Consider the following 57,470-nt stretch of genomic DNA (forward strand, 5'->3'; position numbering starts at 1 on the left):
GCGCTCTGCTCCGTGTCACCGGACGATTGGTCTACAACCAGCAGACGACGGGCGTCGCCGTGTCGTGGGCGCAGACCCACGGAGGCCCGTGGCCTTCTACCACCTCACACCACACGTCGGTGGGCCTCACATCGATGCGGCGCTTCCTGCGGCCGGTCACGTGGCAAGGAGCGCCCTCGCAGGTGTTGCCTACCGAGTTGGTGGGCAACAAGCCGGTTGTGCCGACGCGGGTCGACGGACAGCTTCTGATTCCACCCACGATCCTCTGAATGGCACATCGCCGTCCGTGGCGCAGAGCATCTGCGGCCGAACATCATTGGGCCGACGGGAATGGACATCTCAGGCCCACGGATTGCCCACCAACCGCCTTCACAAGCGGAGCGATCTACGGAGATGACCCGTGATCGACACCATTCACCACATCAAACCGCGGATCATCGCTGTTGGCGGTATGTCCTCGATGGCAGCCAATCCTGCGGGCGCACCACAGGCCCATTCGATCGCATTGACCGCGCGGGCGGCGGTCGAGAGGCACCCGGCATCGGTCACATCGAGCACCGGATGGGACAGGTGGGTGCTCACCTCGATGCGCGGTTCGCCCTCGACGATCACCTTGTGCACACCTGACTGGCCGTCGGGTGGATAGTCCCAGTCCGGTGCAGCTGCGGGAGTGAGGCGAGTGGTGTGCTCGACCGTGAGTATGGGGACGCCGGCCCGAACTCCTTCGACACCGAACCGCACCCCGGCCAGCTGTCCGGGCTCGACGGTCATCATCGTGCATTCGATGCGCTTGTCGGTGTACCACGGCTCATACCGCTGACGAACGTCGTCGAGCTTCACATCGAGGTGGTCGGCGAGATTGCGTACCAGGCCACCGAACATCGCCGTGATGACCCCGGGCTGGAAGGCCATCGGTATGTCGTCGTCGGGCGTCGAACCGAAACCCATTGCTGTGCCGGTGTATTCGTAATCGTCGTAATTGCCGTAATCGAAAACCTCTTTGACGGTGACCGACTCGGCACGGGTCACCAGGCTCAGCGCGGCATGGACTGCGGTGTCCCCTGAGTATCCGGGGTCGATCCCGTTGACATACAGCGTGGAATTGCCTGCTGCGCAGGCCTGTTCCAATGGCACCCGCAGCCAGTCGTCGGCCTGACGCGGCGTCACCAGCCACACCATCGATGTTCCGACGACGTTGATCCCGGCCGCGAGCAGCTTCGACATCTGCTCGATCGCCTCCATCGGCCGGGTCTCGCCCAGCGCGGTATAGACCACGCAGTCGGGTTCCAGCGCGATCAGCGCATCGATATCGTCGGTGGCGATCACACCGGTCGGCTCGGACAGGCCGCACAGTTCCGCTGCGTCGCGCCCGATCTTGTCCGGGTTAGCGGCATGCACGCCGACCAGCTCGAGATCCGGCCGGCCGATGATTGCCCGTAAGGAATGCCGGCCGACATTACCGGTCGAGAACTGCACGACTCTGCGCATAGATACACCTCACTAGTTGGCGAGCAGACGCAGACTCGCACAAAACGGGCCGCGAAAGTGCGAGTTTGTGTCTGCTCGCGGGATGACACTAGCCATTGACTCCGGCCACTAACTGACTATAGTCAGCCGGTGTGAACCTGCCCACGCTGAATCCGGGCCGCGGCGGCAGCGGCGATGCCGCCCGTCGAGCATCCGCGAGCGGGCTCGACGAGCACATGGAAGCCTCGCAGCGCGCGCAACGCCAGGCCGACAAATGGCTCATCTCCGGCAGCCTGCTCATCGGCACCGCCGCGCTCGGAATCTTCGGACTGCCCCTGTTCCTGCGCGGCGTGTGGCTGTTACGCAAGGCTCAGCGCGACGGGCTGACGGTCCGCCCGATGCTGGTCACACTGCTCGGGTATCTGGTCATCATCGACGCCGCGATCAACACCGTCGGCTGGGCACTGGACCTGGTCGCCAATCACACCATCCTGGCCCGAATCCTGTTGAACGGCTGGGGCGCAATGTTCGACGCCGGTTACTTCTGGCACTACAACGAACTCTGGCTCGGTGGCGCATCGGGCCCGGGCGAGAAGGCGATGGAAGTCGGCATGATCCTCACCGTCTTCACCATGCGCATCGCTGCGGCGATCGGCTTCCTGCAGATGAAACGGTGGGGCCACCAGTGGATGATCATCACCTGCTGGATGGGCGTGTTGATCTGGTGCATCTACGTGTTCAACATGACCATGTTCGCCGACGTCCGCTTCGCCGGCGTCGTCCTACCGGTAGTCGGCTGGTGGCTCTACGACATCTTCTACATCACCCCGTTTCTCGCCATCCCGTATCTGCATTCGGTGAACCGCGAGATCTTCTCGGACTAATTGGCTGACTTCACTCATTGACTATGATCAACAACACACGCTAGAAAGAACGGACCATGACGCCACAGGTCAAGCAGTCGGCGCGCGAGTTGCGCCGCCTGCAGACACGGGAGCGGATACTCGGCGCGGCCATCGCCGAGTTCCAGGCGTCGGGCATGGCCGGTGCGGATGTCGGCGCAATCGTCCGCGCCGCAGGCGTGGCCCACGGAACGTTCTTCTTCCACTTCCCGAGCAAGGAACACGTGCTCCTCGAACTGGAACAACGCGAAGAAGCCCGGATGGCAACCGAATTCGCCCGCTTCCTCGACGCCTCCCACGATCTCGCGACCGCGCTGACGGAGGTCGTCCACCTCGTCACCCGGTTGGAGCAACGCCTCGGCCCGCTGCTCTTCAAAGAGTTCCTCGCCCTGCACTTTTCACCGACACGCCCAACCAACGACGAGTGGACAGACCATCCGCTGATCGTGCTGCTCGTCCGCGAGATCGAGCGTGCCCGCGGCGACGGCGAGGTGCATCCCGAGGTGGACGCGTTCTACAGCGGCGCGTTCTTCCTGCTGGGGATCTATGGCGTGCTCACCACCACCGCCAACAGCGAAACCCGCGACACGATGCTGGCCAACCTGGTCATCACCGCACGACGAGGATTGGAGAACTGACATGGACTGGGTCTGGGAGATCCTCCGCTATGTGGCCGCCTGGGGCGGAACGGGATTGGTCATCTGGTTCTGGTACTGGATGTTCTCCAACATCGGAACGTTCTGACGGGCTGGCGCAAAAGATGTCCGAACTCAGCGATGCGCACGCCATGGCGACCGAGCGCAGTTGCGCCGTCACCGCCGTGGCGCTCAGCAGCCGGCGCCGCACCGGGGCTCGCCTGGTAAGCGGGCAACACCGCGGCTTCGGCCTGAGTTCACAACTCGATGTCGTGTACGTGCCTTACCCACCGCATCGCGACTGGACCCGGCGAACGCTGACATGTGGTGTCGCACTGCAGTGCTCGCCGTCCAAGGACCGCATCGTCGACTACCGGCTCAACGAACTCTCGACCCGCGAGCTGGCCGCGCTCACGCTCATCGAGGCCGGCGTCGCGCTGGGCTGGGTCGCCGAGAACTGGCCCGGGCTGCTGTCCGACCTCCACCGAGCGGTGCCGGCCCTGAAGCCAGAAGCAGCTGACATGGACGCCACCGAAATGCTCAACCGCGCAGTCACCCTCGCGCGAACACCGCAAACACTCACAGCAGATCCCCTGCTCGGCAGCCTGCCCGTGGCGTACACGCTGCCGCAGGGACTGTCCGACAAGCTGCGCCGCAGCTTCGGGCGCCTGCCGTGGACCACGACGCAGAAACGAGTGCCCCGCGCCCACTCTGTACCTGTCGGCGGCGACGGTGGCGTCCGCAACCCGAATCTGCCCCCACCCAGCCGGCCGCACGAGAACGACCTCGACATCACTCCCGACCACCGGCCGGGCATCCCGTATCCGGAATGGAACGCGTGGACGAAGAGCTTCATGCCAGACCACGTCGCGGTGCTCGAACTCCGCCACGGCAGCCGCAACCCGCAGCCCGGCGCAGTCGCCGTCGATGTCCGGAAGTGGTTCGAGCAGAACACTCATCGCGCGATGAAGAACCGGTTGGAAGATGGCTCCGACCTCGACGTCGACCAGTACGTCAACCACTACCTCGACCTGACGACCGGTGAGGCCGTAGAACCACGCCTGTTCCGCGAACTGTTGCCCGCCAGTCGCGACGTCACCACCGCGCTGCTGCTCGACGGCAGTTCATCGCTCGGTGTGCACGGCGGCACGATCTTCCGGCTCGAGCTGGCCTGCGCCGACGCGCTGTCCCGCGCGATGACGTCAGCCCGGGAACGCCACGGCATCTTTACGTTCACCGGCAACACTCGCCACCGCGTGGAAGTCAGCTGCCTCAAGGATTTTGAAGAACGTCGCTTCGTGCCACCCGGCAGCCTCGGCCTGTCCACCGGCGGCTACACCAGACTCGGTGCGCCGCTGCGGCATCTGACCAGCCGCCTGCTCGCTCAGCCTTCGGAGAGACGGTTGCTCATCGTCATCGGTGACGGCCTGATCTCCGACGAAGGCTACGAAGGCCGCTACGCCTGGGCTGATGCCGCCCACGCCGTCGAAGAGGCCAACGACGCCGGCGTCTCCATGTACTACGTCGGTGTCGGCCCCACTCGCGTCGACCCGCTGCCGGAAGTGTTCGGGTCCAAACGGTCCCAACGTATCCGCCGCGTCGAAGAGCTTCCCCGCGTCCTCGCCCACGTCCACCGAGAGTTGGTTACCGCATGACAGACACCTACTACGCAAACGCCAACGAGGTCCAGCTGTTCGAGCAGGCCTACCGTCAGCGCCTGCCCGTGATGCTCACCGGCCCCACCGGCTGTGGCAAGACCCGGCTCGTCGAGCACATGGGTCTGCTGCTGGAAAGACCCGTCATCACCATCAGCTGCCACGACGACCTGACGAGTTCGGACCTGGTGGGCCGGTTCATGGTCACCGGCGGCGACGTCGTATGGACTGACGGGCCGCTCACGCGAGCTGTGAAGGCCGGGGCGATCTGTTATCTCGACGAGGTCGTCGAGGCGCGCCACGATTCGCTGGCCGTACTGCACTCGCTCACCGACCACCGGCGCACGCTCTATCTTGACCGCGCCGGCGAAGTCGTCGGCGCACCTGAGACTTTCATGCTCGTGTGCTCGTACAACCCGGCCTATCGCAGTTCGCTCAAGGAACTCAAGCCGTCGTTCCGCCAACGGTTCGTCACGCTGCCGATGCGCTACCTGCCACCCGAGCGCGAGGCCGAGGTGATCGTCGCCGAAACCGGCGTCGCGTCGCCGACCGCCCAACGGCTGGTCCGGTGCGCCACCGCGATCCGCACGGCCGACCAGGCCTTCCACTTCGAACCGCCGTCGACCCGGGTGCTCGTCACGGCAGCACACCTGATTGCGTCCGGCGCAACGGAACTCGAAGCCGCCGAGGCGTGTGTGCTCGCCCCGCTGTCGAGTGACGGCGCCATCACCGAGGGACTACGCGAGGTTGCCGCCGCCGCCCTGGCCGGCACCGAGAGCGCACTCTAGAAAGGAACCGCACATGGTCGATCAGAGGGAAAAGAACCGCAAGAAAGCGTTGATCGTTCTGCAGGTCGTCATCTACGGATACCTGCTGACGATGTTCCTCATCCAGCTGTACATGTCGTTCACCCGAGGCTGGTGGGAGTTGTGAACCTACCTCTGCTGAACCGGAAGTCGGGTGCGAAGGTCAAAGCGACCGTTCCCCTGGAGGGTTCTGGCAATCTCGAAGAACACCACGAGGAGTCGCGGCTGGCGCAGCGCCGGGCCGACAAGTGGATGATCGTCGGCGCCGCACTAATGGGCATGTGGGCTCCAGGCTTGATCGGCTTCCCGATCTTCATGCGGGGAGTCTGGCTGCAACGGCAGGCTCTGCGCGCAGGGCTGTCGGTGCGCCCCATGATCGTCACGCTGATCGGCTACCTCGTGCTCATCGACGGGATGCTCAACAGCCTCGGCTGGGCGCTCGATCTCGTCGCCAACCACACTCTCATCAACCGGGTCCTGATGGTTGGCTGGGGCGCGATGTTCGACGCCGGCTACTTCTGGCATTACAACGAGTTGTGGGTCGGCGGCGCCGCCGGGCCGGGCGAGAAGTCGATGGTCTTCGGGATGATCGTCACCGTCTTCGCGATGCGGTGCGCCGCGGCCATCGGCTTCCTGCAGATGAAGCGGTGGGGGCACCAGTGGATGATCATCACCTGCTGGATGGGCGTGTTGATCTGGTGTGTCTACGTGTTCAACATGACGATGTTCGCCGACGTGCGCTTCGCCGGGGTGATCTTCCCTGTCATCGGCTGGTGGCTTTACGACATCTTCTACATCACCCCGTTCCTCGCGATCCCGTACCTGCACACGGTGAACCGCGAAATCTTCTCGGACTAAGGAGCAACTGTGACAACGACACCTGAAGCCACTGAGGAGAAGGCCGAGGATCTGCCCCCGGGCACCACGCCCTACTACGCGCGGATGCACAAGTGGATCAAGCGCGCGGTCCTGGTGTGCCTCGTCGCCCTCGTCATCGAGGGGGCCTTCACGCTGCCGTTCATGGCGGTCTACTACGGCTACCCCACGTTGAGCCTCACCGAGATCTGCAGCGAACTGCTCAAGGTCCGCTACTCCGACGACACGCTCGAATGCAAGGTCCCCTACCCGGCTTTCGGGCCGCCGGAAGGCGCCGAGGGCAAGGACACCGCCCAGGACGAGTGGGGCATCCAGCCGGTGCCGAAGTACAACCGGATCGGCTTCCGCGAATTGGTCCGCATCCATGAAGAACGCGAGGCCCGTCAAGCTGCCGAACAGCAAGGTGCTCCGTGACGAGGTCGCTTGAAGAACACGCGGAGAATTGGGATCTTCGCCATGAGGACTTCCACGACAACGACTTTCTGTACGACGTCTACTCGGTGATGCGGCGGCAGTCACCGTTCGCCCGCACCGTCAATCCGTTTCTGAGCGCCACACCGGCAGGCGCGTGGGTGGCGGTGCGCTACGCGGAGTGTGTCCAGATCCTGCAGGACTGGGAGCACTTCTCCAGCAACCCGACGCCGGAGGGGGCCGCGCAGCTCGCCGGTGATCTGGTGATCACCCTCGACCCGCCGCGGCAGCAGAAGTTCCGCAAGGTCCTGAACCCGTATTTCTCTCCGGGGCGGATGAAGGCCCTGCGACCGGAGATCGGCGCCGAGACAGACCGGCTCATCGACGATTTCATCGAGAGCGGGTCCGGTGACCTCGCCGAGATCGCCTGGCGCCAGCCCGGGATCGTGTTCTTCAAGTACCTGCTGGGCATGCCCGTCGACGATGTGCCGCTGTGCGTCGAGCTGACCGACACCGCGCTCAACGGCGCCACGGAGCAGGTCCGGATGGGCGCCTGGGGCGGGCTGTACCAGCACCTGCACGACGCCGTGACTGCACGCGTAGACCAGCCGCCCCGTGACGACATGATCGATGTCCTGCTCTCAGCCGAGATCGACGGGGAGAAACTGGCATTCGGCGATGTCGTGTCCAACGCCATGCTCCTGGTTCAGGCCGGGCTCGAGACAACCGCCAGCGCAATGTCTTTCGCCTACCACTACCTCGCCACCAACCCAGCCGAGCGGGACCGCCTGATCGGCGATCCCGAACTCCTCGCCCGCGCGGTGGAGGAGTTCATCCGGTTCGCCGGATCGATTCACGGCATCCCCCGCACCGTCGCCAAAGAAGTCGAACTGAGCGGCTGCACATTCACGCCCGGCGAGTCGGTGATCGTCAACTACGCCGCCGCCAACCGCGACGAGCAGGAATTCCCCGACGCCGACCGGTGCATCCTCGACCGTCGCGAGAACCGGCACCTCGGCTTCGGCGCCGGTGTGCACCGCTGTCTCGGATCCAATCTGGCCCGGCTGGAATTTCAGGTGGGTCTGGAGCGGGTGTTGTCCCGAATGCCCGACTTCGCGCTCGCGCCGGGAGAACGCGCGAAGTTCCACGGCAATTCGGTCACCCGCGGATTCCGTTCGGTCCCCGTCATTTTCACATCCGGCGTACGGTCCTCGGCATGAGGACTTACCGAGTTATTCAGTGGATGACAGGCGATGTCGGGCAGGTCGGTCTGCGGCACTTCGCCGAAAGCCCGGTATTCGATCTGGTCGGTGTGTTGGTGCACAGCAAGGACAAGGTCGGCAAGGACGCCGGTGAGATCGCGGGCATCGCACCAATAGGTCTCGCAGCTACCGACGACGTCGACGCGATCGTCACGCTCGATGCCGACTGCGTGTTCTACACACCGATCATCATGGACGTCGACACCGTGTGCCGGCTGCTGCGCTCGGGCAAAAATGTCGTCACAACGAGCGGGTTCTTCCATCCGTCACCGGATTTCCGCGAACCGGGCGAGCAGATCCGCGCCGCCTGCGTCGACGGTGGGACTTCTTTCCATGGCGGCGGCATCCACCCCGGCTACGCCGGCGACATCCTGCCGCTCACCCTGGCCCGGGTGATGAGCAGGATCGACACCATCCACGTGTACGAGGTCGTCGACGTCTTGAAGGACGCGCCGATGGACCACATCGACTGGATGGGATTCGGCAAGGACAAGGACAAATTCCTCTCGGAGCCAACCATTCTGGGTCTCGGCCTGCCGTTCTTTGCCCAGTCGATGCACATGATCGCCGACGGACTCGGCGTGACGATCGACGAGGTGACGGCCGCCGAGATCGATGTCGCAACTGCCGTCGAGGACATTCCGCACGACGAGGGCGCGATCCCGGCGGGCACCGTCGCCGCGCAACGGCACGAATGGACCGCGTGGGTAGGCGGACAGCCACTGATCGTTTTCCACGCGAGCTATGTGACCGCGGGCCCCGACAAACTTGAACCGGCCTGGGATTGGGGCGAGACCCGGTACGAGATCGTGATCGAAGGCGACCCGCCCACCGAGCTGACGCTCAAAGGCGTCAGACAGGCCGACGGCACCATGGCTCACCCTGGCTACGACTGGACGGCGATGGGCGCGATCAACGCCATCCCCGATGTCTGCGATGCCCAGCCGGGCTGGCTCAACCACCTCGACCTCGGCCTCATCCGACCCCGCGGACTGGTCCGCAGCTGATGTCCTATCAGATCGACCCGAACGTCCTGCACAAAGTTGCCAAGCAGGTCGTCGGCCTACCGTTGGACAGCGGTGAACTCATCACGCGGGCCATCGAGTTGCTCGCCGACGAATACCCGAACCTGATCGATCCCGCCCCGGGACGCTGGGTGGGCAGCAAAGCGGGAGGAATTCTCGGCAAGGTCCGATTCCTCTACTTCAGCCCACGCGAATACATCGTCATTTTCGGGTCTCCGACTGGCACCCAGGGCTTTTCAGGGCGATACAAACATGTGGAGATCCACAAGTTCCTGCTCGCCGGGCAGATCGACTCCTACGACCTCGAATCCGACGACTGCATGCCGTTGCCGCCGCTGCTTCCCGGCGAGCACACCTGCCTCGAGAAGGGCCATGCCAGGGGCCTGACCATCCAGCCCGGTTCGTGGCACCTCGAATACGGCCGCGGAGCGGTCGCGACAACGCTGCCGTTCGCCCTGGTGGACACGCTGCTGGTGTCGCTGGAACTCGAATCCGTGAAGCGCTCGACGGCAGAGTTCACCAAGCTCGTCACTCGGCGTTTTCGTCGCTGACCGCGCAACGTTGGACTTGTAGGTCTTTACAGGAATACCCTGATGTGACCTGCACCACACGCCTGAGACCCGAGGAGGCGGGACGATGGCCGCGACGACCATGCATTTCTCCAGAACGAAGGCGCCCTGTGGGCGCATGGCTGAAGGCGATCGCCACCTCGAAAACGATGACGACGGCCTGAGCTACGACGACCTCAAATTCGCGTGCGGCTGCCGCGAGACGCGGCACACCTACCACGACGGCTGCATCAGCGTCCGGACAATCCGGCACGACGGCAAAGTCCTACGCGACGAGCGCTGCGGGGAACACGAGGCCTGGGAAGTGTGAGACGCGGCAGTGAGATCCGGCAGTGACGGCCTCGCACAACATCGTGGTGATAGGCGGGGGTGGTGCCGGTCTGCGCGCCGCGATCGCCATCGCCGAGACCAACCCGAAGTTGTCAGTGGCGATCGTGTCGAAGGTGTACCCGATGCGCAGCCACACGGTTTCGGCGGAAGGTGGTGCCGCAGCGGTCGCAGGCGCCGACGACACCTTCGAGGAACACATCTACGACACCATTTCGGGCGGCGACTGGCTGTGCGACCAGGATGCGGTCGAGGCGTTCGTCGTCGAGGCGCGGCGAGAACTGCTACAGCTCGAACATTGGGGGTGCCCCTGGAGCCGCACGCCGGACGGCCACATCGCCGTCCGTCCGTTCGGCGGCATGAAAAAACAACGCACCTGGTTTGCCGCCGATAAGACCGGATTTCACTTGTTGCACACGCTTTTTCAGCGTGTGCTCGCGTATCAGGACATTGTGCGCTACGACGAGTGGTTCGCCACCACCCTGCTGGTCGACGACGGTGTGGTGCGCGGCGTCGTCGCCATCGAGCTGGCGACCGGGCGCATCGAGACCATCCTGGCCGACGCGGTGATCGTGTGCACCGGTGGATGCGGTCGGGTGTTCCCGTTCACCACGAACGCCAACATCAAGACCGGCGACGGGATGGCCTTGGCCTTCCGGGCGGGTGCACCGCTGAAGGACATGGAATTCGTCCAATACCACCCCACCGGACTCCCGTTCACCGGAATCCTGATCACCGAGGCCGCACGCGCCGAGGGTGGTTGGTTGGTCAACAAGGACGGCTACCGCTACCTGCAGGATTACGACCTCGGCAAACCCACACCCGAACCGCAGCTGCGCAGCATGGAACTCGGGCCACGTGACCGGCTGTCGCAGGCATTCGTGCACGAGCAGGAAAAGGGAAACACCGTCGACACCCCGTACGGTCCGGTGGTCTACCTCGACCTTCGCCACCTCGGCGCCGAGCTGATCGATACCAAACTGCCGTTCGTCCGTGAGCTGTGCCGCGACTATCAGCACATCGACCCGATCAGAGAACTGGTCCCGGTGCGACCCGTGGTGCACTACATGATGGGCGGCGTTCACACCGACATCAATGGCGCCACACCGCTTCCCGGGCTCTACGCGGCGGGCGAGACGGCGTGTGTGAGCATCAACGGGGCAAACCGGCTCGGCTCCAATTCACTACCGGAGATTCTGGTGTTCGGAGCCCGGGCAGGCTGTGCCGCAGCGGATTACGTGATGACGGTGCGCAAGGCCTCTCCCGCCGTCACTGCCCAGGCCCGCACCGAGGAGCAGCGGCTGGAAAGCCAACTCCGCCGTCATTCCGAGGGCGACGATCGCATCGCCGACATCCGCACCGATATGCAAACGACATTGGAGACCGCCGCCGGGATATATCGTGACGGGCCTACCCTCACCAAGGCCGTCGACGAGATCCGAGCGTTGCAGGAACGCTTCGCAACGGTTGGCATCGACGACCACAGCCATACCTTCAACACCGAATTGTTGGCATTGCTCGAACTGTCCGGAATGCTCGACGTCGCGCAGACGATCATCGAATCTGCGCTGAAGCGTGAGGAATCCCGAGGGGCACACCAGCGCACCGATTTTCCGGGGCGCGACGACGACCGATACCTGGCGCACAGCCTGATTCACCGACAGTCCGACGGGTCCGCGCGCGTCGACTATCTGCCGGTCACGATAACCCGCTGGCAGCCGGGTGAACGGATCTACGGGAGGTGACCGTGGCAGAGCGAATTGTCATGGAAGTGACCAGATATCGGCCGGAGACCGACTCCGAGCCGACGCTGCAGGCCTATGAAGTGCCACTGACCCGCGAGTGGGCGGTGCTCGACGGGCTCAACTACATCAAGGACCGCCTCGACGGCTCCCTGACGTTTCGGTGGTCGTGCCGCATGGGCATCTGCGGCAGCTGCGGCATGACGATAAACGGTGACCCCAAGCTGTCGTGCGCAACGTTCCTCGTCGACTATCTGCCCGGGCCGGTGCGCGTCGAGCCGATGCGCAATTTCCCGGTGATCCGCGACCTCGTCGTCGACATCACCGACTTCATGGCCAAGCTTCCCACCGTCAAGCCGTGGATCATCCGCGAAGACGAACGCGCCCCCGACGACGGCGAATATCTGCAGACCCCAGCCGAAATGGAGGAGTTCAAGAAGTTCAGCATGTGTATCAACTGCATGTTGTGCTATTCGGCGTGCCCGGTCTACGCACTCGACCCGACGTTTCTCGGGCCTGCCGCGATCGCATTGGGCCAGCGCTACAACCTGGACTCTCGCGACGAGGGCGAGGCGGACCGCCGCGACGTGCTGGCCGCCGCCGACGGCGCATGGGCGTGTACCTATGTCGGTGAATGCTCCACTGCATGTCCGAAAGGCGTCGACCCTGCCGGCGCCATCCAGCAGTACAAGCTCACCGCCGCAAGGCATTCGGTGAAAGACCTGGTGTTCCCCAGGGGTGCGCGATGACCGCTTCCGCCGGGTACCGTGCGCCGGTGCCCCGGTTCTGGTGGGCCAAACGCCGCTCGTATCTGCTGTTCATGCTTCGTGAGCTCAGCAGCGTGTTCGTGGCATGGTCGGTGGTGTATCTCGCCATCGGGGTGTGGGCCATCGGCAGCGGCGGCTATTCGGGATTCATGGACTTCAGCGCCAATCCGGTAGTGGTGGTGCTGAACATCGTGACGCTCGGATTCCTGCTGCTGCACACCATCACCTGGCTCGGGCTGGCGCCCCACGCGATGGTGATCCACCTGCGTGGGCGCCGCGTCCCGGAGAGTGCGGTGCTGGCCGGCCACTATGCGGCGTGGTTGGTGGTGTCGGCGATCGTGGCGTGGGTGGTGCTGACATGAGCTCGCCCGCCCGACGGACGCCCGAGCCGTTCTTCTGGCTGCTGTTCTCGGCCGGCGGCATGGTGGCCGCATTGATGCTGCCGATGCTGATGTTGTTGTTCGGCGTGGTGTTTCCGCTCGGTCTGCTCGACGCCGACCAGGCCCATCTGCTGGCCGTTGTGCAACACCCGCTGACCCGGATCGTGCTGGCCGGCATCTTCGTGCTGGGCCTGTTCCACTGGGCGCATCGGTTCCGCTTCACCCTCGAGCACGGGCTGCAGCTGGGCCGCTTCGACCCGGTGATCGCGGTGTGCTGTTACGGCGCAGCCGCTTTGGGCTCGCTGGTTGCGCTCTGGGTTCTGCTCACCCTGTAGCGCGCAGGAAATCAGCTCGGTGCGTACAGCTCCTTGAACCGGTTGAGCGACTGCTGAATGTCACTCTTGAGTGCGGCGGCGACCACCATGCCGATGGGCCCGAAGAGCGCAGGCCCGCCAAGGTGCAAATCGAACCCGACGGTCGCGCCCTCCGCCCCGTCCACTCGCGCGGGTTTGATCTTTCCGATCAGCTTGACCTTGACCCCGCCGCGGCCTTCGCCGTTGAGCGTCAACGCCTCCGGCGGCTTGTAGTGCACAAGCGTCCACCGGATCCGGTTCAGCATGCCCTTCACTTCGACGATCGATTCGATGACAGTGCCCTTTTCCAGGGTTTCCGGCAACTTCGACCGCCAGGCTCGGTGAATGCTGAGCCATTCGTCGTAACGGGACAGATCAGAGGCGTACTCCCACGCCTTCTCCGGCGGCAATGGAACTTCGACGGAGACAGACAGTTTGGCCATACGTCAGGGTTGCTGCGGGTTGCTCTTGTCGACGGCCTTCTTGGCGGCGTCCTGCACCTTGTCGACGTGCTCCGTGTATTTGCCCTGCGTCTTCTTGTCGACCATGTCACCGGCCTTGTCGATCGCGGTGTCCACCTTGTCGGCGTTCTTCGCCAGTAGTCCCTTTATCTTGTCCAGCAATGCCATGTGCCCACCCTATCTGTTGAGATCAGCGGAAACGGGGGCTCAATTTTGCCAGCTCCCCGCACGCCAGTCTATCTCCACAAGCGTCGCCGTTCGCCCAGCACAGCGCCCTGCACCCACCACAGCACCTCGACGAGGCCCGCTCCGACCAGCCCGATGCCCAGCGCTACCGAGGTGATCGCCACATTCGTCGGATCCAGCATGAACAGTTGTTGCGTCCACGGCAGCGCAAAGATCACCACATAGGCCAGGATCGACACCCCGACCAGCGCCACCCGCCACCACTGGTACGGGCGGGCCACCACGGACAGCACCCACACCGAGGACACCAGCAGCGTTATTAACGCGGCCGTGGAAGCCTGCGTCTGCTCCAGCTGGCTCGCCGCTCTGCCCTCGTACGCCACCAGATAGGACACGAAGGTCGCGGTGCCGACGACGAGGCCCGACGGCAGCGCCGCCGTCATCACCCGACGCACGAAACCCGGATGAGCCCGCTCGTTGTTCGGCGCCAGCGACAGGATGAACGCCGGGATCCCGATCGTGAACCAGGCCGCGATCGTGACGTGAATCGGCTGGAACGGGAATGGCAGCGGGTCGGTACCGAAGAAGCGCGCCGACAAGCCCCCTAGCCCCACCAGTACGGCCAGCAACACCGAGTACACGGTCTTGGTGAGGAACAGGTTGGAGACCCGCTCGATATTGCCGATCACCCGCCGGCCCTCACCCACCACGTACGGCAGCGTCGCGAACTTGTTGTCCAACAGCACTATCTGGGCAACCGCGCGCGATGCCGAGCTGCCCGAACCCATCGCGACACCGATGTCGGCGTCCTTGAGCGCGAGCACGTCGTTGACGCCGTCGCCCGTCATCGCCACGTTGTGTCCACGCGATTGCAGCGCATGCACCATGGCGCGCTTCTGATCCGGCCGCACCCGGCCGAACGTGGTGTATTCCTCCAGTGTGTCGGCCAGCGCCTCGAGTTCGTGAGGGAGTTGGCGGGCATCCATCGTCTCGCCGTGCAGGCCCAGCTTGCCGGCCACCGCACCCACCGACACGGCGTTGTCGCCCGAGATCACCTTGACGGAAACATGTTGGGAGGCAAAATAATCCAGGGTTTCGCCGGCGTCTGGACGAATCCGCTGTTCGAGTACCACCAGCGCGACGGGGGTGACATTGCCGGGCGCTTCAGGGGCATCGACCGACATATCGCAGGAACCCACGAGCAGAACCCGCAGGCCCTGGGCGCCGATCTGCTCGGCCTGCTCGGCCACCGGTGACGCCGAGTCCAGCAGCACGTCCGGTGCGCCGATCACCCAATTGCCGTGTTCGCCATAGGATGCACCACTCCATTTGGTGGCGGATTTGAACGGCGCGGTCGCGGTGGCCTGCCACCCCGGCGGCATCTTGTACGCCTCGGCGATGGCGGCCATGCTGGCGTTGGGGTGGGTGTCGTCGGCGGCCAGCTGAGCCAACACCTCGGCCACGTGATCTTCGGTGAGCGGCTGCAGCTCGCTGACCCGCATGCCGTTCTCGGTCAGCGTGCCGGTCTTGTCCGCACACACCACATCCACACGGGCCAGGCCCTCGATCGCGGGCAGCTCGTTGACCAGGCATTGGCGCCGGCCGAGCCGGACAACGCCGACCGCGAACGCGATCGACGTCATCAGCACCAGGCCTTCGGGAACCATCGGCACCAGCGCACCAACCATGCGCAGCACCGCATCCCGCCAGTCGGCATCTGTGGTGAACAGCTGCGTGTAGATGGTCAGCAGGCCGGCGGGGATCAGCAGATAGGTGATGAACTGCAGGATCTTGTTGATTCCGTTGCGCAGTTCGGATTTCACCAGCGTGAACTTGCTGGCCTCCTCGGCGAGCTTGGCCGCGTAGGCTTCCCGTCCGACCTTGGTAGCGCGGTACGCGCCGCTGCCCGCCACCACGAAGCTGCCGGACATCACCGCGTCGCCGGCGTCCTTCGCGATCGGATCGGCCTCCCCTGTGAGCAGCGACTCGTCGACTTCGAGATTGGATTCCTCGAGAATCTCCCCGTCGACGACGATCTGATCGCCCGGTCCCAACTCGATGATGTCGTCGAGCACCACCTCGGCGGGAAGCAGTGCGCGGGTGCCCGAGGCTCGGCGCACCGTCGGCTTGGCCTGCCCGACGATCGCCAGCTTGTCGAGGGTCTGCTTGGCCCGGATCTCCTGAATGATGCCGATGGCACTGTTGGCGATGATGAGCAAGCCGAACGCGCCGTTGATCACCGAACCGGTCGACAAGACGATGACGAAAAGCACACTCAGGATCGCGTTGATGCGGGTGAACACATTGGCCCGCACGATCTCCGATACGCTGCGAGCGGCGCGGCTCGGGACGTCGTTGGTCTTGCCCTCGGCGACCCGTTGGGCCACTTCGGCATCGGTGAGACCGGCCGTGATGATCGTCGTCATCTGTGCTGTCTCTCTTCGCGCAAGCGGCTCATCGGAAGAAAGTCCCCATCCCGTCGGTGTCGAAGTACTCCAACGTCAGTCTGTCACCGGCGAACGTTGCCTTGGACACCGTTCCCGGCGGTGCGTTCTCGGTGGCCAACGTGAAGGTGAACACGTCACCGTCCCAATGCTCCAGCGGCGCGATCAGCTTCGGCCCCAGCGCCAAAGTCAGCCTGCCGTCGCGTTCGGTGACGGTCGCCGGACCCCAGTAGTCGTTGCGGTACACCCCGGCGTAATCGGTAACTGGTTTGGCGGGAACCGGATTGGCCGGGCGCTGCTTGCCTACCAACTCGCCCTCCGGCCCGGCCATCGAGGCGAATGCGTCGGCGTACAACGTGCGCCAGTCCTCCCGTACGTCACCGAACTGCACCAGGTCGGAGAACTCCGCGGTCAGGGTTTCCGGGATGCCCGACGGGGTCGCGTTGGTCAGCGCGACGATGGCCACGTCAGCCGACGGGATGATGACGAAGTTGCTGGCCGCGCCGAGTTCGAATGCACCGGAATGGCTGATCTGCATGCGGGCCGCCGAAGTCGAGCTGACGTTGAATCCGTAGCCGTAGAAGCCGGACCGCATTGCCGGCTCAGTCGCCGGGCTGGATACCACCTGCGGTGTCACCGCGGGCAGCAGCGCTTTCGAGTCGACGATCTGCCTGCCGTCGACCGTGCCGTCGGCCAGCATCATGGCCAGCCAGCGCGCGACGTCGTTGACCGAGGAACTCACCCCGCCGGCAGGGGCCTGCGGATCGGGATTGCGCACATACTGTGGTTCGTAGCCATCGTCGATGCGAATGTGCCCGACGGCGCGGTTGGGGCGTGACTCGTAGTCGGCGAAGCGGGAACTCGCCGAATCCATCCCGAGCGGGCGGTAGAGCACGTCGTCGCACAGTTGCTCCCAGCTCTTTCCCGCGCTCGTGGCAACCGCCTCCGCCGCGGCCGTCAACCCGAAGTTGGTGTAGGCGTAGGAGATCCGGAATGGGTCCAGCGGTAGCTGCCGCAGCCGCTCCAGCACGTAGCGTCGGTCGTAGCCGACATCCTCGAGCCGGTCACCGGCGTGATCAGGGAGGCCGGACCGGTGGGAAAACAGGTCCCCCACGGTGACCATCGGGGTGACGGCGGGGTCCGACAACGCGAACCACGGCAGTTTGGACACGACCGGGGTGTCCCACCCGATCTGACCGGCACCGACCTGTTGCGCAACGACGCTGGCGGACAACGACTTCGACAGCGAGGCCAGCTGGAACACCGTATCGGGATCGACCGTGTCGCCGGTGCGTTCATCGCGCACACCGAACCCTTTGGCGTACACCGTCTTTCCGCCATGCACGACGGCGATTGCCAGCCCTGGTATGCCGGACTCGCGCATCAAGCCCTCAGCGATGCCGTCCAGCTTGGCGATCGCGTTGTCGACGGCGTTTTCCGGCAACGGCAGCGCAGGCACCAACGGCGGCGGCTGGTCGGCCAGCGGTTGGGCTGGTGGGGCGGAGTCGGAGCAGCTCGTCAACGCCAGGGCCATCGCCGCGACGCACGCCAAAGCGCGGAAGTTGTACACAAAACGCGAGTATGCCCGCAAACACGCCCGCAATCGGTGCAATGGCTACAGCTGCCACCAGGGGTCCAGCACGGGCGATTCGCGGTCCACCCGCTGCCCCGGCTTGGGCACCGCAACTTGCACAGCCGCCGGGCCGGCGGCGGTCAGCAATCGCTGCACCGGTTCGGCCCAAGGATGAGGAGCCAGCCGGAAGGTCGCCCAGTGGATCGGAACCAGCAACCCGGACTCGCTGACGTCCAGATGTGCGCGGACCGCCTCCTCGGGGTTCATGTGGATGTCCGGCCAGCTCGGGTGGTAGGCGCCCACGGGCAGTAGCGTCAGGTCGAAAGGGCCGTGATCGGAACCGATTTCGGCGAAGCTCTTGGTGTAGCCGGTGTCGCCGCCGAAGAATGCGCGGTGCGCCGGTCCGACGATCGCCCAGGACGCCCACAACGTGCTGTTGCGGCGGAACATCCGCCCCGAGAAATGCCGGGCCGGGGTGCACACCAGCGTCAGCTCGCCGATGCGGTGGCCCTCGTTCCAGTCCAGCTCGACGATCCGGCCCTCGGGGATGCCCCACTTGCGCAGGTGCGCACCGATGCCGAGCGGCACCACGAACGGTGACCGCTGGGTGCGGGCCAACCCGATGATGGTGTCGATGTCGAGGTGGTCGTAATGGTCGTGGCTGATCAGCACGGCGTCGACCGCGGGAAGCGCCTCCAGCGGCAGCGGCGGCTCGTGCAGCCGCTGCGGGCCGACCACCCGCGACGGCGAGCACCGCCGGCTCCAGATCGGATCGGTGAGCACCCGATACCCGTCGACCTCGATCAGCGCGGTCGAGTGGCCGTACCAGGACACCGCACAGTTGCCTGCGTCGCCGCCTTCGCTTTCAGGAGGCTCGGCCAGCGGGATCGGCCCGCGCGGCCAACTGGCGCCCTTCGTGCCGAACATTTCGGTGATCAGCAGGCGGCGTTCCTCGCGGTCCATGCTGATGCCCGGGGACGCGGGCTCGATGTTGACGAACACGTCGCCGTCGTACTGCGGGGACCGGTGCGCGACCGGGCGGATATCGCGGCGGGCTGCGCCGACAGCCGCCTGGGTGCCGCTCAGCGCGCGCATCAGCCACCCGCCGGTCAGCAGCGCGGCCGACCGGACCCCCAACCGCAGCGCCGCGCGCAACACGTCAGGCTCCGGTGAAGTTGGGCGGACGCTTCTCGATCCTCGCCACCTGCGCCTCGATGACGTCCTTGGACGCCCACGCCTTGTCGAACAGGTCCTTGTGCGCGGGCCACTGTTCCTCGTAGGCGCCGTCGTCGTTGAGCACCCGCTTGGCGTGCTGCAGAGCCAGCGGTGCGAACCCGGCGATCTCGGTGGCCCACTTCTGCGCGTCGGCCAGGGTGCCGATCCGGTTGGCCATCCCGGTCTGCAGAGCAACATCGGAGGTGAGCCGCTCCGCGGCGAGCAGCATGCCGCGGGCCCGGCCGTAGCCGACCAGCGAGGTGAGTCGACGGATGCTCCAGTTGTCGAGTGCCAACCCGTACTTCGCGACCGGGAACTGGAAGTATGCGTCCGGGGCGACGACCCGCAGATCGCAGATCATGGCGAGGATGACGCCCGCGCCGATCGCCGGGCCGTTGATCGCGCCGATGACCGGAACCGGGGTCTTGTCGATAGCCAGGTTCAGCGCCAGAGCCTTGTCCGGCAGTTTCTCCGCCATCCCCGCGGCATCGGTCAGGTCGGCGCCTGAGCTGAACACCGATCCTTGGGCGGTGAGCACGATCGCGCGGACATCGTCGGTGGGGGCGTTCTCCACCGCCTCCCGCAGGCTGTCGACGAGCTCACAGTTCAGCGCGTTGCGCCGCTCGGCGCGTTGCAACTCCAGGGTCAGCACATTGCCGTCTCGGGTGACACCAATCATGTGGCCAAGCCTAGCGAGGCCATCAGAGGCGCCGCGAGCTACGGCCCATCGACGTGTCCCGCTCACTACCAGGACTTCCTGAACTGCACAAGACCCCGACGGAGGAATTCGCCACCGCGAATCGCGACCTCGTTGCCGAACCCGGCGGGCCCGGATCGCCGAAGACTAGGACACGTGCTCACCACTTCCCGTCGACAATTTCTGCTGGGCCTGGCCGCGGCCCCGATCGTGTTGTCGGTGTCCTGCGCTGCCCGGGCACCGCGTCGGTTGCCGATCCCCCCGCTGGCCGATTCGACCGTCGGTCCCGACGGAACCCGACGGTTCACCCTGCGCGCGGCGGCCGGAACGACCGAGATCCTCGCCGACAAGAGCACAGCGACCTACGGATACAACGGCGCGATGCTCGGGCCGACGCTGCGCGCCCGGCGTGGGGAGTCCGTAGCGGTGGCGTTCGAGAACGCCCTGCCGGAGCCGACGACCGTGCACTGGCACGGCATGCACCTGCCTGCCCGCTGCGACGGCGGTCCGCATCAAACCGTCGCGCCAGGAGCGCGATGGGAACCGCGCTGGACGATCCGGCAGCCGGCGGCAACCCTGTGGTACCACCCACACCCGCACGGCGAGACCGAAAAACAGATCTACCGCGGCCTGGCCGGCATGTTCATCGTCGACGATGACGAATCGCCCGGCGCGCTGCCGCATGACTACGGCGTCGACGATATTCCGCTGATCATCCAGGACCGCCGGTTCACCGCGTCAGGCGCTCTCGACGAATCCGACGCCACCGACGTCGGCCTCCTCGGGGATACGATCGTCACCAATGGCGTTGCAGGCGCGCATCTTCCGGTCCACTCCGAACGCATCCGGCTGCGCATCCTCAACGGATCAGGCGGGCGGCTGTACAACCTCGGCTTCAGCGATGACCGCGAATTTCAGGTGGTCGGCAGCGACGGCGGCCTGCTGCCCGCGCCGGCCACCGTGAACCGAATTCAGTTGAGCCCCGGTGAACGGGCCGAGATCGTCGTCGCCATGCAGGCCGGTGCCGATGTCACGCTGAGGTCGTTCCCGATCCGGGACCGCGCCGGATTGGACGAGTCCGAAGCCGCTCGATTCGGGATCGATGACGCCTTCGACATTCTCGACGTGCACCCCGCCCGGACGCTGCGTGCGAGCGCCGCCCTGCCCGCCCAACTGGCCACCCTCGTCACGCCCGGGACTTCTGAGGTGTCCGCGCAGCGGTCCTTCGACCTGCAATGGTTCATGATCAATGGGAACCGGATGGACATGAATCGCATCGATTTCCAGCCAACGGTCGACACCGACGAAATCTGGACCGTCCGCAATGTCGACAACTGGCCGCACAACTTTCACGTGCACGACACCCAGTTCCGGATCCTCGACATCGACGGAGCGCCGCCGCCACCGGAACTCGCCGGATACAAGGACACGGTGTACACCCCTCCGGGACAACGGATCCGGCTCGCCATCCGCTTCTCGGACTACACCGACCCGACGTACCCGTACATGTATCACTGCCATCTGGCCCTGCACGAGGATCAGGGGATGATGGGCCAGTTCCTGGTGCTCGCGCCCGAGCGCTGATACCCGTACACGGCGAGTTGAACCCGGTTCTGCACGCCGGCTTTGTCCATCAGATTGGCGATGTGGGTCTTCACGGTCGTGGCGCCGAGATGCAGGCGATCGGCGATCTGCTGGTTGGACAATCCGTCGACCACAAGGGGCAGCACTTCCAGTTCGCGCGGGGTCAGCGCCACCGGATCCGCAGGCTCGCGATCTAGACTCTTGTTGTCGATCGCCCGGGTCACCAATCGCCGCAACAGATGTGGCGACAGCGTGAATTCACCCTCGGCGGTGCGGCGAATCGTGTCGACGAGCTCGGCCGGGCTGGTGTCCTTCACCAGGAACCCGACCGCGCCTGCCGCAAGCGCCGGATACAGATGGTCGTCGTCGTCAAAGGTCGTGAGCACCAAGACCTTTGCGTCCGGGCGGGCGGAAACCACTTGGCGGGTCGCGACGATGCCGTCGACGCCGGGCATACGCAGGTCCATGAGAATCACGTCCGGCGCGAGTTCGGCCGCCGACCGGACCGCCTGCGCGCCGTCCGCGGCTTCGCCGACCACGTCCAGATCTGCGGTCGCCTCACACAGCATGCGCAGACCGGCCCGCACCAGCCGTTGGTCGTCGACGATCAACACGCGGATTGCGGCAGCCACGCCTCGACCTCCCAACTGTTTTCGGTCTTGCGCACGTCGAGTCGACCGCCCACGAGGTCCAGCCGCTCCGTCATACCGATGATTCCGTGGCCTTCGTCATTCGTCGACTCAGCCCGCGTGCGCGCGCTGCTGACGCGCACCGCGACGCCGCCGTCGCGCCGACCGATGGTCAGTTGGACCGGGCCGGCCGGGTCGGCATGTTTCATCACGTTGGTGAGAGCCTCCTGCGTCACCCGCAAGAGGGTGAGCCGCGCGATCGCGTCCAGCCCGACGGTATCGCGGTCGACGCGTGCCGCGACGGTGAAGTTGGCGGCGCGGGTCCGCTCGACGGCCGCATCGATCTCCTTCCACAGCGCGTCCGGCTCGATCATCGCGACCTCGTGCAGAGCAGGATCACGCAGGGCGGTCTGCAATCGTCGGGTGTCGGCGAGCGCGTCCGACGCGGTTCTGTACACGTCGTCGAGCACCGCTTCCACCTGCTGGTCCGCATGTTCGAGCACGTGTTTGGCCACCCCGATGCGCAGCACGATCGAGGCCATGTGATGCGCGACCAGGTCGTGCAGCTCTCGCGCCATCGCACCGCGTTCCTCCGAGCGGACGGCGGATTCCGCTGCCGCCCTGCGTAATTCCGCGTCCGCGACACGTTGCCGATAGTTCTCGGCCAGGCGTGCTTGGGCTCGCAGGTACAAGCCCAACAGGACCGGCAGGCCGATGGCCGCCACGATCGTCACGGCATTGGCAGCACTCCACGGCGGTGCATGCTCATCGAGCAAAGCACCCAGCACGAGCGCGATCAGCCAGCCCGCCGCCACCGCCGCAATATCGCGATCACGGTCGCTACGGGCAGCGACATCGGCCACCGCGACTGCCCCCAAGTACGGCACCAGCCCGGACAGACCCCAGGCCTCGGCGGCGAACAACGGCACCGCCAGCGCCGACACCGCCAACGACACGGGAACCGGCCACCGCCCGCCGAAAGCGAAGACGGCCGCCGCGGCACACGACAGCACCCAGTACGAGGGTGACACCCGGAACTCACCAGGGAATGTGCTCGCGATCAGCAGGACCGGCACCAACAGCAGCGGTGCCAACCGCAGTGCCACGCCGACACGCGGAACGCCGGACAGCACTGAGGGCACGCTGTCACGGTAGCCGCGACGCGCCTGCCCGATAGCCTTTACCTGTGAGTCGGATCGGTGCCCTGGCCCTACGCGATGCTGTGCTCGACGAGGGCTCATTCCGCAGTTGGGACGCCCCGCCGCTGGATGTCGCGACCAGCGAGGACTACCGACGGGAACTGGCCGACGCCTCGGCTGCGACCGGATTCGACGAATCGGTGCTGACCGGCGAGGGCACGGTGTTCGGCCGTCGCGTAGCGGTGGTGGCCTGTGAGTTCGATTTCCTGGCCGGGTCGATCGGGGTGGCCGCGGCCGAACGGATCACCGCCGCCGTGGCGCGCGCGACCGCCGAGCGGTTACCGCTGCTGGCCTCGCCCAGTTCCGGCGGCACCCGGATGCAGGAGGGCACGGTCGCGTTTCTGCAGATGGTGAAGATCGCCGCGGCCGTCGAACTGCACAGGCAGGCGCACCTGCCGTACCTGGTGTACCTGCGGCACCCCACCACAGGTGGCGTGTTCGCATCGTGGGGTTCGCTCGGGCATGTCACCGCCGCTGAGCCGGGTGCACTGGTCGGATTCCTCGGGCCGAGGGTCTACGAGCACCTGTACGGCGAGCCGTTCCCGTCCGGCGTCCAGACCGCCGAGAACCTGCATGCCCACGGTGTCATCGACGGCGTGGTGCCACTGGACCTGCTGCGTTCGACGTTGGATCGGACCCTGCGCGTGGTTGCCGACCCGCCCGGACCGCCGCCTCCTGTTTTGCGTGCGGAATCACTGCCCGACGTGCCTGCCTGGGAGTCGGTGCAGGCCTCGCGGCGCCCGGACCGGCCCGGCGTCGGGTTCCTGTTGAAGCACGGCGCGACTGACCAGGTGCTGCTGTCCGGCACCGAACGGGGCGAGGCGGCGACGACGCTGCTGGCGTTGGCCCGGTTCTCCGGTCAGCCCGCCGTGGTGCTGGGTCAGCGCCGCATCGTCGGCGGACTCGTCGGGCCCGGGGCTTTGCGGGAGGCCCGACGCGGCATGGCGTTGGCGGCCGGGTTGCGGCTGCCGTTGGTGCTCGTGATCGACACCGCCGGGCCCGCGTTGTCGACCGAGGCCGAACAGGGCGGGCTGGCCGGGGAGATCGCGCGGTGTCTGGCCGAACTCGTCACGCTGGACACCCCGACGGTGTCGGTGCTGCTGGGCCAGGGCAGCGGCGGGCCCGCGCTGGCGATGGTGCCGGCCGACCGCGTGCTCGCCGCCTCCCACGGCTGGCTGGCTCCACTTCCGCCCGAGGGGGCCAGCGCGATCGTCTACCGCGACACCGATCACGCTGCGGAATTGGCTGCGGCTCAAGGGGTTCGGTCGTTCGATCTGTTCCGGCACGGGATCGTCGACGTGATCGTGCCCGAACATCCTGACGCCGCCGACGAGCCGAAGGCCTTCACCGCGCGGCTGTCTACGGCGATCGCCACCGAACTGTTTCAGTTGCGTACGGTGCCGGACTCGCGGCGGCTGCACACCCGGCTGGAGCGCTACCGCCGAATCGGGCTGGGCTAGAGTCTCGCATTCGTAGCGCTATGGCGGTGTCCGGCGCGATTTTCCGCCGTGACGCTACATACGCGAACGCAAACAACTAGCTACCCATCGAGATTGCACACAGGGACAAAATCAGCGCCGGATTTGTCCCTGTGCGCAACCTCGGTGAGCAGTCTCAGCGCTCACACTTCGATCGGCGGGTGCAGCCGGTCCATCGTGTACTGCCGGTTTCGCCTCGCGGCCCACGAACTCGCGGCCAGCGACGCCGCCAGCAACCCGACAAGCACGGCTATCGCGACCCACAGTCTCGAGTCGATCCCGCCGACGGTCAACTGGCGAAGACCGTTGACCGCGTATGTCATCGGATCGACCGGGTGCAGGATCTGGAACGGTTTGGCCGTGGTCTCCACGGGATAGATGCCGCCGGCCGACACCAGCTGCAGCATCAGGAATGCGAGGGTGACCACTCTGCCGACCGAGACCCCGAACAGCGCGTTGAACGCCTGGATCAACGCCAGGAAGGCCGCGCCCACGAGCACCAGGAAGGCAAACGTCGCCAATGGGTATTTGGCCTGCAGCCCGACCCCGAAATGCACCACCACGTACATCACCGCAACCTGGCACACCGCGATCAGCAGGGCCGGCCAGTAGGACGCCAACACCACACGCAGCGCGCCCAGCCCGTTGACGACCGGGCGGGATTGCAACGGCTTCAACAACATCCAGATGATCAACGCGCCGATGAACAATGCCAGCGGCAGGAAGAACGGTGCGAACCCGGTGCCGAACGTGGCGGCCTGATTGTTGGTCTGCATCTCAAGCGCCACCGGGGCGGCCAGGGTGCGTGCGACGTCGGTGCGCTGCTGCGGGGTCCACGACGGGACCTGCGTCGAACCTTCCTTCAGAGCCGACGCGAGCTGTTGGCTGCCGTCCTGCAGTTGAACTGTGCCTCCGGCGAGTTCGTCTGCGCCGTTGGCTAATTGGCGACTGCCGTTGGTCAGTTGCACCAGACCGCTGTTGAGCGCCCGGGCCCCGTCGTTGAGTTGATGGGCGCCGTCGCGCAGCCTGACGACATCGGAGCGCAGGCCGCCGTTGAGAGCCTTGGTGATGAACACCCGCAGCTTGCTGTTGGGATCGCCGAGTTCGGTCTCCAGCTCGGATGCGCTGTTGCGCAGGCGGATCAGGCCGTCGTCGGTGGTGGGGTCGATACCGCGGGCCTGCAGCAGCCGCTGGGCGCCGGCCAGGAACTCGCCGGTGTCGCGCACGGTCGGGTCTGGGCTGGCCCGCAGGAAGCCGACCGCCTGGTCGACGATCGCCGCGGCGTGGGCCTGATCGATGTTCAACGCGGCGATGCGGTCGCTGGTCGAGCGCACCGCCCCGGACAGCCGCTGGGCGGCCCTGCCGACCTCGTCGGGGTCGAGGCCGAGATCCCCCACCCGGTCCAGCAGGGTCAGCAGCGGATCGGTCGCGGTGTCGATGCCCGTCGACAACTGTCGGCTGCCCGCGGCCAACTGCGCGGAACCGTCGCGCGCTGTGACCAGACCCGCGGTCAAAGCGTCCGCACCGGTCGCCAGTTGGTGCGCACCGTCGTTGGCCGCGGCTGTGCCGGCGGCCAGCTGACCGGCGCCGTCGGCCGCCTTGACCAACCCGGCACCGGCGTCGGTCAGGCCGGTGAGCACAGTGCCGACCGTGCGTTCACCGATACGGCCGTTGATCTGGTTGAGCACCTCGCGGGCGGCGTTCTGCCCGATGATCGAGCCCAGGTAGTTGTTCGCATCGTTGAAGGTGAACCGGATCTTGGCCTGCTGGGGCGACCCGCCCGACGGCGAGGAGATGCTGGTGCTGAAATCCTGCGGCAGCGTGATCGAGAAGTAGTACCTGCCGCTGGCCACCCCGTCGGCGGCCTCGGCGGCCGACACCCGATGCAGTTGCAGCTGGCCGGAATCCACCAGGGCGCTGGCAACCTCGTCGCCGACCTTGACCGGCTGGCCTTCAGCGACGGCGCCCTGATCCTCGTTGACCAATGCGACCGGAACCTTGTTCACCTCACCGAACGGGTTCCAGAATGCCCACAGGTACATCGCGCCGTACAACAGCGGCATCAGGATGACCGTGACCAAGGCGATGCGTGGCATCGCACCGCGGGAGAACCGTTTCAGATCAGTGCCCAAAGACATTCCGGCTAGCACGGCTACTGGCCACCTTTCTGCGCTCCGGTCAGTTCGACCGGAGTGGTATTGGGCACCGTCAGTTGGACCACTTCGTGGAGGTTGCCCAGTCCGTTGACGGTGGCGGTGACGACGGTTTGCTGCCGACCGAGCGCAATCAGGCGCTCCAGCACCACGTCCCGGTTGCGGTCATCGGTGATGTGGTCGAGGTTGCCGACCACCAACAGCGGCGGCCCGGCGGTGTTGGCGAGAGCGATCCGCAACAGGATCTGGTCGAGTTCACTGAGCGCGTCGAAGTACTCCGTCAACGAGGGCAGCGGCAGGTCACCGAACACGGGCTTGCATATGGCGGCGAGGTCGCCGTTGTCGGCACGGGGCACCAGCCGGTACCACGGTGCGTCCCAGCGCCGCTGCTCGGTGATCAGGTCACGCACTGTCACCGATTCGGCCACGGTGTCGAGTTCGTCGATGCCCGCCAGCGCCGCGACCCCGAAGATGTCACCGGCGCGACTGCGCCCGAAGACCGTCAGCTCACCGCCCGCCGGACGCATCCGTCCCGCCAGCGTCATCAGAAGCGCCGTGCGACCGGAACCCGACGGAGCCACCAGCACGGTGACACCGCCTTCGGCGATGTCGAGGTCGATCGGCCCGTACACGGGACCCCACGGCCCACGCATGGTGATGCGTCGGGCGGTGATAGCGGGCGGCTTTTGCTCGTCCTCGTCAGCGTCAGGCTCGGGACTTAGCTGAGGCATTGTCCAATCACAGCACATCCGGTGGCTGAGCACAGGCAATGGCATTCTGGAATTTGTGGAGCCGCTGCTGCATTTCGCAGGGAATTTCTGGTGGTTGATCTTTCCGCTCGGCGGCATGATCGGCGGCGGAGTCAAGGCTGTGGCCGCGGCCAACGAGCGCCGTGCCGAACGGCGGCTGGAGCGCTACCGCATCAAGCAACAGACCAAGATCGAGATGGCCCGCGCGGCCGGGGCAGCCACGTCGGCGGACGCCGCCTACCGGCGGGAGTTGACGAAGCTTCTGGAGGCCCACGACCGCACCAGCGCACGCTGGCTCGACTACGAAATCGACATCGCCAAACTCCTGGATTTCCCGCTGATGACAAACATCCGTGACCCGTTGACGATCGCTTTCCACAAGGCCCGCACCCGAGCCGACCTGTTACGGCCCGACAGCGTCGCAAACGTCGACCGTGCTGCCCAACTCGAATACCGCGACGCGGTCCACGAATACGTGTCGACGTTCGACATCGCCGAGGCCGAGGCGATCCGCAGGCGGCGCAGTGATTTCTCCACCGAAGCCCAAGACCGGCTGGCCCGCGCCCAGCAGCTGCTGCGGCTTGCGTCCGACGACGGTGCGACACCACAGGAACGGCAGAACGCCTATACGCGGGCGCAGAAGGAACTCGACGGGCTGATCGTGCTGCCGGCGAGCACCCGGGCGAGCATCGAGCGAAAGATCCTCGGGGAGTTGGAGGCCTGAGCCGGATCAGCCGCTCACGAGGGCGCGGGCATCTTTCATGAGTAGCAGCAAGTGCAGCGGATCGGTCGGAGATTGCTCAAAACCAAAATGCGCGTAGAACGCGCGGGCCTCACCATGCAGAGCGTGGACCAACATGGCTCGCACACCGATCAGATCCGCCGCCTCCACAGCACGGGTAATCGCGTCCCGCAGCAGGTGTTTGCCCAGCCCCTTGCCCTGTTCTTTATGGTCGATTGCCAACCGCGACAACAGGATCACTGGCACTGGGTCGGGCATGTTGCGCCGAACACGTCCTGGTGTGGAGCTTCGCTCTACCGCTGCAGCCGCAAGGGAGTAGAACCCGACCACTCTGCCGTCGTGGCACGTCACGAAACAGCGTGATGCTCCCTCGACATGATTGGCGAGCGCGCGCTTCCGCAGATACTCATCCAAGTTGGGCTCGCCGCTGTCAAACGTCGTAACCTCATCGCCCTCACGAATGGGGCGCGGTGCGCTGTACCCGCTCACGCCTCAGTGACGAAGATCGACGGCTCCGCGAACAGCTTCTCCAACTCGGGCTTTCGCGTCACCGGTCGATCCAGCACTGCCAGGAACTCTGCCCAGGCCGAATCATCCAGCACAAACAGCCGACGATCGGCCAAAACATTGCGGGCATGGGCCAACGTTGCCGTCACCGTGAAGTTGGTCAGGTCTGTCCCCTCGACCTCGGCGGCACGGCGGATCAGCGCGTCCTGTTCAGCAGTCAGGCGCACCGCGAAACGCTCACTCTTCGTAGCCACCCATCCATTGTGTGCCTGATAGGCCCACAGTGCAACGTCGGCTGCGCCGTCACCCCATGACCAACGCCGTCAGCGTCGCCGCACAGGTGATCAGGTCCAGCGGCAACCGCAACAGGCTGCGACGCGTCCAACTCCGGGCCGCGGCTTCGTCGACCGCGACCGGATCAGCCTGCTCGAAGGCCACCGCCTTCGGCACAAAGTCGACCAACGACCACACCCGCATCACGGCATGGCTGACCAGCGCCACCAGTAGCGCCGCACGCACGTCGGCCTGACCCCAAGCCACGATCAACGCAAGGATGAGCGCGACCTCGAAGGCGATGTGCGCGGGGATCCAGAAACGCCGGCGGGAAATGCCGCCGTTGCGGGCCTGGATGATGCCGGGCCGCTTGGGCCAGGCCGGGTCGATGACCACGGTTTCGTAGAGCCCCCCGCCCAACAGCGCGCAGGCGAGAAGTGTCGTGGCAGCGATCAGCACGAGCGTCGGAGAGTCCACGTATGCCAATTATTGCCATGCGCGACGATGGGCACATGACCGAACCGAGGACGTATCCCCACGGCGTGCCCTGCTGGGTGGACACTGCCCAGCAGGATCCCGCTGCCGCCCAGGAGTTTTACGGCCAACTGTTCGGCTGGGCATTCGAGGACGTACTTCCCGAGGACGCCCCGGAGTCATACCTCATCGCCACCTTGGACGGTCAGGACGTGGCCGCGATCGCGTCAGCGCAGACCGGTGAAGAGATCGCCTGGAACACCTACGTCGCAGTGGATGACGCCGATTCGACGGCGGCCGCGGTGACGGCGGCCGGCGGGACCGTGACGAGCGGGCCGGTCGACGCGGGTCCCGGTGGCCGGCAGGCCGGCTGCACCGATCCACGTGGCGCGCGCTTCAAGCTGTGGCAGCCGCGTCAGCGACTCGGCGCGCAGTTGGTCAACGTCCCGGGAACCTGGAACTTCAGCGATCTACTCTGCTCGGACCCGACGGCAGCCACAGGTTTTTACGCCTCGCTGTTCGGCTGGGAGTTCGACGACGTCGGCTTTGCGACGATGATCCGTCGGCCCGGCTACGCCGACCACCTCGATGCCACCATCGACCCGGGTATCAAAGAACGTCACGCCTCGTTCGATGCCCCGCCGGGGTTTTCCGACGCGGTGGGCTGGGTAGGGGAACTTCCCGACGAACAGCCCGAGCACTGGCAGGTGACGTTTGCCGTCGCTGACCGCGACGCGGCGGCAGCACTGGCCGAAAAGCTCGGCGCCGCAGTGATTTCCAGTGAAGACAGCGAGTGGGCGAAGACGGTGCTCATCCAGGATCCGCAGGGTGCCCGGCTGGTGCTGAGCCAGTTCAGCCCACCCGAGGACTGATCACCGAACGGTTGCGGGTGCAGTAGGCCAGCACGCCCGCGGCGATCATCACCTCCACGAGGGCGAACAACGTTGCCATCGCCATCAGCGTCGACGGCTGCGTCGAGGCTGCCGGACCGTGGTGGTGCGTCGGTGCAGGCATGTGCAGAGCGATCATCGCGAGGTTCATGAGCGCGACGGTGCACCACACTCCCGGCGCGCCGCGCTGCCACAGATCACGCGCGCAGTACAGGCAGCCGGCGATCATTGCTGCGAGCAGTCCACCGGTCACCGGATTGGCGGCATGACTCAGCATGAAAACGTGCAGTACCGCCGACGTTGCCGCGAGCAGGGCACACGCGCGACGTCCGAAGACGGCGGACGTGTGGCCGGCGGACATCAAACAATCCTCGCAGCAACGGGACTTCGGCGCTGCCGGAACGATGGCCGACCTTGCTTGCGAAACGTCACGCCATGTTGACCGCCTTTCGGACGAAAACTAATCGCGGGCGGCGTCTCCTCGAGCGGTCCACCGTCCCGGGAACCCGACGGCGACCACGGATTTCTACGCCTCGCTGTCCGGCTGGTAGTTCGACGACGCCGGGTTCGCGACATGCACTTTGGAACCTTGTGTCGGACACCCGTGGCATAATCGAACACATGTTCGAGTCGGACTCTGACGCCGATCTGATCGACGCGCTGAGCAGCGCGTCGCGGGCAGAGTCCGCCGCGATCGCCCACCGGTTCGCCGCGATCGGCGAGCTGGATGCCCGCCGGGCCGTGGAACTGGCCGAGAGGGCGCTCTGGACCACCGACCCGTTCGAAGCCGTCGCCGCCGAACTGTCCGCCGCACTCAACATCAGCCGCTCCCGCGCCGGCTGGCAGATCCGCCACGCCCGCGCGCTGCGCGACCGGCTACCCCAGATCGCGGCAGTGTTCGCCACCGGTGTCATCGACCTACGCATGGTCGCCGCCATCATCGCTCGCACCGACACCGTCGAAGAAACCGTCTGGCCCCAGCTTGATAAGGCCCTGGCCACCCAGGCCGTGCGATGGATGAAACTCTCCGAACGCAAACTCAACGACCGCATCGACCGCTTGATCGCCAAACTCGACCCCAACGGGGTACGCGTCCCACCCGCCGTCGACGACAAACGCTTCATCCAAATCCAAACCGACCGCCCCGGCACCGCCACCGTCTTCGGCACCGTGCGCGCCGAAGACGGCGCCGCCCTCGACCAACGCCTCGACGCCGTCGCCAACACCGTCTGCGACCGCGATCCCCGCACCTTCGAACAACGCCGCACCGACGCCCTGGGACCGGTGGCACGCCTCCAAGAATGGATGCCCTGCCAGTGCGGCTTCCAGGACTGCCCGGTGGCCACCGAACACAAGAAAGCCGCGGCCGTGGTCATCCACGTGCTCGCCGACCAAGCCACCCTCGACGGCACCAGCGACGCGCCGGGCTACCTGCCCGGCTTCGGCGTCCAACCCGCCGACACCATCCGCGAACTCGCCACAACCGCCACCCTCAAACCCCTCACCGTGCCCGCCGATCAGACTGATCCGGGCTACCGGCCCTCGGTGGCGTTGGCCGAATTCATCCGCTGGCGCGACCTGACCTGTCGCTTCCCCGGGTGCGACGCCCCCGCCGAGCGCTGCGACACCGACCACACCGTCCCGTATCCGGCCGGCCCGACCCACCCGTCCAACACCAAGCTCTACTGCCGCCCCCACCACCTTCTCAAAACCTTCCACACCGGACCCCGCGGCTGGACCGACCACCAACTACACGACGGCACAATCATTTTCACCTCACCCACCGGCCACACCTACACCACCGAACCCCACGGCGCCGCACTCTTCCCCACCCTCGCCCAACCCACCGGCGAACTGAGCCTGCCCGAACCCCAAACACCCACCACCAACCGCGCCATCATGATGCCCACCCGCAAACAAACCCGCGACCAAGACCGCGCAGACCGCATCAACGCCGAACGCCGCCAACGCGCCGAACTCAACACCGAACAACAACGCCAACACCAAGCCTGGCTCGCCGCCAACTACCAACCCCCACCCTTCTGATACCAGGCGGGGCTATTCGGCGTCGAGCCCAAGCAGTTTGACGCTTTCTTTCCGCATGTCGACCTTGCGGATCTTGCCGGTGACTGTCATCGGGAATTCGTCGACGATGTGCACGTAGCGGGGAATCTTGTAGTGCGCCAGTTTGCCGGTGGCGAAGGCGCGCACGGCATCAGCGTCCAGCGGATCCCGCCCGGGTTTCATCCGGATCCAGGCGCAGATCTCCTCGCCGTAGCGCTCGTCGGGAACGCCGATCACCTGGGCGTCGTCGATGTCGGGATGGGTGTACAGAAACTCCTCGACCTCGCGCGGGTAGACGTTCTCGCCGCCGCGGATCACCATGTCCTTGATCCGCCCAACGACGGTGCAGTAGCCGTCTTCCCGCATGACTGCCAGATCTCCGGTGTGCATCCAGCCGTCGCCGTCGATGGCCTCACGGGTCTTCGCGTCGTCGTCCCAGTAGCCCAGCATCACCGAATAGCCGCGCGTGCAGAACTCCCCCGGGGTGCCCCGCTCGACGGTCTCGCCGGTGTCCGGATCGACGATCTTGATCTCCACATGTGGGTGAGCCCGGCCGATGGTGGCGGTGCGCCGTTCCAGGTCGTCGTCGATCAACGTCTGGCACGACACCGGAGACGTCTCCGTCATGCCGTAGCAGATCGCCACCTCGGCCATATGCATATCGGCCACAACGCGTTTCATCACCTCGACCGGGCATACCGACCCGGCCATGATGCCGGTCCGCAACGACGACAGATCGAAACTCGCGAAGTCGGGATGCCCAAGCATCGCGATGAACATCGTCGGCACCCCGTACACCCCGGTGCACTTCTCGGCTGCGATCGCCGCCAACGTGGCCCCGGGATCGAATCCGGGTGCGGGGATGACGATCGTGGCCCCATGGGTGACGGCACCGAGGTTGCCCATCACCATGCCGAAGCAGTGATAGAACGGCACCGGAATGCACAGCCGGTCCTCGGGGCCCAACCGGATGAGCTCGGTGACGAAGAACCCGTTGTTGAGAATGTTGCGGTGGCTCAGCGTCGCGCCTTTAGGGAAACCCGTTGTCCCCGAGGTGTACTGAACGTTGATCGGGTCGGTGTTGGCCAGCCCGGCCATACGCTCGCGCAACTGCGCGTCGTCGACCTGATGAATATGCAACGAGGCCCAGTCCAACGTGCCGAGGAAGATGACGTCCTGCAGCGCCGGGCATTCCGAGCTGACCTCGGCCACCATCGTCACATAGTCGGAGGACTTGAACGCGGTCGCCGCGATCAACGTGCGGACCCCCGACTGCTTGAGCACATACGCCAACTCGTGGGTGCGGTAGGCGGGGTTGATGTTGACCAGGATCGCGCCGATCTTGGCCGTCGCGAATTGCACCATCACCCACTCGGCGCAGTTGGGAGCCCAGATCCCTACCCGGTCGCCCTTCTGGACGCCCAGCGCCATCAAACCCCGCGCCAACTCGTCGATCTCGGTGTTGAACTTGCCGTAGGTCCACCGTCGACCTGAGGACATCTCGACCAGCGCTTCGCCGGTTGGACGCCCCGTCGCGATCCGTTCGAAGTTCGCCCCGATGGTCTCTTCAAGGACTGCCGCGTCCGTCGGCCCCGCGTCGTAGGACTTCATCCCAGTAGATCCTCGTATCGGTACTCGGTCGAAATCGATTCGCCGGCTTGATGAGCCACGTCCTCACGCGTGCGCAGCTCGACGCGGCGGATCTTGCCGGAGATGGTCTTGGGCAATTCGAAGAACTCGATGCGACGCACCTTCAGGTACGGCGCGAGGTGGTCGCGGGCGTACGCCATGACCGCTTTCGCGGTGTCGGCGTTGGCTTCCCAGCCGTCCGCCAGCGCGACGTAAGCCTTCGGGACCGCCAGCCGGGTGTCGTCGGGCTGCGGCACCACGGCAGCCTCGACGACCGCGGGGTGCTCGATCAGCACGCTCTCCAGCTCGAACGGGGACACTTTGTAGTCACTGGATTTGAACACGTCGTCAGTGCGGCCGATGTAGGTGATGTAACCGTCGGCGTCGCGGCTGGCAACGTCCCCGGTGTGGTAGTAGCCGCCGGCCATCACCGCCTGATTGCGTTGCGGGTCACCGAGATACCCCGTCATCAGGTTGCGCGGGTTCTTGCTGAGATCGAGGCAGATCTCGCCCTCGTCGGCGAGTTCGCCGGTGATCGGGTCGACGAGCACGACGGGGACGCCCGGCATGGGCCGGCCCATCGAACCCGGCTTGACGGGTTGGCCCGGGGTGTTGCCGACCTGCAGCGTCGTCTCGGTCTGGCCGAACCCGTCGCGGATGGTCAGCCCCCAGGCGTTCTCGACCCGCGTGATGACGTCCGGGTTGAGCGGCTCCCCCGCGCCGAGGATCTCCCGCAACGCCTCGGGTTTGTCACCCAGGTCGGACTGGATCAGCATGCGCCACACCGTCGGTGGTGCGCAGAACGTGTTGACCCCGGCGCGGCGCAGCTGACCCAGCAACGCCGCGGCGTCGAACCGGGCGTAGTTGTAGACGAAGATGGTCGCTTCGGCGATCCACGGCGCGAAGAAACAACTCCATGCGTGCTTGGCCCAGCCCGGAGAGCTGATGGCGAGGTGCACGTCGCCGGGGTGCACCCCGATCCACGCCATGGTCGACAAATGCCCGACCGGATAACTCACCTGCGAATGCTCGACCAGCTTCGGCTTACTGGTGGTGCCGGAGGTGAAGTAGATCAGCATCGTGTCATCGACGGTGGTGCACGCCTCGAACCGCTCGGGGCCCACCGCGTACGCGTCGCTGTAGCGGTGCCAGCCCTCGACCGGCGCCCCCACCGCGATCCGGCTGTAGCCGCCCGGCACGTCATCGAACTTCGCCGTGTCGGCGGCGTTGGCGATGACGAACGTGGCACCACCGCGGACGATGCGGTCAGTCAGATCCGCCGGGCCCAATGCACCGGTGGTCGGCATGATGACCGCGCCCAACTTGGCGACGGCCAGCATGGCCTCCCACAGTTCGACCTGGTTGCCTAGCATCAGGATGACGCGGTCACCCTTGCCGACACCGAGGCCGCGCAGCCAAGAGGCGACGCGGTCGGAGCGGTCGGCCATGTCGGCGAAGCTGACCTGTTGTTCGGACCCGTCCTCCTCGACGATCCACAACGCAGTGCGCTCGTTGTCCCGGGCGATGACGTCGAACCAGTCGATCGCCCAGTTGAAGGTGCCGGTCAGCTCCGGGAAGGCGAAGGTCGCGACGGCCTTGTCGTAATCGGCGATGCTCGCCACGAGCTGGTCACGGGCAGTTCGGTAGACATCGGTGTTACTGGCCATGAGAGATATGCTCCACGTCACACTTGTCAGACCGCTACCCCCGAAAGTGGGTATCCGCGATGCGCCCATCGCTGTTGCGGCCGCGTGACGCCGACGCGGTACGCGCCGAACTTCGCCGGATGGCCGACGACACCGGCCTGCCGCTGACCTTCGGCGGCGAGGTGCACGGCGACACGTTGCTGCTCAGCGAGTTCTTCGGGACCCGGACCGGGGCCATGCGCGGACTCGCGGTGCGCCCGAGCGCTGGTTTGGGCGGCGCGACCATGGTGGCCCGGCGGCCGATCTCGGTGGCCGACTATCGGCGTGCCTCGGCCATCACCCACGACTACGACGGACCGGTGCTGTCCGAGGGGATCCGCTCGATCCTGGCGGTTCCGGTTGTGGTGGACGGGCACGCCCGGGCGGTCCTGTATGGCGCATACCGGCAATCCGCGCCGATCGGCGACCGCACGGCCGCCGCGATGATGGCATCGGCTCAGCGGCTGACCCACGAACTGACCGTGCGCGACGAGGTGGACCGCCGAATGCGGATGCGCGAGGCACAGCTGGCGAACTTCGGGGACAGCGCGGCCAGTGCTGAGCAGATACGTGACGTGCACGCCGATCTGCTCAGCCTCGCATCCGACACCCCGGCGCTGGCCGGGCAACTACGTGATCTCGCCGACCGCCTGGCCCACGCACTGTCCGGCGACACCCCGGCCGCCACGCCACTGACCACACGCGAAGTCGACGTGCTCGCACAGATCGCCCTGGGATGCACCAACGCAGAAGCAGCCCAACGTCTTTCATTGAAGCCGGAGACGGTCAAGAGCTATCTGCGCAGCGCGTCGAGCAAACTCGGTGCACGCACTCGTCACGAGGCGGTGTCGAAGGCCCGCCGGTTGCGTCAGCTCCCGTGACAAGATCGGCATATGACCGCTGGGATCAACCCTTTCCGCATCGCAGTGCCCGACGCCGACCTCGACGACCTCAAGCAGCGACTGGCCCGAACCCGCTGGCCTGAGCCGGAATGCGTCGACGACTGGACCCAGGGCATCCCGCTGAGCTACACCCGCGAACTCGCGGACTACTGGGCCAACGACTACGACTGGCGTTCGCGCGAGGCCGCGTTGAACCGGTTCGACCAGTACACCACCGAGATCGACGGGCTCGACATTCATTTCATCCACCAGCGTTCCCCTCGTGAGGACGCTTTTCCGTTGGTCATCACGCACGGCTGGCCCGGCTCGGTCGTCGAGTTCAACAAGGTGATCGAGCCGCTGACCGAGGCCGGCTTCCACGTGGTGTGCCCGTCGCTTCCGGGCTACGGATTCTCAGACAAGCCGACAGCGACCGGGTGGGGAATCGGCAAGATCGCGCAGGCCTGGGACACGCTGATGAACCGCCTGGGCTATGACCGCTACGGCGCACAGGGCGGCGACTGGGGAGCCGCGGTGACGACGCAGATCGGCCGCAACGGCGGTTCGTGTGCGGCCATCCATCTCAATATGCCGATCGCCCAACCTCCCGCCGAGGGCCTCGGTGAGATGACCGAAGACCTGAAGCAGGCCCTGGCCCGGGTCGACTACTACCGCAAGTTCGATTCGGGATACATGAAGCAGCAGTCGACGCGGCCGCAGACCCTCGGCTACGGCCTGGTGGACTCCCCCGCCGGCCAGTTGGCCTGGATCGTGGAGAAGTTCTGGTCCTGGATGGACTGCGACGGCCATCCCGAGAATGTGCTGCACCGTGACGAATTGCTCGACAACGTGATGCTCTACTGGGTCACCGCCTCGGCGGCCTCATCGGCCCGGTTGTACTGGGAGAGCTTCAACAGCTTCAGCGGCGGGGACTACGTCAGCCTGCCCACCGGCGTGGCGTCGTTCCCCATGGAGATCCTGCGGGCGCCGCGCAGTTGGTGCGAAACCGCCTATAACGTCACCCATTTCACGCAGATGCCGCGCGGCGGGCACTTCGCGGCCTTCGAACAGCCCGAGTTGTTCGTCGACGACGTCCGGAAGTTCTTCGACACGGTGCGCTGAGTGCGCTGCTCGCGCAAGGAAGCTCAGGCCAGCGAGTCGACCCAGGCGCGGTGCAGCGCGGCGTAGGCGCCGTCGGCCCGGGCGATGAGATCAGCAGGTGGGCCGTCCTCGACGACGCGGCCGTGCTCCAGCACCAGCACCCGGTCGGCGATCTGCACCGTCGAGAGCCGGTGCGCGATCACCAGCGCGGTCCGATCGGCGAGCACGGTTTCCAGCGCGCGTTGCACCATGCGCTCGCTGGGGATGTCGAGCGACGACGTCGCCTCGTCGAGGATCAACACCGCCGGATCGGCCAGGAACGCCCGGGCGAACGCCACCAGCTGACGCTGGCCCGCACTGAGCCGGCCACCGCGCTTGGCGACATCGGTGTCGTATCCATCGGGCAGCATCGCGATGAACCGGTCGGCGCCGACGGCCTCGGCAGCCTCGCGTACCTGCGCATCGGTGGCATCGGGACGGCCGAACCGGATGTTGTCGGCGACGGTGCCCTCGAACATGAAGTTCTCCTGGGTGACCATGACGACGTGGGTTCGCAGCTCGGACTGTGACAGTGCACGCAGATCAACGCCGTCCAGCGTCACCGAACCCGCCGAGGGGTCGTAGAACCGGGCGATCAGCTTCGCGATCGTGGTCTTGCCTGCGCCGGTGGTGCCGACGAGCGCCACCGTTTGACCGGCCGGCACCCGCAGCGACAGGTCGGGCAGGACCGGGCGGCCCGGCGTGTAGGCGAATTGCACGTCATGGAATGCGATGTCGCCCTTGACCTTCGCGAGCTCCACCGGATGCTCGGGATCGGCGATCGCGGGTTGTTCGGCCAGCACGCCCGCCAGCTTCTCCAGCGCGGAGGAGGCCGACTGGAAGGTGTTGAAGAACTGCGAGATCTCCTGCATCGGTTCGAAGAACATCCGCAGGTACAGCAGGAACGCCGTCAGCGTGCCGATGGTCATCTCGCCGTTCAGCACCCGGTAGCCGCCGTAGAGCAGCACGACGCCCGTGGTGATGTTGCCGACGAGCTTGACCCCCGGCATGAAGACGGCGAGCAGCTTGAATGTCTTCTCGTTGATCGCGCGGTAATCGTCGGCGATGTCCTCGAAGATCTCCTGGTTTCGCGGCTCGCGGCGGTAGGCCTGCACCGCCTTGATGCCCGTCATGGTCTCGACGAACTGCACGATGACCAACGCGGCACTCTCGCGCACCAGGCGGTAGGTCTTGGCGGACTCGTTGCGGAACCACCACACCAGCCCGACCAGGATCGGGAACGCCGCAAGGCACATCAGGCCCAGCCGCCAGTCCAGTACCACCAACAAGATCGCGGTGCCGAACAGCGTGAGCACCGCGGTGATCAGGCTGTCGAAACCGGTCTCCAGCATGTCCTGGATGGCTTCGACATCGTTGGTGGACCGGCTGACCACCCGACCCGAGGTGTAGCGGTCATGGAACGCGACGTCGAGCCGCTGGAAATGCCGGAACACGCGACGGCGCAGCTCAAGCAGGACCTTCTGACCGATCCGGCCGGAGCGGAGGAGAAAGAACATCCGGCTGACCGCCTGCACGACCACCACCACGCACAACGTGGCGACGATGAGCATCAGCTCCCGAGTCGAACCCCCGTCGATGATCGGCGGGATGCCACGGTCGATACCGCGCTGGACCAGGATCGGAACCGACAGGCGGGCAACGTTTTCCACGATGACAACCAGTGCGAGTGCGCCGACCGTCCATTGGTAGGGACGCAACAGCGAGCCAAGCAGCGCCCGCGCCTCGCGGCGCCGGGGCAGGCTCTCGTCGATCGGGAGGTCGTCGTCCTGGTCCTCCTTGATGCGCCCGCGCCAGTCAGTGAGGGTCATCGGCGCTGCACCTCCGAAGGCACATGCTGCCCGACGTGATCAATGGCAGCACGCTCGTCGTGGACCCGCTGCAGCCGTGCCAGTTCTTCGTCGTCCTCCCAGTCGCAGCTGCGTTCGCAGGCGTCGTCCAATTCGTCATCGGCGGCCAGCAGGTACCGGTACTGCGGCACCTCGGCGAGCAGCTGGGCGTGCGTGCCGATGTGGGTGATCGTGCCCGCCCCGTCAATGGTGTCGAGCAGAGCGACCTTGTCCGCCAACAGCACCGTCGACGCCCGGTGCGCCACGATGACGCCGGTGACCTCGCGCAGAACCCGCCCGAGGGCCTCGGTGACGATGGCTTCGGTGTGCACGTCGAGCGCCGAGAGGGTGTCGTCGAGCACCAGGATCCGCGGCGCCGCCAGGATCGCGCGGGCCAGGGAAAGGCGTTGCCGCTGCCCGCCGGACAGGCTCATGCCCTGCTCGCCGATGCGGGTGTCCAGGCCGAAGGGCAGGTCGTAGACGAACTGCGCGGCCGCGATCTCGATGGCCTGCGCCAGCTCCGCGTCGGTGGCAGGGTTCTGCGACGGGGACCGGCCCAACGCCAGGTTCTCCGCGACCGACATCGAGAACAGCGTCGGATCCTCGAACGCGGTGGCCACCGCCTTGCGCAGCGCAGGCAGGCTTAGCTCGCGGATGTCCTGGCCGTCGATGAGGATCTGGCCCTCGGTGACGTCGTAGAGCCGGGAGAACAACGCGGCGAGCACCGACTTGCCCGAACCGGTCGAGCCGACCAGCGCGAGCGTCTCACCCGGCTCGACCGTGACATTCACGTGGCGCAGTGCCCACTCGTCGCTATCGGGAAACCGGAAGCCGACGTCACGCAGCTCGAGACGGCCGCCACGCGGCGGCTCGGCCTGCGGTCCGTCATCGATCTCCCTTGGCGCATCGAAGATCTCCGCGATCCGGTTGGCGGCAGTGAACGACTCCTGGGTCATGGACAGCAGGAACCCCAGCGACGCGATCGGCCACACGAGCGAAAGCATCATGGTGATGAACGCGACCAGCGTGCCCATCGTGACCTGGCCGTGGCCGGCCGCATAGGCGCCGAACCCGAGCACCACGATCAGGGTCAGGTTGGGGATGATCTCCAGCACGGTCCAGAACTTCGCCGACACGCCGACCCTGCCGACCTGCGTCTCGTACAGCCGGCTGGCCTGCTCGTCGAAGCGGTCGAACACGTAGTCCTCGCGGCCGAAGGATTTCACCACCCGCAGGCCCAACGCCGACTCCTCGACATGCGTTGCGACGTGCCCCGTCTGGTCCTGCGCCAGCCGCGACAACCGGGTGTACTCCCGCTCGAAGTGCAACACCGTGGCCGCGATGGGCACGATCGACACCAGCACCACCACCCCCAACGGCCAGTACATGGCCAGCAGGATCGCGGTCACCACGGTGATCTGCAGGGCGTTGAGGATCAGGAACACCAGCCCGAACGACATGAACCGGCGGATGGTCGACAAGTCGTTCATCACGCGCGACAGCAGCTGGCCGGACTGCCAGCGGCCGTGGAAACTCATCGGCAGAATCTGCAGGCGCGCATAGAGGTCCTTGCGGATGTCGGCCTCGACGCCCATCGTGGCGCGCGCCACCAGCCAGCGCCGGATGAACCACAGCACCGCCTCCGAGATGCCGACACCCATCGCGGCGGCACCGAGAATCCACAGCCCGCGGGAATCCTGATGGCGCACGGGACCGTCGATGACGGCCTTGGTCATCAACGGAATCGCCACTGTGGCGGCGAGGCTGGCGACCGCGACGACGATCATCGCGATCCACCGGGTCCGGTACGGCAACAGGTACGGCAGCAGCCGCCACAGATCCGAGCTACCGCGAATCCGCGCCGGCGGCGGGGCGATCGCCGGCGCCGAACGCAATCCGTCAGTTGCGGCTTCACTCACTGTGTAGATCTTCCCATGTGCGGCAAATGAATAACTTCACGCCGCGGTGGCATCGTCGGCGAACTGGGTGTAGTACAGCTCGGCGTAGCGCCCGTTGCGCGCGAGCAGTTGGCTGTGGGTGCCGCGTTCGACGATGCGCCCGTCCTCGACGACCAGGATGAGATCGGCGGCCCGAACCGTCGACAACCGGTGTGCGATGACGACGGACGTACGGCCGTCCAGCGCCTCGGCAAGGGCCTGCTGCACAGCGGCCTCGGAGGCCGAGTCCAGCGAAGCCGTCGCCTCATCGAGCACCACCACCCGGGATCGTCCCAACAGCAGCCGCGCGATCGTCAACCGCTGCCGCTGCCCTCCGGACAGACGGTATCCGCGCTCACCGACAACCGTGTCCAAGCCGTCGGGCATCGCAGCGACCACGTCGGCCAGCCTGGCCCGGCGCAGGGCCTCCCACAGCTGGTCATCGGATGCAGCGTCATGAGCGGCCAACTGGAGATTCGACCGGATCGTTTCGTGGAAGAGATGCCCGTCCTGGGTCACCATGCCCACGGTCTCCTTGAGCGATGCGAACGTCACGTCGCGCACGTCGACCCCGTTGAGCTTCACCGAACCCGAATCGACGTCATAGAGCCTGGCCAACAGCGATGCGATCGTCGACTTGCCCGCGCCCGACGAACCGACCAGGGCCACCATCTCACCGGGCCGGGCGGTGAACGAAATCCCGTGCAGAACCTCGTCGCCACCGCGGTCATCCAGCACGGTGACCTCCTCAAGCGAGGCCAGCGACACCTTGTCCGCCGATGGGTAGGAGAACCGGACATCTTGAAATTCGACGGAGACGGAGATTCCTGCTTCGTTCGGCACGTCAACGGCACCCGGCTTCTCGGCGATCAGCGGCTCCAGATCCAGGACCTCGAAGACCCGCTCGAAACTGACCAGCGCACTGGCGATCTCGACACGCGCATTGGCCAGCGCGGTCAGCGGCGCGTACAGCAGCGCCAGCGAGACGATCGCGCCGGCCTGCAACTGTCCGCCGATCGCCAGCAACCCGCCCAGCCCGTACACCAGGGCCAGCGCCAACGCGGACATCAGCGTCAGCGAGTTCATGAACGTCGACTGCAGCATCGCCGTGCGCACCCCGATGTCCCGCACCGCGTCGGCCCGCACCGCGAACTCCCCCGACTCGCGCGCCGGGTTGCCGAACAGTTTCACCAAGGTGGCGCCCGGAGCCGAGAACCGTTCGGTCATCTGCGTGTTCATCGTCGCGTTGTGGGCGGCGGCCTTGCGGGACAGCTCGGCCATCCGGGCACCGATGCGGCGCGCCGGCACCACGAACAACGGCACCAGCAGCAGCGAAAGCAGCGTGATCTGCCACGAGATGCTCAGCATCACCACGAGCGTCAGCGTCACCGTCACCAGGTTGGCGACGATGCCCGACAGCGTGTCGGAGAACGCCCGCTGCGCCCCGATCACGTCGTTGCCGAGCCGGCTCACCAGCGCACCGGTGCGGGTGCGCGTGAAGAAGGCCACCGGCATCTTCTGCACGTGATCGAACACCGCGGTGCGCAGGTCCAGGATCAGACCCTCGCCGATGTTCGAGGACAGCCACCGGGTGACCAGCGACACCGCGGCCTCGGCGACCGCGATCGCAGCGATCGTGCAGGCCAGCAGCACCACGACCGACGCCGCGCCGCCCCCGGTGATCTCGTCGACGACGCGACCGGCCAGCACCGGCGTCGTGACAGCCAGCGCCGCAGTGACGACGCTGACCGCGAGGAACGCACCCAACCTTCGGTGGTGCCGGCCGGCGAAACGCCAGATGCGGGCGAGCAGCTGCCGGTCGGCCAGCGCATGCAGATCGCCTCCGCGGGCATGCGCCTGCCGGTACAGGGTCTGCCTGGCCACCGTTTCCATACTCATGAGATTCACCGTAGAACCTCAACAATTGATGAGGTCAACGACTTCCCGCAGGCATCGACCCCGTGCCTGCGACATTCGCGGTTGTCCATCAGGCAAGATGGCGGACATGGACAGTACTGCCAGCGGTATGGCCTCCCCGAGGGTCCTCGTGGTGGACGACGACCCTGACGTGCTCGCCTCACTGGAACGCGGGCTGCGGTTGTCCGGGTTCGACGTGTCCACAGCCGTGGACGGCGCCGAAGCCCTGCGCAGCGCGACCGAGACCCGGCCCGACGCCATCGTGCTCGACATCAACATGCCGGTCCTCGACGGCGTCAGCGTGGTCACCGCGCTGCGCGCGATGGACAACGACGTTCCGGTCTGCGTGCTCTCCGCGCGCAGCAGCGTCGACGACCGGGTGGCGGGCCTCGAAGCGGGTGCCGACGACTACCTGGTCAAGCCGTTCGTGCTGCAGGAGCTGGTGGCCCGGGTCAAGGCCCTGCTACGCCGACGCGGCGCATCCGCGACGTTCTCGTCGGAGACCATCCAGGTCGGTCCGCTCGAGGTGGACATTCCGGGCCGGCGTGCGCGGGTGAACGGCGCCGACGTGGACCTGACGAAACGCGAGTTCGACCTGCTGGCCGTCCTGGCCGAGCACAAGACCGCGGTGCTGTCCCGCGCCCAGCTGCTGGAGCTGGTGTGGGGCTACGACTTCGCCGCCGACACCAACGTCGTCGACGTGTTCATCGGATACCTGCGCCGCAAGCTGGAGGCCGGCGGCGCACCACGGTTGCTGCACACCGTGCGCGGCGTGGGGTTCGTCCTACGGACGCAGTAGCCCCGTCATGAGCCTGCTCACCCGGATCTTCCGCCGCACCCCGTCGCTGCGGACCCGGGTGGCATTCGCGACGGCCATCGGCGCGGCGATCGTCGTCGTCATCGTCGGCACGATCGTCTGGGTCGGCATCACCAACGACCGCAAGGAACGCCTCGACCGCCGCCTCGACGAAGCGGCCGGGTTCGCGATCCCGTTCCTGCCGCGCGGTCTGGACCAGATCCCCCGCTCCCCCAACGACCAGGACGCGGTCATCACGGTGCGTCAGACCGGGTCGGTCACCTCGAACTCGACCGTGGTGCTGCCCGAACTGCCCGCCGGCTATGCCGACACCTACATCAACGGCGTGCGCTGGCGCGTGCGGACCGTGGAGATCCCGGCACCAGGGCCGATGTGGGTGGCCGTCGGCGCCACCTACGACGCCACGATCGCCGACACCAACAACCTGCACCGCAGAGTGATCGTGATCTGCGTCTTCGCCGTCGGGGCGGCCAGCGTGCTCGGCTGGGTGCTGGCCGCGTTCGCGGTCCGCCCGCTCAAACGGCTGGCCGAACAGACCCGCGAGATCGAGGCCGGCGACGAACCGCCCGACGTGGAGGTACGCGGCGCGTCCGAAGCCGTCGAGATCGCCGACGCCGTCAACGGCATGCTCAAGCGCATCTGGAAAGAACAGGACCGCACCAAGGCCGCACTGGACTCGGCCCGCGACTTCGCGTCGGTATCCGCCCACGAACTGCGCACCCCGCTCACCGCGATGCGGACCAATCTGGAGGTGCTGGCCACCCTCGACCTCGCCGACGACCAGCGAAAAGAGGTGGTCAACGACGTCATCCGCACCCAATCGCGGATCGAGGCCACCCTGGGCGCGCTGGAACGACTCGCCCAAGGTGAGCTCACCACCACCGACGACCACGTGACCGTCGACATCACCGAACTACTCGACCGGGCCGCCCACGACGCGATGCGGATCTATCCGGAACTCGACGTGTCACTGGCACCCGCGCCGACCGTGATCATCGTCGGGTTGCCCACCGGACTGCGGCTCGCGGTGGACAACGCGATCGCCAACGCCGTCAAACACGGCGGTGCCACCCGCGTGCAGTTGTCGGCGGTGAGCTCCCGCGCCGGAGTGGACATCGCCGTCGACGACAACGGGGTCGGGGTTCCCGAGGAGGAGCGGACGGTGGTGTTCGATCGCTTCTCCCGCGGCTCCACGGCATCACGCTCCGGGTCAGGGCTCGGGCTTGCTCTCGTGGCGCAACAAGCCGAACTGCACGGCGGCACAGCCACCCTGGAGTCGAGCCCGATGGGCGGGGCGCGTCTGCTGTTGCGCCTGCCCGGCCCGCATTGAGCGATCTGTTGTAGAACTCGGCGAGCCCTGAACCGTTTACTTCCGCTCGCGCTGTGATTTTCCGCTGTCCCAGCGCGCGAATCCGGCCTTCTCGGCGGATTCCACGTCACGGAACCAGATCTCGGCAATCGTCTGCTGGTACGACGGACTTTCCTCGGTGTGGTACAGCATCGAATCCTCGTTGCCTTTGACGGTATATCCCGGCGGGGTACCGGCGCCCGAGACCCGCACCGAGCCCGCACCGAACGGCGACTCCTCCACCACCTTGGGCGCCTCGCTCTCGCCGGTGTCGGCGAGCTTTGCCACGCCTGCTGCACCAGCGGCTCCGGCGGCAGCGCCGCCGTGGCTTCCGAAATCCGTGAAGTCCCACCGGGCAAAGCCGGCGCGCTCCGCGGACTCGGCGTCGCGGAACCAGATCTCGGCGACCGTCTGGTCGTACGCCGGGCTCTCCGGCGAGTGGTAGAGCATCGAGTTCTCGTTGCCCTTGATCGTGTAGCCGGCCGGCGCGGCAGCACCTGCGGTGGTGCGGATCGATCCGGCGCCGTATGGTTCGTCGGCTGTGTCCCCGCCGCCGAACTTCGAGGCGCCGACCGCGCCCGCACCGATCGCGCCCGCACCGACTGCCGCCGCGCCGGCTGCTGCGGCACCGGAGGATCCGACCCTTGGCATCTTCGTGGTCGGCTCGTCGGCCTTGGGCAGGCTGGTCGTCGCGTCGTCGTCAACCCTCGGCAACGTTGTGGTCGCGTCGTCGCGATCGGCCAATGTCGCTGCGGCACCGCTGTCCCCGGGCCTGCGACCCAGTGCGCCGTAGACCGGCACCTCACGTTTGACCCGGCGGACGGTGAGCGCCAGCGTCAGTAGCAGCCCGAGCACGAAAGCCAGTGCCATCAACCACCAATTCACGTCGCTCATGGCCGGGCTCCAATCTCACGAGACTCGGGAAGCTCGGCAAGCGCGGCTTCCTCGCTGGTGTGCTTGACGGCGACGAGCGAGGTCAGCCATGCGACCAACGCGCCGACCAGGAAGGCGAGCAGATACCAAAACCATTGGATGACGAAGTCCATGTCGAATCTCCCTAGTTGACCGTGATCTCGACGCGGCGGTTCTGCGCCTTGCCTTCTGGGGTGTCATTGCTCGCGATCGGATTCGCCGAACCGACACCGTTCGAAGTCACGTGATCGGCGGCCAGCCCCTGCGAAACCAGATAGTCCGCAACGGCTTTGGCCCGATTCGCGCTGAGTGGAACATTGATCGCGTCGTTACCTGAGTTGTCGGTGAACCCGGTCACCGATACCCGGGCACCCGGGCACGTCTTCAACTTGTCGGCCACCTGGGTCAACAGCTGCTCGGATGCCGAGGCGAGGCCGAATCCGTCGGTGTCGAAATTGATCGGCGTGCGCAACAGCGCCGAGACGTCATCCTGCAGCACCGCACACGGGCCAGGCGCACCACCGGGAGCCGGAGCGCCCGGCGGGGGTGCCGGCGCCGCCGGGGCCGCCTCGACCCGAATGTTGTTGGTGATCCCGATATTCGGCCACGCCGCCCTGGCGGCGTTCTCGACCGCTGCCCGCACCTCTTCGGAGGGCGCGGTACCGGACAACGTCAGGGTGTCACCGTCGAGCTTGAAGTCGAAATCCGGAATCCCCGCTGCCGCAGCCCCGAACACCGAGCCCAGCGCCGCCGCGTCGGGCGTGTTGACTCCGGGCTTGAGGCTGAGGTTGTCGACCAGGTTCACATCGGGACCGAACTGGGCCCGCAGCGAATCCAGCAGCGCGGCCTTCGCATTCTCGTCCGGCAGGTCACCCGAGAGCGTGATGTCGTTGCCATTACGGGTGATCGACAACGGCGCGAACGACAGGCTCGGGGCGTTGGCATCCGGTGCGTTGGCATCCGGGGCAGACAACGTCGCCGACGGATCAACACTCGGCAAAGTCATGTCGACGTCGTTGTCCGACCTGTCGAGAGTGCCCCAGCCAATCAAACCCAGCAACAGTGGTATTGCGAGAAGCGCCAGCAACCAACCGATGCCAGGTGGTCGTCGATAGAACTTCGAGGCTGTTTGCCAGCCTGTGATAGTCCGGGTTTCGTCCGAACTCGACATTAGGTGCTCCTGAAGTCGACTGAACAGTTATCTACGGCGGCCAAACAATTCGACCGTAGCAGCAACTAACAGACAAGTGGTCGGCTCAGACGATTTCGCAAAAGTTCGACGCGCGCGTTAACCAGTGGCCAACAGATCAATGACGAATATCAATGTCTTGCCCGACAACCGGTGCCCCGAACCTGCTGGCCCGTATGCCTGCTCCGGTGGGATAACAAGTTTGCGGCGCCCGCCTACCCGCATACCGGGAATGCCGTCCTGCCAACCCTGAATCAAGCCGCGCAGCGGAAATTCAATCGACTCACCACGATTCCAGGAACTGTCGAACTCCTCGCCGGTGTCGTACTCGACGCCGACATAATGCACCTCTACTGTTGCGCCGGGCACGGCCTCGGCGCCGTCACCGACCACCAGATCGGTGATGACAAGCTCGGTGGGCGCAGGCCCGTCGGGAAATTCGATCTCAGGTTTTGTACTCACCGGAGCAACGGTAGTCGGGCACACTGGGTCAGTGGCCGAAGATCAGCGTCTTGACGCCGTCATCGTCGGCGGCGGGCACAACGGTCTGGTGGCGGCTGCGTATCTGGCCCGCGCGGGTCGCCGGGTCAGAGTGCTCGAACGCCTCGACCATGTGGGCGGTGCGGCTGTTTCCGCGCACGCCTTCGACGGCGTCGACGCCAGGCTCTCCCGATACTCCTATCTTGTGAGTCTGCTACCGCGGCGCATCGTCGAAGACCTCGGCGCCCGGATCCGGCTCGTGCGGCGCCGGTACTCGTCCTATACGCCAGAACCAGCCACGGCAGGAAGTACCGGGCTGCTGATCGGACCGGAGTCGACTTTCGCTGCGATAGGCGCCGGGCCCGACGCGGCCGGTTTCCGCGAGTTCTACCGGCGCTGTGGGCTGATCACCGAGCGGATCTGGCCGACCCTGCTGCAACCGCTGCACACTCGCGCCGAATTGCGCAGCCACGTGTTGGCCGGACAGGACAGTGAGGCCGCCTCGGCGTGGGAGGCATTGACCGAACGGCCTATCGACGAGGCGATCACTGCCGCAGTCCACAACGATCTGGTGCGCGGTGTGATGGCCACCGACGCCCTGATCGGCACCTTCGCCGACGTGGGCGATCCATCGTTGATCCAGAACGTGTGCTTTCTCTACCACCTGATGGGCGGCGGCACCGGCGATTGGGATGTCCCGGTCGGCGGCATGGGTGCGGTGACCGGCGCACTCGCCGCTTCGGCGGCCGGGTTCGGAGCCGAAATCGTCACGGGTGCAGAGGTTCACGCGATCGATCCGGACGGCGAGGTCCGCTACCGGCACGCCGGCAAGTCGCAGCGGGTCAGCGCCGAACGCGTCCTGGCCAACGTCACGCCCGCGGTGCTCGCCGAATTGCTCGGTGAACCGGCACCCGATATCGCCCAGGGCGCCCAGGTGAAGGTCAACCTGATGTTGCGCCGGCTGCCCCGATTGCGCGACGAAAGCGTCACGCCGGAACAGGCTTTCGGCGGCACATTCCACATCAACGAGTCATTCGACCAGCTCGCGACCGCTTACGGTACCGCGACGGCCGGGCGGGTGCCCGACCCGCTGCCGTGCGAAATCTACTGCCACTCACTGACTGACCCGACAATCCTGTCCGACGGTCTGCGCACGTCCGGAGCGCACACGCTGACGGTGTTCGGGCTGCACACTCCGCACTCTCTCGCGGCCCGCGACCCCGACAGGATGCGCGACCGATTGACCTCCGCGGTGCTCAATTCCCTGAATTCGGTTCTTGCCGAGCCCATTCAGGAGATTCTGATGGAGGACGCCGACGGGCGGTTGTGCATCGAGACCAAGACCACCGTCGACTTGGACCGGGCGCTGGGCATGACCAACGGCAACATCTTCCACGGTGCACTGCGCTGGCCCTTCGTCGATGACGAACCATTGGACACCCCGGCGAGACGGTGGGGGGTCGCCACCGCACATGATCGGATCCTGCTGTGCGGGTCGGGTTCCCGACGCGGCGGCGCGGTATCGGGAATCGGTGGGCACAACGCCGCGATGGCGGTGCTGGAGAGCGGTTGATTCGCCGGATCAGCGACCGGCAATGCTATTCCGCGGAGATCTTGTCGAGCAGGACGCGCAGTGCGTCGAGATCTTGGGGGTCGAGCGCGGCGAGGGCGTCGGGCGCCGGGTCGTCGACGGCATCGATGGCCGCCCACGCCGCGCGGCCTGCATCGGTCAACGACACCACCTTCGATCGCCGGTTGGCCGGATCGACCTCGCGGACAACCAGTCCCCGCTCTTCCAGGTCGTTGACTGCCACCGTCGCCGCGGGCGCGTCCATGGTCGTCGCATAGGCCAACTGCTTGACGGTCATCGGTGCCCGCGCCAACCGGCGCAGAATTCGGATCCGGCTGAAGGAAAGGCCGCTGCGCTCGATAGCGGTCCGCCGCCAGGTGTCGCGGTTGTCCAACACCAGCGCGGTCAGCGTGCGCCAGACTTCGTCGGCCACGGGATTACTGGACATGGATCACCTCGGAGGGCCGGTTGTGCTCGCCGATCAACGGAGCCAACCGCTCCGCGGAGCGCAGTGCCCACGGCGAGGTCGACACAAGCGCGAGAATAAAGATCACGACTCCCATTGCGGCGCAGACGAACCACAGTGGCCGGGCCGCCACGGCGAAGTCGGCACCGGCGGTGGCCAGCGCGGTACCGGCCACTGAACCACATAGTGCCACACCGATACTCACGCCGACCTGCCTGCTGGTGGAGGCGACCGCCGACGCCGCCCCGGCCCGGTCCAGCGGCATGCCACTGACGGCGGTGTTCGTGATGGGCGCGTTGACCATCGAGAAGCCGATACCGAACACCCCGAAGATGACCAACAGCTGCCACACCGGCGTCACGGCCGTCAACTGGCTCAGCAGCAGCGCCGCCATGGTGATCGTCGTCCCCGCGACGAGCAGCGAAGGCCGGGCGCCGAAGCGGCCGACCAGCCGACCCGAGAGCGGCGAAAAGATCAGGGCGCCAACAGCAACCGGTAGATAGATCAAACCGGTGTGCATGGCGGAATAGCCGCGCTCCTCCTGTAGGTACAGCGACATCATGAACAGGAAAGCCCCGTACGCGGCGAATGCGCAGATGGCGACCAGGGTCGCCGACGCGAACGGGACACTGCGGAAGAACCGCAGATCGATGAAGGGGTCATGGCGGCGCGACTCGTAGCGCAGGAACCCGACGAACGCGACGAGAGCGACCACTGCGACCGCCAGCGTGCGGGGATCAGTCCAACCCAGGCCGGGCCCTTCGATGAGCACGAACACGATGCCGAACAGGAATGCGACGCCGAGCCCCTGGCCGACGGGGTCGATGTCGCGCATGGTCGCCGACTTGGACTCCGGGACGAAGATCGCGGTCAGCAGGATCGCGAGCGCGCAGATCGGCAGGTTGATCCAGAACACTGCACGCCAGTCCACGTACTGGATCAGCGCACCGCCGACGATCGGGCCGATCGCCATGGAAATCCCGACCACTCCGCCCCACACGCCGATCGCGCGGGCACGTTCCACGCGTCCGGTGAACACCTGGGTGATGATCGACATCGCCACCGGGTTGAGCATCGAACCGCCGATGGCTTGCAGCAAGCGCGCCGCGATGAGCATCTCGACGTTGGGCGCCAAACTGCACAGCAGCGAGGCCGTCGCGAAGATCGCCAAGCCCAGTTGGAACGTGCGCCTGCGGCCGAACCGGTCGGCCATAGCGCCGGACAGCAGCAACAGCGAGGCCAGCACCAGCGTGTAGACGTCGATCACCCACTGCAGCTGCGAGGGCGATGCTCCGAAATCGGCGCGGATGCTCGGAATGGCGACGTTGACGATGGTGGCATCCATCGACACGATCAGCAGACTCAGACAGCACGAGACGAGGATGATCGCCTTGCGCCGCGCGCTGAGCGGGTCGACAGTTGCATTCACACAACTATTGTGAAACTACAACTGTTCTTCCCGCAAGCCGAGCTCCCTGCGCGAGCAGACGCAAAACTGCCCCTTTTCGCTGGAAAAGGGGCAGTTTAGTGTCTGCTCGCGAGAAAAAAGCTAGCGGCTCGAGATGTCGGAGTAGCCGCGCTCGGTGTAGCCGGTGTAGATCTGGCGCGGACGGCCGATCTTGTTGGGCTCCGAATGCATCTCCCGCCAGTGCGCGATCCAGCCGGGCAGCCGGCCCAGCGCGAACAGCACGGTGAACATGCGCGTCGGGAAGCCCATGGCCCGGTAGATGACGCCGGTGTAGTAGTCGACGTTCGGGTAGAGCTTGCGCTCGATGAAGAAGTCGTCGGTCAGGGCGATCTCTTCGAGCTGCTTGGCGATGTCCAGCAGTGGGTCATCGACGCCGAGCTTGCCGAGGATCTTGTCGGCCTGTTCCTTGACGATGCGGGCACGGGGGTCGTAGTTCTTGTAGACCCGGTGGCCGAAGCCCATCAGCTTGACGCCGTCCTCGCGGTTCTTGACCTTCTTGACGAAGGTCTGGACGTCATCGCCGCCGGAGCGGATCTTCTCCAGCATCTCCAGCACCGCCTGGTTGGCGCCGCCGTGCAGCGGGCCCCACAGCGCATTGATGCCACCGGAGATCGACGTGAACAGGTTGGCCTGAGAGGAACCCACCAACCGGACTGTTGACGTCGAGCAATTCTGCTCATGGTCGGCGTGCAGGATCAGCAGCATGTCCAGCGCGCGAACGATCTCGGGATCGACCTCGTAGGGCTCGGCGGGGAAGCCGAACGTCATCCGCAGGAAGTTCTCCACCAGCGTCAACGAGTTGTCCGGATACAGGAACGGCTGACCGACCGACTTCTTGTAGGCGTATGCCGCGATGGTGGGCAACTTGGCCAACAGCCGGATCGTGGACAGCTCCACCTGGTCGTTGTCCAGCGGATCCAGCGAATCCTGGTAGTAGGCGCTCAAAGCGTTGGCCGCACTCGACAGCACCGGCATCGGGTGCGCGTTGCGTGGGAAGCCGTCGAAGAAGCGCTTCAGATCCTCGTGCAGCAGGGTGTGCCGCTGAATCTGGGTGGTGAACTTCTCCAACTGCTCGGCCGTCGGCAGCTCACCGTAAATGAGCAGGTAGCTCACCTCGATGAAGGTGGAATTCTCCGCGAGCTGCTCGATCGGGTAACCCCGGTAGCGCAGAATCCCGGCGTCACCGTCGATATAGGTGATGGCGGACTTGGTGGAGGCGGTGTTGACGAAGCCACCATCGAAAGTGGTGTAGCCGGACTCGGCCAACAACGGGCCGAGCGCGATACCGTCAGCGCCCTCGGTGGCGTGGACAATCTCCAAATCGAGCTCGCCACCTGGGTACTTGAGGGTGGCGTGCTCCTGCCCACTCGACGGGTTTTCGGCCACGGGAATCCCTTCATCCTCGTCTTGGGAAGTCGTTGGGGAACCGACTACTGCTCTAACAAAAGGTAGTCGCATTCGGTCCTGGCTGCCCGCGGGGGGTGGCGCACTGTTCAGACCAGCTGGCCGACCACCTCGTGGAGGCTGGCAGTTACCCCCAGAAACTCTGCATATGTGTCTTGGACCTTCGCGACGATCTCGTCGACGGTCATGGTGTCCCAGTCGATGCCCGGCCCGAGCTGGCCCAGCGACGTCATGATGATCGACCCCCACACGGCGGCTGTCAGCTGCAACCGCCGATCGTTGCGGGGTACGCCCATCCGCTCGGCAAGCGCGGCGTTGACGGCATCCATCCGGAACTGCGACGCGGCGTGTAACAGCGCCGCAGACGAGGTGATGATGCGCGCCGAGGCCAACAGCCGCTCGGATGTGAGCTGGCTGGGCGGTGCGGATTTGGTCTTGACGAATGCCTGCACGTGTGACCGGTACAGGGCCTCGATATCGCTGATGTCGCTGGGCTGCGCAGCGAGCTCCACCGCCACCATCTCGACCACCTCGTCGATGAAGGCCAGCACCACGGCGTCCTTGGTGGCGAAGTAGCGGCTGAATGTGCGCGGCGACACCTCCGCGACAGCGGCGATCTGGTCGACCGTCGTCTGCTCGAACCCCTGCCGATTGCACAACTCGACCGCGGCGTCGATCAACGTCGCACGTGTGCGCTGCTTCTTCCGCTCGCGTAGGCCGGGCACGGCCTGCCGATGATCTTGACTCACCACCGGATGCTATCGCTCCAACCTGAGCGTTTTCAGCAAGCATCTGACAACGGGTGCAATTTGCCGAAGGTCACACTTTGTCAGGCTCGGACCGTTCGTCACGGGCTGCTGCCCCGGCGATGCGATATCGCACGAACGCCGGTACCACCAGCGCCGCGATCACCACACCGACCACCACCAAAGCTCCGCCACCCGCCGCGGCGACGGTCGTACCCACCGCAGCCGCGGCCGCACCGTGCAACGTGTCAGCAAGCCGCGGACCGCCCGCGACAACGACGGTGAACACGCCTTGCAGGCGCCCGCGCAGCTCGTCGGACGCGGCCTGCTGCAGGATCGTCGAGCGGAACGCGGCCGACACCATGTCAGCTGCCCCACCGATTGCCAAGAACACCAAGGCAATCCACAGCAACGCCCCGGCCTCGCCGTCCGCCAGCCCGCCCGCGACACCGAATCCGACCATCGCCAGACCCCAGACCACGATCGCCACCACAACCGCCAGGCCCTGCCTGCGGATCCGGGGCAGCCAACCCGAGAACACCCCGCCCGCGACGGCGCCCGCCGACATCGCCGCGGCCAACAGCGCCATGATTGTGCCGCCCTCGACCGGCCCGCCGAAGCTTTCATGGGCCATCTGCGGGAACAGCGCGCGGGGCATTCCGAAGATCATCGCGATGAGATCGACGACGAACGACATCAACACCACGCGGTTGCCCGCCAGGTAGCGGAAGCCGTCCAGAACCGCGGCCAACCCCCAGCGGGCCCCGCCCAGTTCGGTGTTCGTGGACGGCATCGGCGCCAGCCGGAACGTGGCCCAGATCGGCACCAGACACGTGATGGCGTCGATGAGATACAAGGTCGAGAGGTCCACCCAGTTCAGCATCAGGCCGGCCAGCAGCGGGCCGACTATCGCCCCGAACTGCATCACCGTCATGTTCAGCGAGTTCGCGGCCGGCAGTTGGTCGCCCGGCACCATCCGCGGGATGGCCGCCGACCGGGTGGGGCTGTTGATCGCATAGAACGCCTGCTGCACCGACAGCAGGCACAACACCACCCAGACGTTGTTGAGCGCCAACGCGGCCTGCACCCACAGCAGGACCGAGGAGACGGCCAGCCCGATCGACGCGATGACGAGCAGTAGCCTGCGGTCCATCGCGTCGGCCCAGGCTCCGCCCCACAGACCGAACACGATCAGCGGTACAAGCGCGAACAGCCCGGACAACCCGACGTACGCCGAATTCTGGGTGAGGGCATACAACTGCACGGGCACCGCGAAGATCGTCAGGTTGGCGCCAATGACGGTCGGGATGCCGGCCAGCCACAACCGCCGGAAGTCCGGTGAGCGCAGCGGTGTGGTGTCGGCGAAGAACCGTCTCAGGGCTGGAGCCGCTCGGCGCGGCCGTTCTGCACGCGAATCCGGTTGTGTACCCGGTTCTCTCGGCCCTGCCAGAATTCGACGACGTCGGGGGCGATCAGATACCCGCCCCAGTTGGGCGGCACGGGGACCGCATCGAGATCGGCGAATCGCTCAGTGACCTCGGCGAGCTGATGCATCAGCGCCGCACGGGATTCGACCGGGCGGGACTGCTGCGACGCCCATGCGCCCAGCTGAGACCCGCGCGGTCGCTTCGACCAGTACTCCGCCGTCGCCTCCGCCGTCACCTTGCTCACCGGCCCGCGCACATGCACCTGGCGCCCCAGCTGAAACCACGGGAACGTGGCCGATGCGTAAGGATTCGCGGCTAGCTGCCCACCCTTGGCGGAGTCGTAATTGGTGTAAAACGTGATGCCGATCTCGTCCACGCTCTTGCACAACACCGAGCGGGTCACGGGCCTTCCCCGTTCGTCGACGGTGGCGACCACCATGGCATTCGGCTCGGCCACGCGGGCCTGCTGAGCCTCGGCGAGCCAGGCCCGCAACAGGGTCAGCCAGCCGGTCGCGGGGTCGTCACCCAGCCAGTCGATGTCGAGGTCGCCACGGCCGTCTTTCTCCACGTACTCGACGCGCATGGCCGCCAGGTCGTTGTCGTCCGGCACAGCATCATCCGGTATTGCCACCGCGACAACGCTACGCCTGACCTCGGGTGCGAGAATCGGCCCATGGCAGCCGTACCGGAAGAATTCGTCGCCGGATTGGAAGGCGTCGTCGCCTTCACCACCGAGATCGCCGAGCCGGACAAGGACGGTGGCGCGCTGCGCTACCGCGGCGTGGATATCGAGGAACTGGTCACCCGGCGGGTCACCTTCAGTGACGTGTGGGGACTGCTGGTCGACGGCCGGTTCGGCCATGGCCTGCCGCCTGCCGAGCCGTTCCCGCTGCCCATCCACAGTGGCGACGTCCGCGTCGACGTCCAGGCCGGGCTGGCGATGCTCGCGCCGATCTGGGGGTACGCGCCGATCCTCGATATCGACGAGTCCACCGCGCGCGACCAGTTGGCCCGGGCTTCGGTGATGGCATTGTCCTATGTCGCGCAGTCGGCCCGCGGCATCTACCAGCCCGCGGTGCCACAGCGCACCATCGACGAATGCCCGACTGTCACAGCACGTTTCATGACGCGCTGGCAGGGCGATCCGGACCCAAGGCACATCGAGGCAATCGACGCCTACTGGGTGAGCGCCGCCGAGCATGGGATGAACGCCTCGACATTCACCGCGCGGGTGATCGCCTCCACCGGAGCCGACGTGGCCGCCGCGCTGTCCGGGGCGGTCGGCGCGATGAGCGGGCCGCTGCACGGCGGCGCCCCGGCGCGGGTGCTGCCGATGATCGAAGAGGTCGAGAAGACCGGCGACGCGCGCGCCGTGGTCAAGGCGGTCCTTGACCACGGCGACAAGCTCATGGGGTTCGGGCACCGGGTGTACCGGGCCGAGGATCCGCGGGCCCGGGTGTTGCGGGCCACGGCCGAACGCCTCGGCGCCCCACGCTACGAGGTGGCCGTGGCACTCGAACAGGCTGCGCTGGCGGAACTGCGTGAGCGTCGTCCCGACCGGGCGATCGAAACCAACGTCGAGTTCTGGGCCGCCGTGATTTTGGACTTCGCGCAGGTGCCCGCCAGCATGATGCCGGCGATGTTCACATGCGGGCGCACCGCGGGCTGGTGTGCGCACATCCTCGAGCAGAAGCGGTTGGGCAAGCTGGTGCGCCCGTCGGCGATCTACGTCGGGCCCGACCCGCGCAGCGCGGAAACGGTCGAGGGATGGGACCAGATCGCCAATCGGGCGTGACCACCGAGGTCTTCGCCTCTGCGGCACACGCATTCGCCCGGCTGGTCCGGGCCCTGCCCCTGGACCTGTTCGACGGGCCGGGCCTCGGTGAGTGGGATCTGCGGGCACTCGTCGGCCACACATCACGCTCGCTGGTCACCGTCAGCACATATCTGCACTCTCCGGCTTCCGCAGCCGATCTCGCCGGACCGGTCGAGTACTACGCGGCCGTCCGGATCTTCATGTCCGAGGCGGGAACAGCTGCAATCGTGGAGCGCGGCATCCAGGCCGGGCGCGACCTCGGCGATGACCCGGTCGCGGCCGTCGATCGGCTCGTG

General features: G+C 66.1%; 58 protein-coding genes (2 of these 58 only partly in view). 28 read left to right on the forward strand and 30 right to left on the reverse strand.

The window, feature by feature from the left end; all coding sequences use genetic code 11:
- Positions 1-269: the final stretch of an aldehyde dehydrogenase family protein gene (locus tag ABQF30_RS22795; RefSeq protein WP_448468035.1), read on the forward strand. It extends 1,234 nt beyond the left edge of the window; only the last 269 of its 1,503 coding nucleotides appear in the window; the start codon falls outside the window, past its left edge; it ends in the stop codon at positions 267-269.
- A gap of 145 nt (positions 270-414) precedes the next feature.
- Here the strand turns inward: ABQF30_RS22795 and ABQF30_RS22800 are convergent, their stop codons facing one another.
- Positions 415-1,488 (reverse strand): NAD(P)H-dependent amine dehydrogenase family protein, encoded by a 1,074-nt coding sequence (locus tag ABQF30_RS22800; protein WP_448468037.1) that lies wholly within the window; start codon positions 1,486-1,488, stop codon positions 415-417.
- Between the two features lie 131 nt (positions 1,489-1,619).
- On the opposite strand from ABQF30_RS22800, the gene ABQF30_RS22805 reads away from it, so the two are divergent.
- The 15 genes from ABQF30_RS22805 to frdD all read left to right on the forward strand — a co-directional run bounded on the left by ABQF30_RS22805 (position 1,620) and on the right by frdD (position 13,159).
- On the forward strand, positions 1,620-2,351 hold the full coding sequence (locus tag ABQF30_RS22805; RefSeq protein WP_448468039.1) for a hypothetical protein: 732 nt from the start codon (positions 1,620-1,622) through the stop codon (positions 2,349-2,351).
- 56 nt (positions 2,352-2,407) lie between these two features.
- A complete protein-coding gene (locus ABQF30_RS22810) occupies positions 2,408-3,007 on the forward strand; it encodes a TetR/AcrR family transcriptional regulator (protein WP_448468041.1) in 600 nt (199 codons plus the stop codon).
- Positions 3,008-3,129: 122 nt separating this feature from the next.
- Entirely contained in the window at positions 3,130-4,659 is a 1,530-nt protein-coding gene (locus tag ABQF30_RS22815) for a nitric oxide reductase activation protein NorD (protein WP_448468043.1), read from the forward strand.
- Positions 4,656-5,447, forward strand: coding sequence for a CbbQ/NirQ/NorQ/GpvN family protein (locus ABQF30_RS22820; RefSeq protein WP_448468045.1), 792 nt, complete (start codon positions 4,656-4,658; stop codon positions 5,445-5,447). Before ABQF30_RS22815 ends, ABQF30_RS22820 begins: the two co-directional genes overlap by 4 nt.
- Positions 5,448-5,460: 13 nt before the next feature.
- Complete coding sequence (locus tag ABQF30_RS22825) at positions 5,461-5,592, forward strand: hypothetical protein (RefSeq protein ID WP_448468047.1); 132 nt, start codon at positions 5,461-5,463, stop codon at positions 5,590-5,592.
- Positions 5,589-6,323 carry a hypothetical protein gene (locus ABQF30_RS22830; protein WP_448468049.1) on the forward strand — a complete coding sequence of 245 codons (735 nt, stop codon included), beginning with the start codon at positions 5,589-5,591 and terminating at the stop codon, positions 6,321-6,323. Before ABQF30_RS22825 ends, ABQF30_RS22830 begins: the two co-directional genes overlap by 4 nt.
- 9 nt (positions 6,324-6,332) lie before the next feature.
- Positions 6,333-6,755, forward strand: a complete 423-nt coding sequence (locus tag ABQF30_RS22835) for a hypothetical protein (protein WP_448468051.1) — start codon at positions 6,333-6,335, stop codon at positions 6,753-6,755.
- Positions 6,752-7,972, forward strand: a complete 1,221-nt coding sequence (locus tag ABQF30_RS22840; protein WP_448468053.1) for a cytochrome P450 — start codon at positions 6,752-6,754, stop codon at positions 7,970-7,972. The genes ABQF30_RS22835 and ABQF30_RS22840 overlap by 4 nt, the downstream gene beginning before the upstream one ends.
- Positions 7,969-9,021 carry an NAD(P)H-dependent amine dehydrogenase family protein gene (locus ABQF30_RS22845; RefSeq protein ID WP_448468055.1) on the forward strand — a complete coding sequence of 351 codons (1,053 nt, stop codon included), beginning with the start codon at positions 7,969-7,971 and terminating at the stop codon, positions 9,019-9,021. The genes ABQF30_RS22840 and ABQF30_RS22845 overlap by 4 nt, the downstream gene beginning before the upstream one ends.
- Positions 9,021-9,590 carry an isomerase gene (locus ABQF30_RS22850; RefSeq protein ID WP_448468057.1) on the forward strand — a complete coding sequence of 190 codons (570 nt, stop codon included), beginning with the start codon at positions 9,021-9,023 and terminating at the stop codon, positions 9,588-9,590. The genes ABQF30_RS22845 and ABQF30_RS22850 overlap by 1 nt, the downstream gene beginning before the upstream one ends.
- Positions 9,591-9,675: 85 nt before the next feature.
- On the forward strand, positions 9,676-9,918 hold the full coding sequence (locus ABQF30_RS22855; protein WP_448468059.1) for a hypothetical protein: 243 nt from the start codon (positions 9,676-9,678) through the stop codon (positions 9,916-9,918).
- Positions 9,919-9,940: 22 nt separating this feature from the next.
- Positions 9,941-11,680 (forward strand): fumarate reductase (quinol) flavoprotein subunit, encoded by a 1,740-nt coding sequence (gene frdA, locus ABQF30_RS22860; protein WP_448468061.1) that lies wholly within the window; start codon positions 9,941-9,943, stop codon positions 11,678-11,680.
- A 2-nt stretch (positions 11,681-11,682) separates the two neighbouring features.
- Complete coding sequence (locus tag ABQF30_RS22865; RefSeq protein ID WP_448468063.1) at positions 11,683-12,426, forward strand: succinate dehydrogenase/fumarate reductase iron-sulfur subunit; 744 nt, start codon at positions 11,683-11,685, stop codon at positions 12,424-12,426.
- Positions 12,423-12,806 (forward strand): succinate dehydrogenase/fumarate reductase transmembrane subunit, encoded by a 384-nt coding sequence (locus ABQF30_RS22870; protein ID WP_448468065.1) that lies wholly within the window; start codon positions 12,423-12,425, stop codon positions 12,804-12,806. The genes ABQF30_RS22865 and ABQF30_RS22870 overlap by 4 nt, the downstream gene beginning before the upstream one ends.
- Entirely contained in the window at positions 12,803-13,159 is a 357-nt protein-coding gene (frdD, locus tag ABQF30_RS22875; protein WP_448468067.1) for a fumarate reductase subunit FrdD, read from the forward strand. Before ABQF30_RS22870 ends, frdD begins: the two co-directional genes overlap by 4 nt.
- Before the next feature lie 11 nt (positions 13,160-13,170).
- Here frdD and ABQF30_RS22880 read toward each other — a convergent pair whose 3' ends face one another.
- The 6 genes from ABQF30_RS22880 to ABQF30_RS22905 all read right to left on the reverse strand — a co-directional run bounded on the left by ABQF30_RS22880 (position 13,171) and on the right by ABQF30_RS22905 (position 19,735).
- A complete protein-coding gene (locus ABQF30_RS22880; RefSeq protein ID WP_448468069.1) occupies positions 13,171-13,620 on the reverse strand; it encodes a type II toxin-antitoxin system Rv0910 family toxin in 450 nt (149 codons plus the stop codon).
- Positions 13,621-13,623: 3 nt separating this feature from the next.
- Complete coding sequence (locus ABQF30_RS22885; protein ID WP_448468071.1) at positions 13,624-13,806, reverse strand: antitoxin; 183 nt, start codon at positions 13,804-13,806, stop codon at positions 13,624-13,626.
- A 68-nt stretch (positions 13,807-13,874) separates the two neighbouring features.
- Entirely contained in the window at positions 13,875-16,250 is a 2,376-nt protein-coding gene (locus tag ABQF30_RS22890) for a cation-translocating P-type ATPase (protein WP_448468073.1), read from the reverse strand.
- A gap of 28 nt (positions 16,251-16,278) precedes the next feature.
- On the reverse strand, positions 16,279-17,802 hold the full coding sequence (locus ABQF30_RS22895; protein WP_448468342.1) for a serine hydrolase: 1,524 nt from the start codon (positions 17,800-17,802) through the stop codon (positions 16,279-16,281).
- Positions 17,803-17,883: 81 nt separating this feature from the next.
- Complete coding sequence (locus ABQF30_RS22900; RefSeq protein WP_448468075.1) at positions 17,884-18,999, reverse strand: MBL fold metallo-hydrolase; 1,116 nt, start codon at positions 18,997-18,999, stop codon at positions 17,884-17,886.
- A gap of 1 nt (position 19,000) precedes the next feature.
- Complete coding sequence (locus tag ABQF30_RS22905) at positions 19,001-19,735, reverse strand: enoyl-CoA hydratase (protein WP_448468077.1); 735 nt, start codon at positions 19,733-19,735, stop codon at positions 19,001-19,003.
- A gap of 174 nt (positions 19,736-19,909) precedes the next feature.
- Here ABQF30_RS22905 and ABQF30_RS22910 point away from each other — a divergent pair, with 174 nt between their 5' ends.
- Complete coding sequence (locus tag ABQF30_RS22910) at positions 19,910-21,337, forward strand: multicopper oxidase family protein (RefSeq protein ID WP_448468079.1); 1,428 nt, start codon at positions 19,910-19,912, stop codon at positions 21,335-21,337.
- On the opposite strand, the gene ABQF30_RS22915 is transcribed toward ABQF30_RS22910, so the two are convergent.
- Both ABQF30_RS22915 and ABQF30_RS22920 read right to left on the reverse strand, forming a co-directional pair.
- On the reverse strand, positions 21,292-21,906 hold the full coding sequence (locus ABQF30_RS22915) for a response regulator (RefSeq protein WP_448468344.1): 615 nt from the start codon (positions 21,904-21,906) through the stop codon (positions 21,292-21,294). The genes ABQF30_RS22910 and ABQF30_RS22915 overlap by 46 nt on opposite strands.
- Positions 21,907-21,944: 38 nt before the next feature.
- Entirely contained in the window at positions 21,945-23,108 is a 1,164-nt protein-coding gene (locus ABQF30_RS22920; protein WP_448468081.1) for a sensor histidine kinase, read from the reverse strand.
- Between the two features lie 44 nt (positions 23,109-23,152).
- On the opposite strand from ABQF30_RS22920, the gene ABQF30_RS22925 reads away from it, so the two are divergent.
- Complete coding sequence (locus ABQF30_RS22925; protein WP_448468083.1) at positions 23,153-24,625, forward strand: carboxyl transferase domain-containing protein; 1,473 nt, start codon at positions 23,153-23,155, stop codon at positions 24,623-24,625.
- A gap of 161 nt (positions 24,626-24,786) precedes the next feature.
- Here the strand turns inward: ABQF30_RS22925 and ABQF30_RS22930 are convergent, their stop codons facing one another.
- The gene (locus tag ABQF30_RS22930; RefSeq protein WP_448468346.1) at positions 24,787-26,781 is read right to left on the reverse strand and encodes a YhgE/Pip family protein; all 1,995 of its coding nucleotides are present in this window, start codon (positions 26,779-26,781) and stop codon (positions 24,787-24,789) included.
- 14 nt (positions 26,782-26,795) lie between these two features.
- Positions 26,796-27,527 (reverse strand): ATP-binding cassette domain-containing protein, encoded by a 732-nt coding sequence (locus ABQF30_RS22935; protein ID WP_448468085.1) that lies wholly within the window; start codon positions 27,525-27,527, stop codon positions 26,796-26,798.
- Positions 27,528-27,582: 55 nt separating this feature from the next.
- Between ABQF30_RS22935 and ABQF30_RS22940 the strand changes: the two genes are divergently transcribed.
- Entirely contained in the window at positions 27,583-28,269 is a 687-nt protein-coding gene (locus ABQF30_RS22940) for a hypothetical protein (protein WP_448468087.1), read from the forward strand.
- A gap of 6 nt (positions 28,270-28,275) precedes the next feature.
- Here ABQF30_RS22940 and ABQF30_RS22945 read toward each other — a convergent pair whose 3' ends face one another.
- From ABQF30_RS22945 to ABQF30_RS22955, 3 genes are read right to left on the reverse strand one after another with little or no spacing between them, the layout of a single operon-like run.
- Positions 28,276-28,776 carry a GNAT family N-acetyltransferase gene (locus tag ABQF30_RS22945; protein WP_448468089.1) on the reverse strand — a complete coding sequence of 167 codons (501 nt, stop codon included), beginning with the start codon at positions 28,774-28,776 and terminating at the stop codon, positions 28,276-28,278.
- On the reverse strand, positions 28,773-29,048 hold the full coding sequence (locus tag ABQF30_RS22950; RefSeq protein WP_448468091.1) for a type II toxin-antitoxin system TacA family antitoxin: 276 nt from the start codon (positions 29,046-29,048) through the stop codon (positions 28,773-28,775). Before ABQF30_RS22950 ends, ABQF30_RS22945 begins: the two co-directional genes overlap by 4 nt.
- Before the next feature lie 49 nt (positions 29,049-29,097).
- Positions 29,098-29,544 (reverse strand): hypothetical protein, encoded by a 447-nt coding sequence (locus ABQF30_RS22955; protein ID WP_448468093.1) that lies wholly within the window; start codon positions 29,542-29,544, stop codon positions 29,098-29,100.
- 35 nt (positions 29,545-29,579) lie between these two features.
- Here ABQF30_RS22955 and ABQF30_RS22960 point away from each other — a divergent pair, with 35 nt between their 5' ends.
- Positions 29,580-30,413, forward strand: a complete 834-nt coding sequence (locus tag ABQF30_RS22960; RefSeq protein WP_448468095.1) for a VOC family protein — start codon at positions 29,580-29,582, stop codon at positions 30,411-30,413.
- On the opposite strand, the gene ABQF30_RS22965 is transcribed toward ABQF30_RS22960, so the two are convergent.
- The gene (locus ABQF30_RS22965; RefSeq protein ID WP_448468097.1) at positions 30,394-30,792 is read right to left on the reverse strand and encodes a hypothetical protein; all 399 of its coding nucleotides are present in this window, start codon (positions 30,790-30,792) and stop codon (positions 30,394-30,396) included. The genes ABQF30_RS22960 and ABQF30_RS22965 overlap by 20 nt on opposite strands.
- Positions 30,793-31,052: 260 nt before the next feature.
- Here ABQF30_RS22965 and ABQF30_RS22970 point away from each other — a divergent pair, with 260 nt between their 5' ends.
- On the forward strand, positions 31,053-32,477 hold the full coding sequence (locus ABQF30_RS22970; RefSeq protein ID WP_448468099.1) for an HNH endonuclease signature motif containing protein: 1,425 nt from the start codon (positions 31,053-31,055) through the stop codon (positions 32,475-32,477).
- 12 nt (positions 32,478-32,489) lie between these two features.
- Here the strand turns inward: ABQF30_RS22970 and ABQF30_RS22975 are convergent, their stop codons facing one another.
- Together ABQF30_RS22975 and ABQF30_RS22980 are read right to left on the reverse strand one after the other, a co-directional pair.
- The gene (locus ABQF30_RS22975) at positions 32,490-34,106 is read right to left on the reverse strand and encodes an AMP-binding protein (RefSeq protein ID WP_448468101.1); all 1,617 of its coding nucleotides are present in this window, start codon (positions 34,104-34,106) and stop codon (positions 32,490-32,492) included.
- The gene (locus ABQF30_RS22980; protein ID WP_448468103.1) at positions 34,103-35,791 is read right to left on the reverse strand and encodes an AMP-binding protein; all 1,689 of its coding nucleotides are present in this window, start codon (positions 35,789-35,791) and stop codon (positions 34,103-34,105) included. Before ABQF30_RS22980 ends, ABQF30_RS22975 begins: the two co-directional genes overlap by 4 nt.
- A gap of 59 nt (positions 35,792-35,850) precedes the next feature.
- Between ABQF30_RS22980 and ABQF30_RS22985 the strand changes: the two genes are divergently transcribed.
- Complete coding sequence (locus ABQF30_RS22985; RefSeq protein WP_448468105.1) at positions 35,851-36,690, forward strand: helix-turn-helix transcriptional regulator; 840 nt, start codon at positions 35,851-35,853, stop codon at positions 36,688-36,690.
- Between the two features lie 12 nt (positions 36,691-36,702).
- Positions 36,703-37,812, forward strand: coding sequence for an epoxide hydrolase family protein (locus ABQF30_RS22990; protein ID WP_448468107.1), 1,110 nt, complete (start codon positions 36,703-36,705; stop codon positions 37,810-37,812).
- Positions 37,813-37,835: 23 nt separating this feature from the next.
- Here ABQF30_RS22990 and ABQF30_RS22995 read toward each other — a convergent pair whose 3' ends face one another.
- The 3 genes from ABQF30_RS22995 to ABQF30_RS23005 are packed head-to-tail and all read right to left on the reverse strand — an operon-like array spanning position 37,836 to position 43,513.
- Positions 37,836-39,659, reverse strand: a complete 1,824-nt coding sequence (locus ABQF30_RS22995; RefSeq protein WP_448468109.1) for an ABC transporter ATP-binding protein — start codon at positions 39,657-39,659, stop codon at positions 37,836-37,838.
- Positions 39,656-41,596, reverse strand: coding sequence for an ABC transporter ATP-binding protein (locus ABQF30_RS23000; protein WP_448468111.1), 1,941 nt, complete (start codon positions 41,594-41,596; stop codon positions 39,656-39,658). Before ABQF30_RS23000 ends, ABQF30_RS22995 begins: the two co-directional genes overlap by 4 nt.
- Positions 41,597-41,632: 36 nt before the next feature.
- Positions 41,633-43,513, reverse strand: coding sequence for an ABC transporter ATP-binding protein (locus ABQF30_RS23005; RefSeq protein ID WP_448468113.1), 1,881 nt, complete (start codon positions 43,511-43,513; stop codon positions 41,633-41,635).
- Positions 43,514-43,619: 106 nt separating this feature from the next.
- On the opposite strand from ABQF30_RS23005, the gene ABQF30_RS23010 reads away from it, so the two are divergent.
- Both ABQF30_RS23010 and ABQF30_RS23015 read left to right on the forward strand, forming a co-directional pair.
- Positions 43,620-44,330, forward strand: a complete 711-nt coding sequence (locus tag ABQF30_RS23010; protein ID WP_448468115.1) for a response regulator transcription factor — start codon at positions 43,620-43,622, stop codon at positions 44,328-44,330.
- Positions 44,331-44,337: 7 nt separating this feature from the next.
- Complete coding sequence (locus tag ABQF30_RS23015) at positions 44,338-45,678, forward strand: HAMP domain-containing sensor histidine kinase (RefSeq protein ID WP_448468117.1); 1,341 nt, start codon at positions 44,338-44,340, stop codon at positions 45,676-45,678.
- A 36-nt stretch (positions 45,679-45,714) separates the two neighbouring features.
- Here ABQF30_RS23015 and arfC read toward each other — a convergent pair whose 3' ends face one another.
- From arfC to ABQF30_RS23035, 4 genes are all read right to left on the reverse strand, one after another.
- Positions 45,715-46,590, reverse strand: a complete 876-nt coding sequence (gene arfC, locus ABQF30_RS23020) for a channel accessory protein ArfC, sunset domain variant (protein ID WP_448468119.1) — start codon at positions 46,588-46,590, stop codon at positions 45,715-45,717.
- Complete coding sequence (gene arfB, locus ABQF30_RS23025; RefSeq protein ID WP_448468121.1) at positions 46,587-46,742, reverse strand: channel accessory protein ArfB; 156 nt, start codon at positions 46,740-46,742, stop codon at positions 46,587-46,589. The genes arfC and arfB overlap by 4 nt, the downstream gene beginning before the upstream one ends.
- Positions 46,743-46,753: 11 nt before the next feature.
- The gene (gene arfA, locus ABQF30_RS23030) at positions 46,754-47,779 is read right to left on the reverse strand and encodes a channel-forming protein ArfA/OmpATb (RefSeq protein WP_448468123.1); all 1,026 of its coding nucleotides are present in this window, start codon (positions 47,777-47,779) and stop codon (positions 46,754-46,756) included.
- Positions 47,780-47,896: 117 nt separating this feature from the next.
- Entirely contained in the window at positions 47,897-48,259 is a 363-nt protein-coding gene (locus ABQF30_RS23035; protein WP_448468125.1) for an FKBP-type peptidyl-prolyl cis-trans isomerase, read from the reverse strand.
- On the opposite strand from ABQF30_RS23035, the gene ABQF30_RS23040 reads away from it, so the two are divergent.
- Positions 48,201-49,850 (forward strand): phytoene desaturase family protein, encoded by a 1,650-nt coding sequence (locus ABQF30_RS23040; RefSeq protein WP_448468127.1) that lies wholly within the window; start codon positions 48,201-48,203, stop codon positions 49,848-49,850. The genes ABQF30_RS23035 and ABQF30_RS23040 overlap by 59 nt on opposite strands.
- 25 nt (positions 49,851-49,875) lie before the next feature.
- Here ABQF30_RS23040 and ABQF30_RS23045 read toward each other — a convergent pair whose 3' ends face one another.
- The 6 genes from ABQF30_RS23045 to pdxH form a co-directional block, all read right to left on the reverse strand.
- Complete coding sequence (locus ABQF30_RS23045) at positions 49,876-50,295, reverse strand: MarR family winged helix-turn-helix transcriptional regulator (RefSeq protein ID WP_448468129.1); 420 nt, start codon at positions 50,293-50,295, stop codon at positions 49,876-49,878.
- On the reverse strand, positions 50,285-51,742 hold the full coding sequence (locus ABQF30_RS23050; protein WP_448468131.1) for an MFS transporter: 1,458 nt from the start codon (positions 51,740-51,742) through the stop codon (positions 50,285-50,287). Before ABQF30_RS23050 ends, ABQF30_RS23045 begins: the two co-directional genes overlap by 11 nt.
- Before the next feature lie 120 nt (positions 51,743-51,862).
- Positions 51,863-53,167 (reverse strand): citrate synthase, encoded by a 1,305-nt coding sequence (locus tag ABQF30_RS23055; protein ID WP_448468133.1) that lies wholly within the window; start codon positions 53,165-53,167, stop codon positions 51,863-51,865.
- A gap of 107 nt (positions 53,168-53,274) precedes the next feature.
- Complete coding sequence (locus tag ABQF30_RS23060; RefSeq protein WP_448468135.1) at positions 53,275-53,934, reverse strand: TetR/AcrR family transcriptional regulator; 660 nt, start codon at positions 53,932-53,934, stop codon at positions 53,275-53,277.
- A 70-nt stretch (positions 53,935-54,004) separates the two neighbouring features.
- A complete protein-coding gene (locus ABQF30_RS23065) occupies positions 54,005-55,309 on the reverse strand; it encodes an MFS transporter (protein WP_448468348.1) in 1,305 nt (434 codons plus the stop codon).
- A complete protein-coding gene (gene pdxH / locus ABQF30_RS23070) occupies positions 55,306-55,989 on the reverse strand; it encodes a pyridoxamine 5'-phosphate oxidase (RefSeq protein WP_448468137.1) in 684 nt (227 codons plus the stop codon). Before pdxH ends, ABQF30_RS23065 begins: the two co-directional genes overlap by 4 nt.
- A gap of 42 nt (positions 55,990-56,031) precedes the next feature.
- On the opposite strand from pdxH, the gene ABQF30_RS23075 reads away from it, so the two are divergent.
- Together ABQF30_RS23075 and ABQF30_RS23080 are read left to right on the forward strand one after the other, a co-directional pair.
- On the forward strand, positions 56,032-57,153 hold the full coding sequence (locus ABQF30_RS23075; protein WP_448468139.1) for a citrate synthase 2: 1,122 nt from the start codon (positions 56,032-56,034) through the stop codon (positions 57,151-57,153).
- Positions 57,150-57,470, forward strand: the 5' portion of a protein-coding gene (locus ABQF30_RS23080) for a maleylpyruvate isomerase N-terminal domain-containing protein (protein ID WP_448468350.1). The gene runs 288 nt beyond the window's last position; 321 of the gene's 609 nt are visible here — the first part of the coding sequence; it begins with the start codon at positions 57,150-57,152; its stop codon lies beyond the right edge, outside the window. The genes ABQF30_RS23075 and ABQF30_RS23080 overlap by 4 nt, the downstream gene beginning before the upstream one ends.

This window comes from Mycolicibacterium sp. XJ870, from assembly GCF_053483975.1.

Coding starts and splice junctions, on each gene's coding strand:
- ABQF30_RS22815 (WP_448468043.1), top strand. CDS start 3,130: ATGTCCGAACTCAGCGATGCGCACGCCATGGCGACCGAGCGCAGTTGC.
- ABQF30_RS23075 (WP_448468139.1), top strand. CDS start 56,032: ATGGCAGCCGTACCGGAAGAATTCGTCGCCGGATTGGAAGGCGTCGTC.
- ABQF30_RS22965 (WP_448468097.1), bottom strand. CDS start 30,792: ATGTCCGCCGGCCACACGTCCGCCGTCTTCGGACGTCGCGCGTGTGCC.
- ABQF30_RS22820 (WP_448468045.1), top strand. CDS start 4,656: ATGACAGACACCTACTACGCAAACGCCAACGAGGTCCAGCTGTTCGAG.
- ABQF30_RS22970 (WP_448468099.1), top strand. CDS start 31,053: ATGTTCGAGTCGGACTCTGACGCCGATCTGATCGACGCGCTGAGCAGC.
- ABQF30_RS23045 (WP_448468129.1), bottom strand. CDS start 50,295: ATGTCCAGTAATCCCGTGGCCGACGAAGTCTGGCGCACGCTGACCGCG.
- ABQF30_RS22990 (WP_448468107.1), top strand. CDS start 36,703: ATGACCGCTGGGATCAACCCTTTCCGCATCGCAGTGCCCGACGCCGAC.
- ABQF30_RS22995 (WP_448468109.1), bottom strand. CDS start 39,659: ATGACCCTCACTGACTGGCGCGGGCGCATCAAGGAGGACCAGGACGAC.
- arfC (WP_448468119.1), bottom strand. CDS start 46,590: ATGAGCGACGTGAATTGGTGGTTGATGGCACTGGCTTTCGTGCTCGGG.
- ABQF30_RS22850 (WP_448468057.1), top strand. CDS start 9,021: ATGTCCTATCAGATCGACCCGAACGTCCTGCACAAAGTTGCCAAGCAG.
- ABQF30_RS22935 (WP_448468085.1), bottom strand. CDS start 27,527: ATGCCTCAGCTAAGTCCCGAGCCTGACGCTGACGAGGACGAGCAAAAG.
- ABQF30_RS22825 (WP_448468047.1), top strand. CDS start 5,461: ATGGTCGATCAGAGGGAAAAGAACCGCAAGAAAGCGTTGATCGTTCTG.
- ABQF30_RS23010 (WP_448468115.1), top strand. CDS start 43,620: ATGGACAGTACTGCCAGCGGTATGGCCTCCCCGAGGGTCCTCGTGGTG.
- ABQF30_RS22880 (WP_448468069.1), bottom strand. CDS start 13,620: ATGGCCAAACTGTCTGTCTCCGTCGAAGTTCCATTGCCGCCGGAGAAG.
- ABQF30_RS22985 (WP_448468105.1), top strand. CDS start 35,851: ATGCGCCCATCGCTGTTGCGGCCGCGTGACGCCGACGCGGTACGCGCC.
- ABQF30_RS22800 (WP_448468037.1), bottom strand. CDS start 1,488: ATGCGCAGAGTCGTGCAGTTCTCGACCGGTAATGTCGGCCGGCATTCC.
- ABQF30_RS22975 (WP_448468101.1), bottom strand. CDS start 34,106: ATGAAGTCCTACGACGCGGGGCCGACGGACGCGGCAGTCCTTGAAGAG.
- ABQF30_RS22905 (WP_448468077.1), bottom strand. CDS start 19,735: ATGATTGGTGTCACCCGAGACGGCAATGTGCTGACCCTGGAGTTGCAA.
- ABQF30_RS22870 (WP_448468065.1), top strand. CDS start 12,423: ATGACCGCTTCCGCCGGGTACCGTGCGCCGGTGCCCCGGTTCTGGTGG.
- ABQF30_RS22890 (WP_448468073.1), bottom strand. CDS start 16,250: ATGACGACGATCATCACGGCCGGTCTCACCGATGCCGAAGTGGCCCAA.
- ABQF30_RS22845 (WP_448468055.1), top strand. CDS start 7,969: ATGAGGACTTACCGAGTTATTCAGTGGATGACAGGCGATGTCGGGCAG.
- ABQF30_RS22930 (WP_448468346.1), bottom strand. CDS start 26,781: ATGTCTTTGGGCACTGATCTGAAACGGTTCTCCCGCGGTGCGATGCCA.
- arfA (WP_448468123.1), bottom strand. CDS start 47,779: ATGTCGAGTTCGGACGAAACCCGGACTATCACAGGCTGGCAAACAGCC.
- ABQF30_RS22895 (WP_448468342.1), bottom strand. CDS start 17,802: ATGGCCCTGGCGTTGACGAGCTGCTCCGACTCCGCCCCACCAGCCCAA.
- ABQF30_RS22810 (WP_448468041.1), top strand. CDS start 2,408: ATGACGCCACAGGTCAAGCAGTCGGCGCGCGAGTTGCGCCGCCTGCAG.
- ABQF30_RS23015 (WP_448468117.1), top strand. CDS start 44,338: ATGAGCCTGCTCACCCGGATCTTCCGCCGCACCCCGTCGCTGCGGACC.
- ABQF30_RS22915 (WP_448468344.1), bottom strand. CDS start 21,906: ATGCTGTGTGAGGCGACCGCAGATCTGGACGTGGTCGGCGAAGCCGCG.
- ABQF30_RS23040 (WP_448468127.1), top strand. CDS start 48,201: ATGACAAGCTCGGTGGGCGCAGGCCCGTCGGGAAATTCGATCTCAGGT.
- frdD (WP_448468067.1), top strand. CDS start 12,803: ATGAGCTCGCCCGCCCGACGGACGCCCGAGCCGTTCTTCTGGCTGCTG.
- arfB (WP_448468121.1), bottom strand. CDS start 46,742: ATGGACTTCGTCATCCAATGGTTTTGGTATCTGCTCGCCTTCCTGGTC.
- ABQF30_RS22855 (WP_448468059.1), top strand. CDS start 9,676: ATGGCCGCGACGACCATGCATTTCTCCAGAACGAAGGCGCCCTGTGGG.
- ABQF30_RS22980 (WP_448468103.1), bottom strand. CDS start 35,791: ATGGCCAGTAACACCGATGTCTACCGAACTGCCCGTGACCAGCTCGTG.
- ABQF30_RS22885 (WP_448468071.1), bottom strand. CDS start 13,806: ATGGCATTGCTGGACAAGATAAAGGGACTACTGGCGAAGAACGCCGAC.
- ABQF30_RS22960 (WP_448468095.1), top strand. CDS start 29,580: ATGACCGAACCGAGGACGTATCCCCACGGCGTGCCCTGCTGGGTGGAC.
- ABQF30_RS23005 (WP_448468113.1), bottom strand. CDS start 43,513: ATGAGTATGGAAACGGTGGCCAGGCAGACCCTGTACCGGCAGGCGCAT.